Here is a 55,816-nt window from a genome sequence, read left to right as displayed (position 1 = left end):
CGGTTGCATCAACTTTGCGGCCGTCGACTGATATTCCTGCGGCAACAACAGAGCGCAGATGAGCATCGAGCCCGATCTTGCTTGCCGAACCCGATCCGTCTGGCAGTACCGAACCGTCCCGGCTTTGTCAGCGCTGCTTCCCGCCCTCACCGGCGTCTCCCGGATCGGACTGCGCTCCGCTCCTACCAGACCACGGCCGCACTGACAGAGCAAGAAACCTGGCATCGACCATGACGTAGATCGCCCTCCGACCGGGCCGGATGGCGTCAGTCGAGGAAATGTTCGAGTTCCGCGGTGACGAATTGGGGATTCTCCTCGACGAGCCAGTGCCCCGCGTGCGGGACGTCCACGGCTCGCACGATGTTGGTCAGGCGCGCAGAGACGGTGGCTCGGATCGCGTCGAGTTGGCCCTGGGCGGTCATGAGCAGGGTCGGGACGGATGTCGGTGGGTCGGCCACGGTGTCGCGGACGTCCTTGTCGAGAGCGCGATAGAGCTCGAAGCCGACCGACAGGGCCTCGGGGCGACTGTAAGTGCGTGCGAATTCGTCGATCTCGGCGTCGGTGAACGGGGACCGCTCCGAGGTGCCGCCGAATGCCGTGCCGCCGAAGGAGACCTGCGGGTAGAACATGGCCAGGTACTCGCGGACGTTGTCGCCGACGATCGCTTCGGGGACCCGCGGCTGGGAGTGGAAGGCGATGTGCCAGCTCAGCGTGCGGTAGGTGCGTGCATCGATCGCGGGGCCGGGGAGCGGTAGGTCGAGGTAGCCGAGGCGGGCGGTGTCGGCGGGGAACTGGTCGGCGTACTGAAATGCGACGGCGGCGCCGAAGTCGTGTCCGACAACGCGGGCATCCCGCACTCCGAGCCGGTCGGCGATCAGGGCGTGCACGTACCGGGCGAGGGTGGCCTTGTCGGAGCCGGTCGGTAAGCCGGTGCTGTCACCCAGTCCGGGGAGGTCGATGGCGTAGACGGTGTGGTGTTCGGCGAGGGCGGGCATGATCGGCCACCAGCCGTACCAGGTCTGGGGCCAGCCGTGGATCAGCACCACCGGGCTGCCGTGGCCGCCGATCACATAGTGCATGCGGACGCCGTCGACGTCGGCGAACATGTGCTGAAAAGTGTTGTCGAACTTGGGATCCCCGTGTGTGGCGACGGCGTAGGAGGGGATGGCGGGGGTTGTCGTGGAGCAGGCCGCGGTCCCGATCATGAGCAGGATCGCGAGTACGAGGGTGGCGACCGCGCGCGTGGGGCGGGGCAGGCCGTGCGGCCGGGTTGCGGTGATCATGTGGTCCTGTCCTGGATGAAGTCAGCGGCCGGTCGTGCCGTCGATCAGTTCGCGGAGGATGTCGGCGTGGCCCGCGTGGCGGCCGGTTTCCTCGATCATGTGGGTGAGTGCCCAGCGCAGGCTGGGAGCGGAACGGCCCGGCCGCGGAACCGGTGCGCCGAGATCGGTGCAGCCGTCGAGTATTTCGTTGGCCCGCTCGACCGCCTCGCGGTAGCGGGCGACGACCTCGGCCACGGTGTCGGTCGGTGCGGCCTGGAACGTTGCCTGCCAGTTGGTGACCCGGTCTCCGAGGAACATCGAGCGCTCGACGAAGGTGAGATGCCGGAGCAGGCCGAGCAGGTTCGTGCCCGACGGCACCGCGGCCGTTCGCACCTGCGGTTCGGGGGCGCCCTCGACCTTCGCGGCGATCGCGGCCCGCAGATAGTCGAGAAAGCCGCGCAGCACCTCGGCCTCGCTGCTTCCGGTGCGGGGCGGCGGAGTGTCGTTGCGGCGCTTGGTGGTTGGCACGATGGCCTCCTTCGCAGGGGTTAGGTGGTGCGGCGGATGAGCAGGACGTGGTCGGTAACCTCGGCGGTGCGCCCGTCCAGGCCCGTCGCGGTACGGCGGGGCGTGTCGGCGCGCTCGACCGTCCACGTCGCCGGATCCAGGTCGATTCCGGCCGCGACCTCATGCGGGGACGGGTACCGGACGTCGGGATCCTGATTCCACGACCAAGGCGCGGTCGAGCCGTGGTCGACGACCAGCAGCCGCCCGCCCGGCCGCAGCGCGTAGGCGGCCAGGCGCAGGACGGCGACTCTGTCGAGGTCGAACGGTGTGTGCAGGTAATGCGCGGAGACCAGGTCGAACCGCCCCTCCGGAAAGGACTCGCGCAGGTCGTGCCGCTCACCGGCGATCCGGTCGTCCAGGCCGTGCGAGCGGGCGAGGCCGGCGAGCCGCTCGATCGCCACGGCCGAGATGTCGACGGCGGTCACCCGCCAACCGCGCTGGGCGAGCCACAACGCGTCGTCGCCGCCGCCGCAGCCGAGGTCCAGTGCGTCGCCGGGTGACACATCCGGAACCGTCTCGGCGAGAAGAACATTCGGGCGCGGGTCCGCGGGCGCCGGCCGGTCGGCATACACCGCGTCCCAGAACGTGACCGCATCGGTGGTGGTCATCGAGACTCCTTACTGTCGGAATAGGCTGAGTCTCATCCGGCGCACCACGGTCTGGCACGCAATCTTGCGGTTCCGGCAAGATGGGCCCATGGACCCCGAAACAGACGACGTACTCGATGCGGTGGGTCCGCGCCTGCGTGCGTTACGGCGCGAGCGCGGCATCACCCTCGCCGACCTCGCGACGACGACCGGCGTCTCCGAGAGCACGCTGTCCCGGCTGGAGAGCGGGCACCGCCGGGCGACCCTCGAGTTGCTGCTGCCGCTCGCTCGCACCTACGACGTGCCGTTGGACGACCTCGTCGGTGCGCCCCGCACCGGCGACCCCCGAATCCATCTGAAACCCATCAAGCGGTTCGGGATGATCTTCGTGCCGCTGTCCCGGCGGCCGGGCGGGGTGCACGCGTTCAAGATGATCATTCCCGCGCGTCGGGCACCGCTGGAGCCGACGCCGCAGACGCACGACGGCTTCGAGTGGCTGTATGTGCTCAACGGCCGCCTCCGACTGGTGGTCGGCGAGCGCGACCTGACCTTGCCGCCCGGCGAGGCCGCGGAATTCGACACCTCCGTACCGCACTGGCTGGGCAGCGCCGACGGTGCCACGGTCGAGCTGCTCATCCTGTTCGGCGTGCAGGGTCTGCGATCGCATGTACACGCCGATACACATCGGTGAGCCTCACGCGGCGCCAAGGCGACCAGGTCGCTGACGACCGGGCCGAGGGACGGCGCCGACCTGGGACGAAACGTCCGCTGGCCTCAACCGGACCTCCCGAAGCCCCCGCAATGCACCACAATCGGAGACGGACGAATACGCGACTCCACCAGTCCGGGACCCCGGGCTGCAGCCGCAGCTGATCGCCTGAGTCGGCTGGGGGCTCAGCCGTCCTCGCTCGGTCGCACAGGTCTGTTGAACCAATGCCGGCCGAGCCTGGTGCGCAGCTGGTTGGGCTGGGGTGAGACCTTGGGGCTCGAGATGATGGTGCAGCTGAATAGTTTTGCCACGTCGGTGATGGTTTCAGGCTCGGCGAGGACGAGGATCTCGTTAGCGGTCGCCACCGCATCACGGGTGACTCGGCGTGGTGCCGCTGCTGGCCGAGCGCGGGATCGAGTTATCGCGTGAGCAGGTGTTCCGGCTGGTCACCCAGCCCCGCAACGCCTGTCCACGGAGAGAACATCAATTACTTCGGCGCGATCGAGGTCGACATCGATGCCGAGCTGGCCCAGCTCGGCCCGACCGGGTACCGGCCGCTGCGCATCCGTGACACTCTGTTCTGATCGCGGCTGCCACCACGTTCGTTCTACCTGCTTCGCCTCGCCGTCTCGCCATCCGGGTCAGCTGGTGGACAGTTTGGTGCCAAAGTCAACCTTGACGGTGTGGATGCGCCAGCTGTCGCTGGTCCGCAGGTAGGTGATGTCGGTGCTCATGTAGACCGCGCGCGGATCGCCGGCCATCACCGAAGTCACCCACATCAGCCAGTGTGCTGTCGCGGTGTCGCCGTCGAGGACGATGATCGGGTTCACGGGCAACGCGGCGAGGATCGCGTCGATACCGACGGTCACCTCGCCTTCATGGCTCTCCCATCTCGCGTCGGTGGCGAAAACTTGGGCGACGGCGTCGAGATCGACAGTCTTGCCGTTCCAGCCCTTGTTGATGGCGTCGGCGTAGCGCGCGGTCAGATCGCGGATCGCTTCGAGATCTTCCAGTCGCTGAATTCGCTGTTGCAGTGTGGCATTCATAACTTTCACCTCAATTTTCGGTGGAGCCGGCGCGGGTGGCCGCGGCGACGGAGGCCAGGACCTGGGTCAGTTCCCGGGCGGGATCGTGTGGCGCGACGCGGGTCCGCCACGCGATGTAGCCGTCGGGCCGGATCAGTGTGGTGCCGGTGGACTCGATGCCGTAGGCGTGCTCGAACGCCTCGTGGTCGTCGAACTCGACGTCGGTTCCGGCCTGCTGGAAATCGACTCCGATGCCCAGCTGCGCGGTCGCCTGGGCGGCTGCGGCGGCCCAACGCTCATCGGCTGAGAGCAGGACCCAGTCGCGTTCGATCAGATCGAGCGTTGAGCGCTTGTCGTCGCCGATGCGCACCCACTGGTGCGGGGCGCGGGTACCGGGCTGACCCGCCCACTGCTCGGGGAGTTGCGCGGTCGGCAAGGACGCGTCCGCACCCAGCACCGCAGCCGAGCGGTACAGCTGCCCCAACTCGATGGCCGAATCGTCGAGCACGGGGGTATCAGGGGTATCGACTTTCAAGAAGGCCTTGTAGTCGGCGCGAGCGAACAGTTGATCGTGACGCAGGTCTGCGGTCGGGCGGCGCTCGGCGTCGTAGGTGTTCAGCAGCCGCGGGTCCGACTCGCCCGAGAGCACCGCGGCCAGTTTCCAGGCCAGGTTGTGCACATCATCGATGCCGGTGTTGGCGCCGTACCCGCCGCGGTTGGGCGGCAGTTGGTGCGCTGCGTCACCGGCGAGGAAGATTCGTCCCTGCGAGAAGCGGTCGGCGATCAGACCGGCCAGCTTCCACCGGCCGGTGGTGATGAGTTCGATGGGGATATCGGTACGGCCGATCGCGCGCTGCACCAGTTCGATCTGCTGGGCGGGGGTGCGTTCGACGTCATCGGAGAGCATCAGCACCCACCGGCCATCGGAGTAGGTGGTCAAGAACGCCGTGAAGTCGGGCTGCTCGATCTCGAACTGGACCACGCCGTGCTGCAGGTAGTCCTCGAGGGGGGCGCGGAACAAGATGCTGCGCTGCACCGACAGTGGGCCGACGCCATGACGCTCGATCCCCAGGTTGGTGCGCACCGGGCTGTCCGCGCCGTCGGCGGCCACCACATAGCGGGCGCGCAGAGCGTACTGATGGCCGTCGTCACGGCGGCGCAGCGTCGCGGTGACGCCGTCGTTGTCCTGGGCCAGGTGCAGCAGTTCGGTGCCCAGGCGCAAGTCGGCACCGTACTCGCGGGCTCGCTCACGCAGTAGCGGTTCGAGTTTGTCCTGGGTAATCGCGACCGCGTGGACCGGTGAATGGTCGGCACCGTAGGAGCCCTTGCCGCCGGGGCTCCATGGATATTCCTCCAACCAGGTGCCGCTGAGGCTCTCCACCCGGGCGCGCCGCGGCGGTTTCATGCCTTGCAGTGAGGTGGGCACCGCGACGCCGGTCTGACGGAAGTGCTCGATGGTGCGGGTGGTGAAACCGATCGCCCGGGGGTGCGGCGAGCTGCCGTAGTGCTTGTCGACCACCACGACGGGCACGCCCTGCCAGGACAGGAAAACCGCCGCGGACAGTCCGACGAGGCTTCCGCCGACTATGAGGACCGGTATCTGTTCGAGTTCGTTGACGCTCATTTCGATCATGCCTTCCGAGGTCTCGCTGGTATATCCGCTCCAGAAAAACACAATCGACCAACAAAGGCAAGTCACTTATGTTTTTAACTCACTTGCTTTCTCTGGTAGCGTGGGTGCATGCCTCCTGCACCACTCGGACGCCGCGCGCGCAAGAACTCCCAGACTCGCCGCGCCCTCGCGGACGCCGCCGAGCAGCTGTTTCTGGAGAAGGGCTACGACCAGGTCAGCGTGAAGGAGATCGCCGACGCGGTCGACATCTCGGTGCCGACGATGTTTCGCCACGTTCCCGACGGCAAAGAGGCCATGATGTTCGACGACGGTGCCGAACGTCTCGAGAGCCTGCTGACCGCGGTCACCCAACGCCAGGCCGGACAGTCACTGATGGCGGCGCTGCGCGAGTTCCTGCTGGGGCGGGGGCTGTTCCTCATCGATCCGAGCCCGGAGATCCGCCGTCGCACCGACCTGATCATGAGCACCCCCGCATTGCGCGAATACTCGCGTCGATTGTGGATCCGGTGCGAGACGCCCTTGGCCGCTGCGATCGCCGCCGAGTTGGGCAGGCCACCCGAGGACATCACCGCCCGCGCTATCGCACGCTACGTCCTCGAGATTCCTCAATTCGTCGCCGGCGAGCCCGATCCCCGCGCCGCCCTGGATGCGATCTTCGCCTTGCTGGAACACGGCATGCACGGCATGAGCTGACAGTCGGGGACCCGTCCCACACTCGACCATGACGAGCAGCACAAGAATCCACGAAAACCCTTGTCTACCAGAGGTCTACGCCCGAACCGAGGCGATTTCGACCGCTCCTTACCTCCGATAAGCCGGCCTGCCCAGAGGCCACAGCCTCGCTCGGTCGGATGTGGATGGCGAAAACGTTGCGTCAGCTAGTCGCGGAGTCGATCGAGATGTCGTTGTGGTGTCGACCTGGTCCAACGCCAGCGGTTGACCAGTCGAGGGAACGGAAGCCGATATCACGTCTCGCCGCGTCGATAAACTTTCGACGCGAGTCCCAATACCGTTCTCGCCATGCGGCGAAGCGTTGCGCATCAAGGTCACGACCGAGAGGCTCTGCGTCGCGCCGCATCCTCGCCCAGAGGAAGGCTGCGTCCTCAGCCACCACGTCACCTGCCAGAAGCCGTAGGTTTTCGAGGGCGGCTTGCGCATTTCGGGAGGGTACTTCGTGGAGGCTCTGGGTTGCTTGCACTGGCGTCATCGTTCCAGCACGTTGCGTTCGGTGTATCGCCACGATCTGTACACATGTCGTGAACAGCGACGAGGAATTCAACGTAGGCCTGCCGCCGGACCGTCGCCAGCCGCTCTGATGATTCCCTTCGATAGCTGAGACGCTGCGTGGTGTACGAACCCAAAACCCCCCACCACTGCACCAAGAAGCGTGCCCATTACAGCGATCAACGACTGCATGAGACAACTCGAGCACTCGTTCGAGGCAGTTGGCCCTGGACACACTGCTATTGCAGCAGCTTCTTCCCTCGGCTCACCGACCGTAGGATCGGACCGCACCACCAACTCGAACGGGTCGCGGTGGGCGGGGTGAGTGGACCCCAGTCGGCCCAGGTCTGCGATTGTCTCCCAGTACCCTCCGGCCGGTCCGCCAAGTGTGATTGCCTCCGCCGTAGGGTGCCCTGTTCCAGTCCCAGATGCCGCACCAGATGATGTCGTTCACGGTGACGTCGGGAACACCGTTGTCGGCCATGTAGCGGACCAGTTGGTGCTTCAAACGGGTGCGTAGCCCGAGCCGGTTCTCCTCGCGATCGCCGTCGCCTTCGAGGTCGTGGGTAGGAACGTTCTTCGGCGCTTCCGCGTGTAGTTCCTCCACTTCGTATTGCGGCCCCGGGGGACGTAGTTGGCCCAGAACGTGGTCGTGGGGTGATCCATGTAGAGCATGACCATGCCGCGTCGGGAGGCAGCTGCGCTCCCCGAATCCCCCCCCGGGCGGCCAAGACGTGGACCACCATGACCTCGACCCGTCGGCGGCGGCCGTCGCACAGGCGATCGAGGATTGTGACCGGATCCTGGCGCGACACCGGGCAGCCTTGGAGGCCGGTGCCGACCCGCATCTGGTGGCGCAGTGGATGGCCGAGGTGCAAGCCCGCCGTGCCGAAGCCCTCGCCCGTTCGCGGCCCATCACACGGCAACGACGAATGACCAGCGAGGAGATCGCTGTCTCATCAAGGAACTGGGAGATATCCGGCACGTGCTGTCAGGGGCGGATCCAGTGGACAAAGCCGAGGTCTACCGGCACCTCAACCTGCAGATGACCTACCACCCCGCCAAACGACTCGTGCGGGTCGAGACATCTCTCGACCCGCACAGTTGGGGTTATGGTACGTGTCCGGAGGGGGACTTGAACCCCCACGCCCGATAAAGGGCACTAGCACCTCAAGCTAGCGCGTCTGCCATTCCGCCACCCGGACCGGTGTGCTCAGCAAGGTTATCGGATGTGGCGGCGTTGACCAAATCGCGGGTTTAGCTGGTGATTTTCATGTTGCGGGCCCGTCTTGCCCGGGCTGGTGATGAGTACCTACGATTCGATCCAGTACTTCCCGATGCGCATGTGGAAACGGGTGGCGATGGGTGCGAAAAGATCCGGACCGTACTTCTGCGGCATCGACGCGGCGATGGATGTGGTGGGCGGTAAGTGGAAGGCGCTGATCCTGTGGGAGTTGGCGAATCATGGCGTGCGACGCTTCGGCGAACTGCGCCGCGGCCTGCCGGGTGTGTCGGAGAAGATGCTGATCCAGCAGCTGCGGGAGCTGGAGGAGGACGGCATTGTGGATCGCGAGATCTACCGCGAGGTGCCGCCGAAGGTCGAATACCGGCTAACCGAATTGGGGAGCGCACTCAATGCGGCGCTGGAACCGCTGGGTGCGTGGGGGCGCGATCGGATCGACCGGATCGGCGCCGGGCGCGTCCACCCGCCCGCGTGAGGGCTCATCCCAGGATCGGCAGCGTGCGTTCTTCGGCCAGCTTCGACAATGCCTCCTGCATGATCCCGGTGACGTACTCGTAGCCACGATCCACATCCAGCTCCGACCCCAATACCTGGTTGAGGTCGATCGGCGGCAAAAATTCGACCGTTACTTTCGTCGGCAACGGAATATGCCCGGCGAGGTCGCTGATATTCAGGCCCCACGGCAGCGCCAGCGAAATCGGGAACACCTTCAATCGCAGCGTCCGATCCAGCCGCAGCAGCCGAGCGATCCGGTCGCCACGGGTGAGCATGAGGGCGTTCTGTTGCGCGCCGTAGTTCACGAACGGCACGATCGGCACGTCTTCTTCCCATGCCAGTCGCAGGAATCCGGTGCGTCCGGCGAAATCGAGCTGGTCCTCCTCCCAGGTCGGGCGGTGCACCTCCCAGTCGCCGCCGGGATACACCAGCACCGCCGCACCACTGCGCAATGCCGCCTTGGCACTGTCGCGATCGGCCGCCACCGTGCCGAAGCGGGACAGGAACATACCGAGTAGCGGTACGGCCATCACCAGATTGTGGGCGAGTTGATAGAAGGGACGGTCGGGTCCGAAATAGTGTGCGAGCGCGAGGATCGTCACGAGTGCCTCGGGGGAGACATTGCCACCGGAGTGGTTGCCCACCAACAGCATCGGGCCCGCTTCGGGTATCCGCTCCATCCCGCGTACCTCCGCCCGGAAGTACGCGCGAACCAGCTGCCAGGACGGTCCGACCGTGTGGGCGATGAAGGCGGGGTCCCGGTCGTTCATATTCGCTTTGGGAACCCGCGCTCGTACCTGCTGGGCGACCCAGTCGGTCGCGCTATCGATCGGCGGCAATGACAGATTCGGCAGCTTCATGGGTCCGGCTTTCCGGTCAAGGATTTGCCCGAGACATACCCGGCAATGCCGCGACCACACAGCATCGGCGATTGCGATCAGCGTGAATCGACCCGGACCCCGCGCGCGATCGTGCACCTCGGCGATGCGGCGGATGCCATGCGGGAACGGCTATGGCGCCATGGGGGCCGTGTCCAGGTGGTAGGAAAGGGTACGTGTCTGCAACTGGCGAAGTATCCGGTCCGAACACCACATCTCGTGCCGTATCCGAGGTGGTCGAATTGGTCAGTACGCTGATCCGGTTCGACACCTCCAACACCGGGGATCTGGCCACCACCAAGGGGGAGCGCGAATGCGCGCAGTGGGTGGCCGATCAGCTGCATCAGGCGGGGTACACGACCGAGTACGTGGAGTCGGGCGCACCGGGTCGCGGGAATGTGTTCGCGCGACTGAAGGGGGCCGATTCCAGCCGCGGTGCGCTGCTGATCCACGGTCATCTGGATGTAGTGCCCGCCGAAGCCGCGGACTGGAGTGTGCACCCGTTCTCGGGCGCGGTGCGCGACGGCTATGTGTGGGGGCGTGGCGCGATCGATATGAAGGATATGGTCGGCATGATGCTGGCCATCGCGCGCCAGTTCAAGATCGAGGGGACGGTGCCGCCGCGCGATATCGTCTTCGCCTTCCTCGCCGATGAGGAGAACGGCGGCAAGTGGGGTTCGCAGTGGCTGGTGCAGAATCGGCCCGATCTGTTCGAGGGCGTCACCGAGGCGGTAGGGGAGGTCGGCGGTTTCTCGCTGACCGTGCCACGCCCGGACGGCACCGACCGTCGGTTGTATCTGGTGGAGACCGCCGAGAAGGGACTCGGTTGGATGCGCTTGCGCGCCAAGGCCCGTGCCGGTCACGGTTCGTTCCTGCACGAGGACAATGCCGTGACGATCCTGGCCGCGGCGGTGGCGCGCCTGGGCAAACACACTTTCCCCCTGGTGCTTTCGGATTCTGTCGCCGAGTTCTTGGCGGCGGTCGCCGAGGAGACCGGCTTGGAGTTCGATCCGTCGAGTCCCGATATCGAGGGTCAGCTCGCGAAGTTGGGCACGATCTCGCGCATCATCGGCGCGACACTGCGCGATACCGCGAATCCGACCATGCTGCAGGCGGGCTACAAGGCGAATGTGATCCCGCAGACCGCCGAGGCGGTCGTGGACTGTCGCGTGGTGCCGGGACGGCAGGCGGCATTCGAGCGCGAGGTGGACGAGCTGATCGGCCCGGATGTCGAGCGTGAGTGGATCACCAAACTCGATTCCTACGAAACGACCTTCGACGGACATCTCGTCGATGCGATGAACGACGCCATTCTCGCCCACGACCCGCAGGGCCGCACCGTGCCCTATATGCTCTCCGGCGGCACCGACGCAAAGGCCTTCGCCCGCTTGGGTATTCGCTGCTTCGGTTTCGCACCGCTGCAACTTCCGCCGGAATTGGACTTCACGGCACTGTTCCACGGCGTCGATGAGCGGGTTCCGGTGCGGGCACTCGAATTCGGCACCCGGGTGCTGGAACACTTCCTGTTGAACAGCTGACGATCGAAAGGACTCACCGTGCCCGACTACTCCTACAACCCGTACGACGCACTGCCCGAGGTACCCAGCTTCACGGTGACCTCGGAGGATGTGGCCGATGGCGAGAGCTTCGGCAACGATCAGGTCAGCGGCGTGTTCGGCGCGGGCGGCAAGGATGTCTCGCCGCAGCTGTCCTGGTCCGGATTCCCCGCGGAGACAAAGAGTTTCGCGGTCACCGTCTACGACCCGGACGCACCGACCGCAGCCGGTTTCTGGCACTGGGCAGTGGCCAATATTCCGGTGAGCACCACATCGCTGCCACGCGGGGCGGGCAGTGAGGGCGGGGTGCTGCCCGAGGGTGCGATCACGTTGCGCAATGATGGCGCGTTCCCGGGATTCGTCGGTGCCGCGCCTCCGGCCGGACACGGTTACCACCGCTACTTCATCGTCGTGCACGCGGTGGATGTGGAGCGGTTGGAGATCGATGAGAACGGCACGCCCGCCTTCCTCGGGTTCAACCTGTTCTCCCACACTCTGGCCCGCGCCACCATCGTCGCCAAGTACGAGGTCGCCTAGCAGATAGTGGAAATGACTGTGGCCCTGAGCTTTTGCTCAGGGCCACCGGTCGTTAGGAGACGTTCACCACCGATTCGGGCAGCGGCGTGGCGTAGAGCGAGGCGATCTCCTCGGCGTATTTCGCCGCGATCGGGTTGCGCTTGAGCTTCATGGTCGGGGTCAGCTCGTCACCGCCCGGCTCCCACGGTGTGCCGACTACAGTGAACCGCTTGATCTGCTCGACCCGCGACAGCTTGCGGTTGCCCGCGACGACCGCGGCCAGCACGTCGTCGAGGATCTCCTTGCGGGTGGCCAGTGCGGCCACATCGTTGGCGGGCGCGTCGATTTCCTTGGCTCGAATGGCGGCGGTATCTGGATCGAGCACGATCAGCGCCGAGATGAACGGTTTGGCCTCACCGATCGCCACCACCTGACCGACCAGCGAGGAGGCCGCCTTGACCGCGTTCTCGATATTGGTCGGGGAGATGTTCTTACCCGACTCGTTGATGATCAGTTCCTTTTTGCGGTCCACGATGCGCACATAGCCGTCGGCATCGATGGTGGCGACGTCGCCGGTGGCCAGCCAACCGTCGGCGTCGAGTGCGTCCTTGGTCTTATCGGGCTGCTTGCGGTAGCCCGGGGTGACGATCGCGCCGCGCACCAGCAGTTCGCCGTCCTCGCCGAGCCGTAGCTCGAGGCCTTCGACAGCCCGGCCGACCGAACCCGGGCGCGGCTTGGCCAGTTCGGTGTAGGTGGCTACGCCGGTGGTTTCCGACATGCCCCACACCTCGCTGACGGTGAACCCGAGTCCGAGGAAGTATTCGAGAGTTTCGGCCGGGATCGCGGCGGCACCGGAGGCGGCAACCTTGAGGTTGTCCAGCCCGAGTGCGGCCCGCAGCTTCGACAGCACCAGCGCGTCGGCGAGCTTGTACTGCGCGGCGAGTACCGGGCTGCGCCCTTTACCGGCCAGATCGGCGCGCGCGGCGGCGATGCCGGTGTTGATGGCCCAGTTCGCCAGTGTCTTCTTCACCGGGCTCGCTTCGGTGGCCACCTTGCCGTCGATACCGGCCTTGATCTTCTGCCAGACCCTGGGCACACCGAAGAAGACGGTGGGACGCGCGTCGGGCAGTGCGGCGGCGATCTCACGCGGATCCGGCACACAGGTGATCAGGATGCCGGTGAGCAGGCTGATGGCATGGCCGGAGATGCGGTCGGCGACGTGCGCGGCGGGCAGATAGGAGATGGCGCGGTCGTCGAAGCCGACCCGCAATGGACCGTTGACCAGTGCGATGATTTGGGCCAGCACATTGCGGTGGGTGATCTCCACGCCCTTGGACGGGCCTGTGGTGCCCGAGGTGTAGATCAGTGTGGCGAGATCGTCGGGGGTCACCGCCTGCCAGGCGGCGTCGAAATCGAAGTCGGCGGCGGGATTTGCCTCGAGGTCGGCCAGGCTGACCGTATCGGCGGCCGGACCGTCCACCACCACGATGTGCTCGAGCTGCACGCCCGCACCCTTGATGACGTCGAGGAAGGCGCGCTCGGTGATCACTACCTTGTTCTCCGCATTGGTGAACAGATGCGTGATCTGCTCGGGGGAGCTGGTGTTGTAGATCGAGAACGGGGTGGCGCCGAGATGCAGGGCGGCCGTATCGATCAGATTGAACTCGGGCCGGTTGGTGAGCATGATGCCGACGGTGTCGCCGTGGCCGACGCCGAGCCCGGCCAGTCCTGCCGCCAGCGTGCGCACCCGCTCGCCGTATTCGCGCCAGCTGATCTGCGTGGTGCCCCCGACCGTCCGCAACGCGACCTGATCGGGTCGTAACTTCACGGTCTCCTGGAATGCCTCCGGCACCGTGTACACCGTCTTGCCGGACTCATGCGCGAAACCGATTTCTGTTGTCGTCATCTTCCCGTTCCCGATATCTCTGGCGTGAACCGCGCCCGGCGCGCGACCGCATGGTTTCCATACGGTTCGAGACCCGCTGCTCCTGATAGATTGCAAGCGACTCTATCTCATCGTGTCACGCGGTGGGATACCACCATGTGGCGCGGCTCACTCATGGTAGCCAGACCGGGGTAATCGTGTCCGTTACTTGGACGCGGGGAGTGCTGGTTGCGCGGCGCGGCGACGAGCGCGCCGAACCGGGCCACGGATGGTGAAAATGCGCCAGATGCGGCTCTTGCGTTTGAGTACCGGTTGTACGTCCGGAGCCCATGGCACCTCGCCCGTCGGGATGAGATGGCCACGGCGACGACGCTTCGATTCCAGATATGCCGCAGCCCGGGCACTGAGCGCAGTAGTCAGCAGCGGTTCCATGATCACCGTGAGGCCGGCGGCACGCAGTTCGGCGACCTTGTCCGGATTGTTGGTGAGCAGACGCACCCGGGTCAGTCCCAGATCCTGCAGGCTTTTGGCCGCGTGCAGATAACTACGACTGTCTGCAGGGAATCCGAGCCGCTCGTAGCTGGTGAATGTGTCGGCTCCCGACTGTTGACTTTCCCGGTAGCCCAGCGCCTTGGCGATCAGCCCGACACCGCGGCCCTCTTGTTCCAGGTAGACCAGGACACCCCTGCCCTCAGCCCAGATCAGGTCCAGGGACTTGTCGAGTTCCGGCCCGCAATCGCAATCATCCGAACCGAGACCCTCGCCGTATAGACACCGCGAATGCACCCGGACCAGACACCCATCGTCGGCTTCGCCGAAGACGAGCACATGCCCGTACTCGGCGCCGCCGGCCACTTCCATCACACGAACCTGCAGATCCTGCCCCTTGCGGGTGAGCCGATGGGCGGTCTCACCAAGCGTCGGCACAGCTGTGGTCAATGCTCCTCCGTAGACGATGGAATAGTTGGGGTTTGCCGCCGTTTGCGGCGCGAGAAGATCCGGGCTGCCAGCGAACGACAAACTGTAACTTGATCACCGATTTCAGCGCTGTAAATCTCTTCGAGCCGCACCCTCGCGCATGTTACGCGCCGGCGGACTCTTCCCCGGCGAGCTGGACGATGCGGTCGATATCCCGAACCGATGGCATCGCGTCCGGAATGTCACCGAACGACTGTGTCGCGACCATGGCCGCGGTCGCCCAGCGGAATACCGGTTCGTCGGCCGGTCGGCCCGTTGCGACGATCTTCGACACCAGCGCGGCGGAGAAAGCCGCTGCGGCGCCCGGCGCATCCTCCAGTGCTACCGGAAAATCCGCGATATCGGCAGTGATCTCGTCAGACCTGACGATGCAACGGAAGCCATCGATCACGCAGACCCCGCGCACACCCAGACTGCGCAGCCGTTGCGCCACCTCGGTTGCCGACGCGGGCGCGTCCCCTGGCAGCAATGCGCGCAGTTCCCACGTCGAGCCGACGAGATAGTCGATGGCGCCGAAATGCTGGTAAAGGTACTGCGGCGCATTGATCGGCGGCGAGGGGTTCACCACCAACGACGGCCGCCGGTCCATCTCCCCGATGGCCGCCAACACACCTTTGATCGCATCGGAGGGCTGCTCGAAGGTCAATACGACCGCATCCGAACCTGCGAGCACCTCGCGAAACCGCGGTTCGCTCACCGTGTGCGCTCCCTGCCAGATGCGGTCGTCCTCGCAGCCGATCTTGCTGGAAACACCCGTGCTGGTGATCATGACCGCGGAGACATTCGTCGTCGCGCCGTCGACCACCTTGACCAACTCGGTATCGACGTTCTCAGTCCGCAAATAGTTGAGAATGTGCTTACCGGCATCATCGCTTCCGACCGCTGAGACGAGTCGAGCCCGTAGCCCGAGGCGTGCGGCCGCCACCGCACGGTTGAGCCCCTTACCGCCCGCATGCACTTCGAAGCTGCCCGGAGTGGATTTGCCCGCCGATGGAATCTGGCCGATCCGGTAGATGTGGTCGATGAGCGCCGAGCCGATGACCGTGACCACGCCACGGCGCGGCAGCGTATCCGGCAGCGCGATCAGCACTTTCGGTTCAGGGGTGAACCGGTAGTTCGGGGTCGAATAGGCCGCCGCGGCCGCGAGCTTGCCCGCCAATTCGGTAAATGCGCGTCGCTCTGGTGTGGCCCGCAATGAACGCACAGTCGGTGCGGGCGGTACGAAATCGGCGCCGTACGTCTCGTGCAGGCTCCGCCACTGCTCGGTCAGATACACGCGACGCTCGCCGAGGTCGGCCGCGTACAAGCGCTCGAGATCTATTCCGGCCGGGGGCTTTTCACGCAACAGTCCCAACGACAGTTCGGCATCGGCGATCAACCGATTGGTCGGGCCCAGTTGTCGCGCGAGGTCACGAACTACGGGCAACACGGCTTCCTCCGCCGACAGCCCCTCCTGCTGCGCCCGATGGCGGATGACGGATAAATCCAGCAGGGCAGCCACGTCGATTTCGGTGGTACGCAACCGATCCGCACTCAGCCCTGAGCGTTTGCTGAGCCTGGTGAGGATGTTGCGGATGGCAATCGTGCGTGAGTCCTGCTGGACCATAGGCGGGCTTGTCCTCCATGACGCCGTGATCGTTCCTTGTACCACTCTCACGATATGCCAATCGTCCAGGGTTTAGCCGTTGAGCGAACCGGCAATTACCAACTTACAACGGCAATTGACCACACGGAACGGCAAATGCCACACTGAGTTACGGCGACCAAGAGTCGTCCGCCAGATGACTCGGGAGGGCCCTGGTGATGAGAGTGATTCTGCTGATACGGCACGCACGGCGACGCGGGGAGCCAAGGGCCGGCGGCACCGAAACCGAGCTCGCCGCGAACCTTGCCACGGTCTAGGCGAATCGAGTTCGCCGGGACGCTATTTCACCCGATCCCGCCGACTTCGTCGCCTGCTCCATCCGACAGTAACGGAGCCCCGACTGACCGTGAGGCAGGTCGACCGGGGCTCAGTGCGCCGAAATGCGGTCGGCGACAAGCTCTGGCATCCCTGGAGACAGTCGTGACGATCTATGAATGCAGCCGGTCGATGACCAGCAGTCGCACGCCCGAGGGCGTGGCGGGCGGGCCGTGAGGAACCGGCATGGCGATTGAGCTGGCTACCCGACCGGCTCAGCCGCGAACAGGCCTGGGCCGGAATGCGATTGCAGGAGATTCTGAGCCACCCGGCCCCGGCATCGGACCACGAGACGCACGCGCGGACATTGGCCGAACAACTCGGTATCACCGTGCAGCAGGCACTGCACACGCTGCACCAACGGATGCTCGACAGGAGCCATTCGTGACCGCGCTCGAATTGCTACACCGGAGGCACCCATGACCGTCGACGCCACCGACTGGACCATGATCAGCGATATCACCCCCGAGTCGGCATACCGCCAGAACAGGTCGGGGGCCGCGGTCTGGCGATTGAGCTGGCTGCCGGATCGACTGCTGACCCGCGAGCAGGCGCTCGCGGGCATGGAACTCGACGAGATCCTCAGCGATCCGGATATCGTGCACGATCGGCATGCCCATGCCGATGCGGCCATCCTGGCCGGACGTGTCGGCATCATCTCGGAGCAGGCGGTGATCCTGCTGTCGAAACGGATGCTGGCCCGATTACGCCACCGTCCCAACGGGATTCAGGACGCCCCGATGGACTGTGAAGCCGCCGGGCGCGCCCGGATGTCGCTGCACGCCGACCGGACGCCGTGGGTGTTCTGAAAGCGGGCGGCGCCGCGAAGCATCGGCCGTCGCGGGGAACCTTCGGAGGGCATGGTGGTCATGCGGTAGATCAGGTATGTGCTACGTGCTCCGCGCCGACCGCCTCGGCGATCGAGTGGTAGCCGGCTTCGCGCAGCCGCTGGGCGATCCCGCGGTGGATGTGGCGCATCCAGAATGGTCCGCCGTAGATGAAGCCGGTGTAGCCCTGCAGCAGGGTGGCGCCGGCCAAGATGCGCTCCCAGGCCTGGTCGGCGGTTTCGATACCGCCGACCGAGATCAGCACCAGACGATCGCCCACGCGGCGGTAGAGCCGCCGCAGCACTTCCAGCGAGCGCTCGGCGACCGGAGGACCGGACAACCCGCCCGCACCCATGGCCGCGACCTCGCCGGGATCGGTGCGCAGGCCGTCGCGACGGATGGTGGTGTTGGTGGCGACGATCCCGGCGAGGCCGAGTTCGACCGCGAGATCGGCGACGGCGTCCACATCGTCATCGGACAGGTCGGGGGCGATTTTCACCAGCACTGGGACCTCGACGCTGTCGAGGACGGCCTGCAGCACCGGGCGCAGGGATTCGACGGCCTGCAGATCTCGCAGACCCGGGGTATTGGGGGAGCTGACATTGACGACGACGAAGTCGGCGAGCGGCCCGAGCAAGGATGCGCTCACCGCGTAATCGGCGGCCGCGTCGGCGGGTTCGACAATTTTCGTTTTGCCGATATTCGCGCCGATCGGGACACCGCCGCGTCGATTGCGCAGATATTCAGCCGCTGCTGCGGCACCGTGGTTGTTGAACCCCATCCGGTTGATCAGGCCACGGTCGGCGGGCAACCGGAAAAGCCGCGGCGCGGGATTGCCCGGCTGAGCTTGCGCGGTGACGGTGCCGATTTCGGCGAATCCGAATCCTAGTGGCGCCCAAGCGTTCACACCGTCGGCGTTCTTGTCGAATCCGGCCGCCAGCCCGAGCGGCGCGGGAAAGTCGATACCGAAGGCGTGGTTGCGCAGGATCGGATCGTCGGTGGTCAGCACCTTCGTCATCGCCCAGCGCGACAGCGCGAACCGGGCCGCCAGCCGCATGGCCGTGAACGCCAGATGGTGGATGCGTTCCGGCGGCAGCAGGAACATCAGGCGCAGCAGCAGTGAATACATGGCCTCACATTCCCGGTTCGGGCTGGGGTAGTAGTGCGGTTTTTCGGCGCCGCAGCAGCACCCGCCTGCTGCCGTCGGTGTAAGCGCGCACCCGCGACAATTCCCAGCCGCCGAATTCGGCTTGGATGGCCAGCCGCATCGAGGCCGTCACCCGGGTTACCTCTGGTGGGAGCCGCAGCGGCACGTATTCGTAGTCGTCACTGGTGGTTTCCCAGCTCGCCGGTAGCGCTGCGCGTGATTGTGGCGCCATCACTGCCCTTTCTTCCGCTGGTCCGCCCGGATCCGTTGCAGACCGTCTCCGGTCGCGGAACCGACGAACAGGTCACCGGTACGCTCGTCGATGGTCACCGAGTTCGGCTGGCGAACCGTCGGATAACGACCCACCTCTTTCGGTATACCCGTCGACAGGTCGAATCCGACGACTTCGTTGCTCTGGGTACACGTCACCCACACGGTGTCGGACCGCTGATCGTAGGCAAGCGCGTAAGGCGACGATCCTACCGGGAATCGCTGCCGCAATACGAGCGGTCCGGCAGTGTAGACCAGCAGCTCGTCACCGGCGGTGTCGGCGACGGTGATGCGGCCGAACGGATCGGTGATCAGGTTGGTCGCGCCGTCACCCGCGCGCAGTGCCAGGCCGAGGCGGTCTTTGCCGAGGTCGAGCTGGGTCAGCGAGGTCTGGCGACGGTCCAGGACCGCGACATGGTTGCCAGTGACGGCGAGGGCATCGGCGGAGGCGAGCCCGGAAATGGTGTCGGTAACCTTGCCGTCGGGGGAAAGTTCGCGCACTTTGCCATCGGTGGTGCCGACGAACAGTGTGCCGTCGTCGCGGTAGCGCACCGATCTGGCATCACCGTCCACGGGCACCTCGGTGGTCACGCCCGAGGCGATGTCGACGCGCATGATCCGGTGGTCGCCGGGGATCAGCACTTCACCCGGCTTGCCCTGCGCCAAGCCGACACCGTGGGCGGGCAGCAGGAGGGTGCGCATCTGCTCGTTCGGCGCGCCAGTGGGATCGAGGCGGGCGAACGTCACGGGGTCGATGACGAACAACATTCTGCTGTTGTCGCGGCTCGCTTCGAGCGCGACAAGTTGTCCGGTGGCCGCCTCGGCGAATAGTCCGCCAACCGGGTTGCCGAGGCCCCACACGTCCCCGGCGGGGTGCGCGCTCTGCTCGGGCGCGACCGCCGCGGTCGCCGCCGGTCGAGTCTCGAGCTTGTCGCTATCGGAAGCGGAGGAACATCCGGCGATCAGCGCCAGCACCGCCACGCCCGCGAGCGCCGCGGGTAGCGAACCATATGGGCGCATCCACCGAACTCCTTACTACGACAAATCATCGGCTACCGCACCATCTGACCATGATGGCGCACTTGACCGGCGTACCGGGGTAGTCGCTGGCGGAGAATGTCGGCGATGGGGGTTACCGTTGACTTGAATCAATGTCCAATTCAGGGAGATCCGGTTGAAAGCCGACCATCCATCGGGATTTGCCATCGATGACATAACCGTTGGTCCGTTTGCTCACGGATTCGGCACTACGGCCGACGGCAGGCCCTATGCCTTCCGCACCGTGCGCTCCACCGTGGAGCTGGAGATCTACCGCGCCGACCTCGACAGTGATGTGCCCGGACCGGAGGACGTGGTCGCCGTCGCGCAGGCCCGCGCCACCGATATCGACCTCGACGACGAACGCAGCGTCGTGGCGCTGGTGCGCGACATGATCCCGGATGCGATATCGGTCGAAACGGCCCCGGATCGGGACATGACAACCGTGCGGGCCCTGCTCGGGCGCATCAGTTCAGTCATTGATGGTATGTAGATGGTGATGCCAAGCACACGATTCGTCCGTTCCGCGCTGACCGCGGCCACCCTGGTCGCGGTGGCCGCGGCATGCAGCACCGGGCCGGACGAGGCCTCGGTCGATGCCGCGCGGTCCTCGGCCAATGCCTCGCTGTCGTCCTCGATCGCTACCTCCTCCAGCGCCGCCCACCGACCACTGCCCTCCGCCGCCGAATTGGACGCGCAGATCAAACGCGCCCTGGATCCGGCGCTGCCCGACTCCCAACGCACCGACCTCATCGAGGACGGCGAGGCCTTCCGCGACGCCATCCCGGACATGTACAAGGCGCTGCAAGACAATCCGCGCGCCGTTTACGGCGTCACCGACCCGGTCTTCGACAACCGCGACGGCACACTGACCGCGACCATGCGCCTGGACAAGGACGGCACCGGCACCGCGGTCCGCACCACCGTCGTGCATTTCGTGCTACACGACGGTAAGTGGAAGATCTCGCGCACCGACCTGTGCGGCATTCTGCGCTCGGCCGACTACCGCACCGCGGCCTGCGGCTAGATGATCGAAGCCGGTTCGCTGCGGTGGGGTCGTCTCGTCTACCGCCACCGCTATCTGGTGCTGGGCATCGCCATTGTCGCGGTGCTGCTCTCGGGCTGGTACGGCCGGGATCTGGCGGGCCGACTGACTCAGGAGGGCTGGTTCGACGACAGCAGTGAATCGGTGGCCGCCGCCAAGATCGCCGATACCACCTTCGGGCGCGATACCGACAGCGACATCATCCTGCTCTACACCGCACCCGAAGGCATGACCGTCGACGACCCGACCGCGCGTACGGCAGCGACGAATTCGCTGACGCAGCTACTGGCCCATCACCCCGACCGGATCCTGAAAATCGACAGCTATTGGGACAGCCCCTTCGCCGGGCAGGCCACCGATGCCTCGCACACCCATGCCTTCGCCAGCGTCGGATTGCGCGGAGAAGGCACCGCGACGGTCGAGAACTACACCGCGATCAAGGGTGAACTGGGTGCCGGGCACGCAGGCGGTGGGCCCGGCGGCACCACGGTGCAGTTGGCCGGGCTGCAACCGATTGTCGAGGGCATCAATCAGGGTATGCAGGACGATATCCGCCGGGCCGAGATCATCGCGCTGCCGATCGTGGCGATCCTGCTGTACTTCGTTTTCGGCGGGGTGGTCGGGGCGTTGCTGCCGGTGCTGATCGGCGCGATGACGGTACTGGGCACCCAGGGCACCATCCGGATGCTCACCGATCACATCGCCGTGAACGTCTTCGCCAGTGCGGTGGTCACTTTGGTGAGTCTGGGGTTGGCGATCGACTACGGACTGTTCACCGTGACCCGGTTCCGGGAAGAGTTGGCCGCCGGGCGCAGTGTGGAGGACGCGACGGCGCGCACCGTGGCCACGGCCGGGCGCACCGTGCTGTTCTCGGCCGCGATCATCGCGATCAGCCTGGCGGCGCTGTTCATCTTCCCGAACGGGGTGTTGCGGTCGGTGCCCTATGGCGGCATCAGCTCGGTGCTGCTCGCCGCGCTGCTGTCGGTGACGGCGCTGCCCGCGGTGCTGAGCATCGTCGGGCGGCGAATCGACCTGTGGGGTTGGCATCGGTTCTCGCGCAGCAAGACCGAGGCGCAAATCGACGCCGGATTCTTCTCGCGGTTGGCGACGTGGGCGATGCGGCGACCGTGGGCTGTGGTGGTGCCGATCGTGCTCGGACTACTCGCGTTGATCGTGCCGATCCGCAATATCGAGTTCGGCGGGATCAGCGAACGCTACCTCTCTGACGACAATCCGGCACGGGTCGCCCAGGAGCGGTTCGACCAGTTGTTTCCGAGTTTTCGCACCGAGCCGATCAAACTGGTCGTGGTGGGCGCGAATCCGCAGCAGCTCAGCGATATTCGCTATGAGGCGAGCCGAATTCCCGGTCTGACCGGGCGTTTCGAACCCGGTGCGCCGACCAAGGACGGGATCAATGTGCTCAACGCCGGTCTCGCCGACAAGCGCACCGCGGATGCGGTGATCGATGCGCTGCGGGCGATTCCGGAACCGTCCGGGGTGCAGATCATGGTGACCGGGGTGCCCGCGCTCGAACGTGACAGCATCAACGGGTTGCTGGTGCGGCTGCCGTTGCTGGTCGGACTCCTGGCGCTCGCGGCGTTGGCGATGCTGTATCTGGCATTCGGTTCGATCGTGTTGGCGCTCAAGGCCGTTGTGATGAGCGCATTGAGTCTGGCCTCCACACTGGGGGTGCTCACCTGGGTGTTCGTCGAGGGCCACGGGGCCGGGATCTTCGACTTCACGCCCGGGCCGCTGATGTTCGCGGTGCTGGCGCTGATCGTGACGGTGGTGTTCGGGCTGTCCACCGACTACGAGGTGTTCCTGCTGTCGCGGATGGCCGAGGCACGCGCGGACGGCGCGGCGCCGCCGGAAGCCATCCGATCCGGCATCGCCCACACCGGCGGCGTAATCACTTCTGCCGCAGCGATTCTCATCGTGGTGACCGGCGCGTTCGGGTTCTCCGATCTGGTGTTGATGAAGTACATCGCCTACGGGATGATCGCCGCGCTGGTCCTGGACGCGTCCGTGGTCCGCATGCTGTTGACTCCCGCGGTGTTGAAACTCATCTGGCGTTGAGCGGGTCGCTGCGCGGGCGAGAGGATCGAGAATGACTGTGCTCAAAGGCGCGAACCTGGGCCTGATGTTTCTGCTGGAACTGGGCGTACTGGCCGCAGCGGCGAGCTGGGGCTTCACCCTCGATGCGAACCCGATCGTGCGCATCATCGCCGGAATCGGCGCCCCCGCGGTATTCATCGCGGTGTGGGCGCTGTTCGCCGCGGGCGGCGGTAAGAACGCGCGATACCCACTGACCGGACCGTGGCGCGGACTATTGGAAATCGCCTGGTTCGGCGGCGCTGCGGTGCTGATCGGACTTGCCTTCGCGGCGCCGGCCGGGATCGTGTTCTTCGCGCTGTGGGCGATCAACGGCGCGCTGCGTTTGCTGTGGCATCAGACCTGAGATCAACTGTTCGCACTCGGTCAGCCGCACTCCGTGTGGTCCAGTTGCGGCGCGGTGGTCCGTGATCGGGGCGGGGGCGGCGGGACGGTTGCCAATCCTCGGCAGCGCAGGTGGTCATGAACTTCGACGCAGGGAACGCGGCTGCCCTGTCGGTCGTGCGGGTACGGCGGCAGGGTCAGCGGCGGACGGGGAGGACCAGTTGCGCGCCGGTTATCGGGTGGTCGAGGACTTCGACCGGGTGCTGGTAGACGCGGGTGAGCAGTTCAGTGGTGAGGACTTTGCGGGGTGGACCGTCGGCGGCGATGCGGCCGGATTCCAGGACGGCGACCCGGTCGGCGTAGGCGGCGGCTATGCCGAGGTCGTGCAGGACGACGACCACGGCGGCGCCCGCGGCGGCTCGGGCGGTGGCCAATCGCAGGACCGCTTCTTGGTGACCGAGGTCCAGAGCGGCGGTAGGTTCGTCCAGCAGCAGGGTCGCGGTGTCCTGAGCGAGGACGCGGGCCAGGGCGACGCGGGCGCGTTCACCGCCGGAGAGCGTCGGAAATGGCCGGGCGGCAAGGTGTTCCACATCGGCGGCGGTCATCGCGGCGCCGATCCGCTCGTCATCGAGATCCCGCCGCTGCGTCCGCACCCACGGCGCACGCCCCATGGCGACCACCTCGCGAGCGGTGAACGGGAATCCGACCGTGTGACTCTGCGGCAATACCGCCCGGCGCCGCGCCATATCCAGATGCGACCAGTGGCCCAGCGCCCGTCCATCGAGTTCGATCGTGCCCTGGCTCGGCTCCAATTCACCCGCGAGCGCCGCCAACAGTGTCGATTTGCCCGCGCCGTTCGGCCCCACGAGCGCGACGATCTCGCCCGCGACCACGTCGAAGTCGACCGCTTCGAGCACTCGCCGCGTATGCGCCCCCGAGGCACCACGCCTGTCCACGCTCACACCGCTGGCCCGAAGCGTCACCGCACCCCGCTGCGGTGACACCGGCAACTCATGCGTGCGTGCGAACATCGAACCCAATCGCTCCAGAACCCCGCTCACACCCGCAACCCACCTGCGCGCGGGTACACCCGACCATTCGCCGATGATGCTGTCCGGCACCTCATGCCCAACCTCCCGCGCGAGCACGTGTGCGGCGTAGGAGCCAGAAGAAGAAGGGTCCGCCGATGAGGGAGGTGAGCATGCCCAGGGGCAGGTCGGCATTGTGGACCAGGGAGCGGGCGGCAACGTCGGCGGCGAGGAGTACGACCGCGCCGACGATGGCGCTCAGTGGGATCAGGATGCGGTGGGCAGGGCCGACGAGCATGCGAACCACATGCGGCACGATCAACCCGACGAACAGCACGATGCCGGTGAAGGCGACACCCGCGGTGGCGAGGACGGCGACCACCACGATGACGTTGCGCCGCAAGCGCTCCACGTCCACACCCAGGTGTCGCGCGGCGGATTCACCGAGAGCGAGCAGGTCCAGGCGGGCCGCGATGAGCACCGCGGCGAGAATGCCGAGAGCGGCCAGTGGCGCCACGACGTGCACCGCATCCCAGGTGGCTCCATTGAGACTGCCCAACTGCCAGAACACGATCTGATCGCGGGCGGCTGGAGTCGCGATGAACAGCAGGAACGCGATCAATCCACCCGCGAAGGCGTTGATCGCGACACCGGTGAGCACCAGCGTGACCACCTCGGTGCGCCCATTCGAGCGCGACAGCAGATACACCAGCAATGTGGTCAGCAGCCCCGCCGCGAATGCGGCCGCGGCCACCGACCACGCCGCCACGAACGCACCACCCACCACGATCACCGTGCCCGCACCCACCGCCGCTCCCGCCGACACCCCGATCACACCGGGTTCGGCGAGCGGATTCGCGAACACCCCCTGCAACAATGCACCCGCTGTCGCCAATGCGGATCCGACCAGGATCGCCAGCACCACGCGCGGGAACCGCACCTCCCACAGCGTCACCTCACCGGCCGGATGCGCGGGCATCGGCCCCCAGTCCAACCCGATCCGATGCAACACACTGCCCGCCACCTCGGCAGGCGTCGTCGGCACCTGACCGATCGCCGCCGACGCCAACGCCAACACCACCAGAGCAGCCACCGCCACCGCGAACACGATCGCGGTACGCGACCACCCCCGCGACTTGGGCGCAACGGTATGCGGACTGTGCGGCATCGCCGAGTCGGTCGCGGTGGTTCCCGCAGCCCTTTCGTTCACACCCACACCTGCCCGATCGCCGCTCATGCGGGTTCGGTGCCGTACACGGCCGCGCTGAGGGCGGCGATCACCCGCCCGGTATTGGGGCCGAAGCTCAACACCACCGAGTCGGCCATATCGACCACGCGCTTGTTGCGTCCGGCGGGTGTCTGCGCGATGCCGGGCACCTTTTCCAGCCCGGCGACGCCGGCGACCGACTTCAGCCCATCCGACATCACCAGCAGCACATCCGGCGCGGCCGCGATCATGGCCTCACTGGTGATCGCCACGAACGGCTCGGTCAACCCGGCCGCGGACCCCGCGTCGCGTGCGCCGAGAGCGGCGATGAGGGCGTCGGCGCCGGAGCCGGGTCCGGCGAGCATGGTGATGGCGGTGCTGCGCAGATAGAGGAAAGCGATGGTGAGGGCTTTGTCTTGTGGGGGCACCGCAGCGCTGGCGGCGGCGATCTCGTCGCGGGTGCGCTGGGCCAGGGCCTGGCCGCGATCGGGTACACCGAGTGCGGCGGCGACGGCCTCGATCTGCGGTACCACCCCGTCCATCGTGCGCTGCGGATCGAAGTAGACGACGGTCACCCCCGCCGCGCGCAGTTGCTCGCGCACCTGAGGGGCGGCGCTGGTGCTGTCGGTGAGAAAGACCGAAGGACGCAGCGCCAGAACGGATTCCACGTTCAGCGAACCACTGCCACCGGTCACGATCGGCAGATTCGCCACCGCGGGGAACCCGGCCGCGGTGCTGCGCCCGACCAGTTTCGCGCCCATACCCAACGCCCAGACCGTTTGCGCGAGGGTGCCGAAGCGGTCGGCGGCGATGATGCGACCGGCATCGGTGACGGTGACTTCGGCGCCGTCGAACGATCGGACGCTCGCAGGCAGTGTGGGCGTGGGTTCGGGCCCGATCGGCACCGGGTCGAGGTTTTCCAGTTTCGCGGTGACCGGCCCGCGCCCGCCCCTGCTCGTAACATCGCTGCTGGTACCGCAGGCCGAACCGACCAGCAGGGTCAGTGCCAGTAGGGCCAGGAGGGAACGCACCCCGCCGGATCGGACACGGTCGAGAAACCTCATGCAGGTAAGGCTAGCCTCCCTCATCGGTTCACCCCGCCGCGCGTGCGCTGACATCGTCGAGCGCGGCCGCGATGGCGCGCGGCAGTTCCAAGGTCTCGGCGGCCAGCACCCCGGTCAGCTGGCCGATATCGCGTGCGCCGACGATCATGCTCGCGATGCCGGGACGGTCCCGGATCCAGGCCAGGGCGACGGCCAATGGTGAGGTGGCAAGTCCGTCGGCGGCGGTCACCAGTGCTTCGACCACGCGGGTCGCGTGGTCGTCGAGTCGGTGCCGGATCTCGGCGGCGGTCGCCTCGTCCGCACCGCGCGAATCGGCGGGCACCCCGTCGCGGTATTTGCCGGTGAGAATGCCCCCGGCCAGCGGCGCGGTGGCGATCAACCCCACACCATGATGCTGGGCGGCGGGAATGAACTCGGTTTCGGTGTCACGGGTCAGCAGGGAGTACGGGGCCTGAGCGACGGTGACGGGCGCGACCGCCGCGAGGCTGGCGACCTGCCAGGCATTGAACCCGCGCGCACCCGCATAGCGGACCCGCCCGGAGCGCACCGCGAATTCGAGAGTGGCGGCGACCTCGTCCAGCGGAGTCGCCGGATCCCAGGCGGCGACTTGCCAGATATCGAGATAGTCGGTGCCCAGTTCGAGCAGCGTCCGATCCAGCTGACGCAGCAGTGCCCGACGGGAAGTGTCCACGGCCGGACGCACCGGCTCCGGCTCGGGCACGTTCGGTCCGACGGGTGCGGAGGCGATCCGCGGTGTGACACCCGCGCAGCCACTGAGTACCAGATCGTCGCGGGAGACCAGGTCACCGAGCAGTTCGGCCAGAATCCGTTGTGCCGCACCACCGGCATAGGCAGGGGAGGTGTCGACTAGGGTGCCACCCGCCTCGGCGAAGGCCACCAACTGCACCGCCGCATCGTCGGTATCGGTATGCGCACCCCAGGTGTGGGTCGCAAGTCCTATCCGGGACACCCGTAGGCCGCTGCGGCCGACCGTCCGCTGTTCCATCACCGTGCCCGCGCAATCGTCACGGCGCCAAGCCTAGAGTGTGGATACACAACTCGACGCCCACCAGCGCCGTGGGTCGCAGGGTCGAGCCGGGCGTGCCGCCGCCGTCTCGGCACTGTACTGTCGCTGCGTGATTGCGGCGGTGGTCACAGTGATCGGATCGATCGCCGGACCAATTGCCCAGTAGGAACACATATTTCGGGCGGAAGTGGAGGCTGGTTCGTGGTCGGCGAGTCGATGACCTGGGTTCAGGCCTTGATTCTTGGTCTGGTGCAGGGTCTCACGGAGTTTCTGCCGATCTCCTCTTCGGCGCATCTGCGCATCGTGTCCTCGGTGTTCTTCGGCGATGACGCGGGCGCCTCGTTCACCGCGGTGACCCAGTTGGGCACCGAGGCGGCGGTGCTGGTGTTCTTCGCCAAGGACATCTGGCGGATCATCGTCGCGTGGTTCGCGGGCGTGCGCGATCGGCTGACCAGCCGCGGCGAGCCGGAACTGCCGCTGCACGACCAGCCCACCATGCGACTTCCGGTCATCACCGCCGATCACAAGCGCGTGCTGGACGAGCAGGCGCAGCGTGAACTGGACTACCGCATCGGCTGGTACGTGATCATCGCGACGATCCCGATCGGTGTGCTCGGGTTCCTGTTCAAGGATCAGATCCGCACCGGCGCCCGCAATCTGTGGCTGGTGTCGTTCATGCTGATCGCCTTCGCGCTGGTCATCGCGGCCGGTGAGTACTACGGTCGCAAGATCCGCCCGATCGAACAGCTGACCACTCGCGACGGTTTGATCATGGGCTTCGCGCAATGTCTGGCCTTGATCCCGGGTGTGTCGCGTTCTGGCGCGACCGCGACGGCGGGTCTGTTCCTCGGGTTGGAGCGCGAAGCGGCAGTGCGGTTCTCGTTCCTGCTCGCCATTCCCGCGGTGACCGCCTCGGGCCTGTTCAGCCTGCCGGATGCGTTCGAACCAGCGGGTGAGGGCCTCAATGCCAGCGGTCCGCAACTGCTGGTCGCGACGATTCTGGCGTTCGTGGTCGGGTATGCCTCGGTGGCGTGGCTGTTGAAGTTCGTCGGCAAACATTCCCTGGACTGGTTCGTCGGCTACCGCATCGTGCTCGGGCTGACGGTCATGGGCCTGCTCGCGAGCGGAGTGGTTTCGGCGACATGATCGTTAGGCTGGTGCCATGACGGTGATCCTGCTGCGGCACGGTGTTTCGACTTCGAATACCGCCCGCACCCTCGCCGGGCGCAGTGCGGGCGTCGATCTGACCGAGCACGGCAATACCCAGGCCCGCGCGGTCGCCGAACGGCTCGCCGTGCTGCCGATCGAGCACATCGTGCACTCGCCGCTACTGCGCTGTCAGCGCACGGTCGCGCCGCTGGCGGAAAAGCTCGGTCTGGAACCGGAATACGACGATCGGTTGATCGAGGTCGACTATGGCGACTGGACTGGTAAGGCGATCGCGGATCTGCTGAACGAACCGCTGTGGAAGGTGGTGCAGCGGCACGCCTCGGGCGCGGTCTTCCCCAGCGGCGAAGGTCTGGCGCAGGTGCAGGTCCGCGCGGTGGCCGCGGTGCGCGAGCACGATCGACATTTCGCCGAGAGGGCCGGTCACGATGTGTTGTGGGTGGCGTGCACGCACGGTGACGTGATCAAATCCGTGCTGGCCGACGCACTCGGCCTGCACCTCGACGGTTTCCAGCGCATCGTGGTGGAACCCGCCTCGATCAGCATCGTGCGCTATACCCCGACCGCACCGTATGTGGTTCGGCTCAATGACACGGGGGATCTGTCCGGTTTGGCAATCAAACCGCAACAGCCCGCCGCCGATTCCCCGGCTCCCGCGGACCCCGAAGCCGGTCCGGTTCCCGGTGGCGAGCTTGGTGCTACCCCGAGTGCGGATAATGGGAATGCGGAGCTTTGAGATTCCTTGTAAACGAGTAGGTGGCGTGTTGCGGAGTCCAGCGCCGCGGGTAGTCGATCAGGGTCACGTATCAGGAGGTGCAGATGTCTCGCGCAATCCACGTATTTCGCACCCCCGACCGTTTTGTCGCCGGGACCGTCGGTGAGCCGGGCGATCGCGCGTTCTACCTGCAGGCCGTGCAGGAACCACGGGTTGTCAGCGTGGCGCTGGAGAAGCAGCAGGTAAAGGTGCTCGCCGACCGGATGGGTCTGCTGCTGGACGAGGTCGCGCGCCGCTTCGGCGCGGAGGTGCCGCCGCAGGCCGAGGACATCGCCGACAGTGACCCGCTGGTGACCCCGATCGATGCCGAGTTCCGGGTCGGCACGATGGGCTTGGGCTGGGACGCCGACGCCGGTGCGGTGGTGGTGGAGCTGCTTGCGATCACCGAAACCGAGGTCGACGAGTCGGTGGTGCTCGATGACACCGAGGAGGGTCCCGACGCGGTGCGGGTGTTCCTGACCCCGATCCAGGCGCGCGAGTTCGCGTTGCGCTCCACCCGGGTGATCGCGGCCGGTCGGCCGCCGTGCCCGCTGTGCGGGGAACCACTTTCGGCACGCGGACATATGTGTGTGCGAACCAACGGATACAAGCGCGGGGATATTTTCGGCGCGGCCGAGCTAGAGGAGTAGTCCGTGACCGAGCCTCGGTGGCATACCGCGCAATTGACGGTGATCGGTCGGGTGACGACCGCGAGCAATGTCACCCTCGTCTGCGATGCGGATGGCTCCGACGGCGTTCGGGTGGTGTACAAGCCGGTGCGGGGGGAGCGGCCGCTGTGGGACTTCCCGGACGGCACGCTGGCCGGGCGTGAGGTGGCCTCGTATCGGGTCTCGGATGCGCTCGGCTGGGGTGTCATTCCGGAGACGATTCTGCGTGATGGCCCCTACGGGCCGGGCATGGTGCAGCGGTGGGTGGAGTCGGTGGACAATCACACCGATCAGGGCGACCGGCTGGATCTGGTGGATCTGGTTCCGATGGGCGCGGTGCCGGACGGGTTCTGCGAGGTGCTGCGCGCCCAGGACGCGGCCGGTAACGAGGTGTCGCTGATCCATGCCGACGATCCGCGGCTGCAGCGGATGGCTGTGCTCGATGTGTTGCTCAACAACGCCGACCGCAAGGGTGGGCACGCATTGGAAGGTGTCGACGGGCAGGTCTACGGTGTCGACCACGGCATCTGCCTGCACAGTGAGCACAAGTTGCGCACGGTGTTGTGGGGGTGGGCGGGCAAACCCATCTGCGACGGGTTGATGACCGATATCGCCACGTTCGCCAAGGAGCTACCCGGCGCGCTCGCCGATGATCTCGCACCGCATCTCACCGATGCCGAGATCGAGGCACTCGGCGATCGTGCGCAGGAGTTGCTGGACAATCCGGTGATGCCGATGCCGAGGACTTCGCGACCGATCCCGTGGCCCGCCTTCTGAGTCCGCGGGGCCTGCGATAGCGGACGGTGCAGTGTTGCATCGAATGCCGAAATGCGCTGGCTGCCGAATTGGAGGGCAGATAACGGCGACCGGCTACCCGCCCCATCGCCACCATCGAATTCGGTCCGCGCCCGCAAACCCATGCCGCCAAGCAGGGCGGCGCCGGCCGCTGGTGCATTCCGCGCCATGTCTATGACGCAACCTCGAATTCACCCAGATCGCATTCTCCGGAACAGACGCCGACAGCGTCTTCGTCCTCGAAGCGGACACCGTCATCGCGCCGGTCGAGCCGGCGTACCGCGGTCAGCTCAATAGCGGGCGGACCTCGGTCCCGGCGAAGCGGACGAATTCGATCAGGTCGGGATCATCGTCGGTGGGTTCGAGCACGACGGTGTCCGCACCTGCCTCGGCGTAGTGGCGGACGGCTTGCGCGATGGCGTGTGCGTCGCCCGCGACGCCCGCCTCGGGTGGGTGCTCGCCGGAGTTGCGTTGCTGGGCCGCCCTCAGGCGTTCGACCGCGTCCGGGCCGGTGGTGGTGAGCAGGTTGACGATGATCCGATGTGGCTCGCTGCGTTCGGCTTTCGCGCGACCTTCCTCGATGCGCGCTCGGGCGGCACGGACACCGTCGGGGGTGGTTCGCGAGGTGAGGATGGTGGCGTCGGCGAGTTCGCCGGACAGTCGTAGTGTCTGTGGGCCGGTCGCGGCGGCGGTGAGCGGTGGGGGCGTGCTGGGCGGCCAGTCCAGAGCCACATTGTCCAGGCGCACGTATCGGCCTGTGGCACTGACCTTCTCACCGTTCAGCAGTGCGCGGAGCGCATCCAACTGTTCACGCAGCAGCGTCATCGGCGATTCGACCCGTGCACCGATCTGTCCCATCCACTCCTGCACACCGTGCCCGAAACCTGGCATCACCCGGCCCGGATGCAGCCGCAACAGCGCCGCCACCTCCATGGCCGTGAGCGCCACATTCCGCAGCGGCACCGGCATCACCCCGATCCCGACCCGCACCCGCTCGGTCCGCGCCAACACCGTTGCGGCGGTGGCGATCCCACCTCCCCAGAAGCAGTCCTCCCACAACCACAGTTCTTCGAGACCGCTGTGCTCGGCCGCGGCCGCCACCGCGAGCAAGCGTTCCGGGGAAACCTGGGGCATCGACACCGCACCGAGAACAGTCACCCGTCCAACCTAGCGCGAGCCCACCCGGCCCCGGCCGAATTCGAGCGCACGGTACTCGCAGCAACTCAGCGACAGTGACCTGCGCCACTCACGGCAATTCGATCCACCAGACGGCAAACATTGACATCCGAGTTTCACGACATCGGGGCAGGTCAGATCCGGGGTGGTTGCCATACAACCTACCGTTGCGAGCAGGGCGCGGCGCAACGGCCCGCACCACACCTCTACCCTCGAATCATGCAGTCCTGGTCCGATACCGCCCTACCGACAATTCCCGGCGCAGGGCCACCGTTGCGGTTGTACGACACCGCTGACCGGCAGGTTCGCCCGGTGACCCCGGGCCCTACGGCCACCATGTACGTCTGCGGGATCACCCCCTATGACGCCACCCATCTCGGGCATGCCGCCACCTACCTGACCTTCGACCTGGTCAACCGGTTGTGGCGGGATGCGGGCCACGAGGTGCATTACGTGCAGAACGTCACCGACGTCGACGACCCGCTGTTCGAGCGCGCCGCCCGCGACGGTGTGGACTGGCGCGATCTGGGCACCCGCGAGATCAATCTGTTCCGTGAGGACATGACCGCCTTGCGCATCGTGGCACCGCGCGACTACATCGGCGCCGTGGAATCGGTCGACGAGGTCATCGAATTCGTGCAGAAGCTGCTGGCGTCCGGGGCGGCCTACACGGTCGACGATGCCGAATATCCCGACATCTATTTCCGCGCCGACGCCACCGACCAATTCGGCTACGAGTCCGGCTACGACCGCGCAACCATGGAGCGTTTGTTCGCCGAGCGCGGCGGCGACCCGGACCGTCCCGGCAAGCGCGACCCCATCGACGCGCTGCTGTGGCGCGCCGCGCGTCCCGACGAGCCATCGTGGCCGGCGCCGTTCGGTGCGGGACGACCCGGCTGGCATATCGAGTGTGCGGCGATCGCGCTCAACCGCGTCGGCCCCGAATTCGATATCCAGGGCGGCGGCAGCGACCTGATCTACCCGCACCACGAATACTCCGCCGCGCACGCCGAGGCGCTGATCGCGGGCCGCCGCTTCGCCCGCCACTACGTGCACGCCGGTCTCATCGGCCTGGACGGCGAGAAGATGTCCAAATCCCGCGGCAACTTGGTGCTCGTCTCCAAACTGCGCGCCGCCGGCGTCGACCCCGGCGCCATCCGCCTCGGCCTGCTCGCCGGTCACTACCGCCGAGACCGCATGTGGACCGACACCGTCCTCGCCGAGGCCACCGCCCGCCTGGACCGGTGGCGCCGAGCCACCGCCCTGACCTCCGGCCCCGCGGCCGAAGACACCGTCGCTCGCCTGCGCCAACACCTCGCCGACGACCTCGACACCCCGAAAGCCCTTGCTGCCGTGGACAACTGGGCCAACCAGGCGCTGAACTACGGAGGCCAGGACCGCGAGGCCCCCACGTTGATCGCAACCGCCGTCGACGGTCTGCTGGGTGTACAGCTGTAATCCAGGCCGCGACAGGGCATGGCACGGCATCCCACGCGTGACAAACTCGCGGGCATCTGGTGTGGTACACGGGTGTGTGGGATTCATCCTCGAGGTTTGGTTGGGCGGTGGTCTGCGCTCGGTCATGTGATCGGCGCGGGTGCGGCGGGGCGGTTGCACGTTTCGGCGGCGCAGGCGGACCCGCGGACGGTGGCGGCGCGGGCGCGGTTCTTCGGGGCTGATGTCGTGGATCCGGATACCGGTGCGGTGCGTGCGGATCGAGTGGTGTTGTCCTGGGTGGGGTGCACAACCTATGCCTTCGCCATGGCCGGGTCGGTGTTTCTGCTGGATGCGTGGGTGCCACGGCTGACGAGCACCGGTTATGTGCCCGCGACGGCGCAGGATCTGGCGGACCTAGCACCGGAGGCGATCTTCATCGGGCATGGGCATTTCGATCATGCCGCCGATGCCGGGCGGATCGCCGAGGCGTCCGGGGCAGTCGTGTATGGAACCGCCGATCACGGCGTGAATATCCGTGCGCAGGTGAGGGATTCGACATTCCGGACGGTCGCGCTCGGGGATGGGACGTCGTTGCCGGGGGAACGGCACGAGTTCACCGTGGGATCGGTCGAGGTCACCGCGATCCGGCACGTGCACTCCGCGCCAACCGCTCCCGAGCGGCCCGGCGGATCCGCGCCGTTCTTCCCGCTGCCGGAACTGTGTGCGCTGGTGCGGCATCCACCGACGCTGGCCGGTGTTGTGCAGAGCGCGGCGCGTCTGGGTGATCCAGAGGGCGGTAGCCTGCTCTACCAATTCCGTGTTCCCGGATTCTCGCTGGTCTGGCATGATTCCTCCGGTCCGCTCACCGAGAAGGCCCCGCAGGTCTTCGACGTCTTCGCCGATCTGGCACCCACCGACGTTCAGATCGGCGCGGTCCAGGGCTTCAACCAGATCACCAACGGTCTGCGCGATCCGCGTCGCTACATCGAGGCCATCCGCCCCGGACTGTTCGTCCCTACCCATCACGACAACTGGCTGCCCGGTCTGACCGCCTCCGCCGCCACCTATGACATCCCACTGCGCGGCGAGCTGTCCCGCATCCCCACCGAGCACCGACCGAACTGCGTTCCCTACACGACCCGCTCGACTACGTAAACCCCCATCGATTGACATTCCCGCTCTAACCCCCACTCCCACAGCGTTTTACAGCCAGCACCGTGTCGAGTGCCGCAGTCTCACCTCCTTCCGCGACAGCACGACTCCCGAAGCGGCTTACGGCGAATTCCGGTTACCTCGGCCGTCGCTTGTTCCATTCGTAGCCCTGACTCCCACCACTTTTCAGGGCTATTCACTCGATCGGCGGAGGCCACCCGCCCGGTAAGCGAGCGTCCTCGGCAGCGCAATCGTCGGCCTTGCACATTCATCGATCTGCTCGAACGCCGCACTCCGACCGAGGCGATCGGATCCGACCCGCTCGCCGCAGCGTCCAGACCGATGCGCAGCTCAGGGGGCTGGTTTGGGGAGGCGGGCGGCCATGGTCGTGAGGTTGTCGGCGAAGGTGAGGACGAATTCGACGCAGAGGTCGATGAGTTCGTCGCGACTCACCTCGATGCCGCCGTCGAGCCAGGCCAGGATCAGTTCGGCGGCGCCGCCGGTGATCATCAGCGAGACCGCGCGCACCAGGGTTTCGCTGCCCGGTGGCGGATCGAGCAGGGCGCGTTCCTGATCGGCGACGACGTCGGCGATGGTGCGCATGGCGGCGGCGCGGCGACGCATCAGGGTTTCGCTGCCATGGGCTTCGGCGAAGGCGATGCGGGCCCGGCGGGGGTCGTCGATGACGGAGGTGAGGATGGCGGTTACCGCAGCGCGCGTTTTGGCGGGAATGCCCTGGGGGGCCGCGGCCAGCGCGTCGAGGGAGCTGCGGACGGCGGTGTCGATGATCTCGTCGTGCACGGCGGCGGCGAGGGCATCGAGGTCGGCAAAGCTCTCGTAGAAGAAACGTGGCCCGACCTTGGCCTGTTCGCAGACTCCGCGCACGGTGGTGGTCGCCCAGCCCTGGGTGCCGATGATGTCCAGGGCCGCATCCATCAGGCGACGGCGGCGTTCCTCGCGCCGCTGCTCGGCGGAGGCGCCGCGGTAGATCCCGGTCGCTGCCCGTGTCACAGGCTCAGTATGCCGCAGGCAAATCAGGAAACAACCGTTTACGGAAACCATTGATTCCGGTATGGTGTGGATCACATGATTTTCGCAAGGTTGCGAGAGGACGACCATGATGTCGACGATGGGCCGACGCGCAAAGTACGCCGCATCCGCGCTGGCCGAGCGCTATCCGACGCGGACCCGAGTCCTCGCCGAACCACCCGCCGGTAGCCAATTGCGGCCGATACTAGGCGATTACGGGTTACCGGTGATCGGGCACGCCCTCCCAGCCATGACGGACAACCTCGATTTCGCGCGGCGGCGCGTCGAGAAATACGGTCCCGTGCAGTGGTCGGGACTGCTCGGGCGACAGGTTGTGATGGTGGTGAGCCCGGAGGCGATCGAGGAGGTGCTCGCCGACCGAGACAAGGTGTATTCCGCCAAGGGCGGCTACGACTTCTTCATCGGCCCGTTCTTCCGCGGCGGCATCCTGCTGCGCGATTTCGATGAGCACCGCTATCACCGGCGCATCCTGCAGCAGGCCTTCACCCGGCCCCGGCTGGTCGGCTACCTCGACATCACCACACCGGCGATCACGCGCGGTATGGACGACTGGTTGCCCGCCAACGACTTCCAGCTCTTCCCGGCGACGAAGCATCTACTGCTGCGCATGGCGTCGGAAGTGTTCATGGGCGCACGTCTCGGTCCCGAGGCCGCACGCCTCGAACGCGCGTTCATCGATGCGGTGCGCGGCGGACAGGCATTGGTGCGCACCAATCTGCCCGGCGGCGTGTGGGCGAAGGGCTTACGCGGGCGCAAGGTGCTCGAAGATTACTGCCGTCGGGAAATGCCCGCCCGACGTGCCGGCACTGGCGACGACCTGTTCAGCGTGCTGTGCCACACCGCCAGCGATGACGGCCATACCTTCACCGATCAGGACATCGTCGACCATCTGATCTTCGTGCTGATGGCCGCGCACGACACCAGCACCATCGCACTGGCGATGATGGGTTATCAACTCGGTCTGCACCCCGAATGGCAGGACCGGCTGCGCGCCGAATCGCAAGCGCTGGGCAAGGATTGGCTCGATTACGACGATCTGGACCGGCTGCCCGCCCTGGATCTGGTGTTCAAGGAGATCCTGCGGATGTACTCCCCGGTCGGTCAGCAGATCCGGGAGACGGTGCGCGACACCGCGATTCAAGGCCACTTCCTGCCCGCGGGCACCCTCGTCATCATCGGCTCGCATCCGGCGATGCGCATCGACCGGTGGTGGCGCGATCCGGATGCCTTCGATCCGGAGCGTTTCACCACCGAACGTCAAGAGGACAAATCCCACCGCTATGTCTGGGCGCCCTTCGGCGGCGGTGCGCACAAATGCATCGGCCTGTACTTCGGCGGTATGACCGTCAAGGCGATCATGCATCGCATGCTGTTGCGCTACCGGTGGTCGGTGCCCGCCGGATATGTGCCGCCGATGGGCTGGGCGACTGGCCCCATCCCACTCGACGGCCTGCCGATCCGGCTGCAAGCCGCACGCATCGAAACCCGCCGGCCCGCATGAAAATCACCGCCGACCGAACCCGCTGCCAAGGCCACGCCATGTGTGAAGCCCTCCTTCCGCACATCTTCCAGGTCGACAACACCGGCAAAGTCCGCATCCTCACCACCCCCATCCCCACCCCCGACAACTCCGACGCCCAACTCGCCATCGACACCTGCCCCGTCGAGGCCCTGCACGCCGAGGCGTGAGAATGCGCTCTCGACCTTCGCCGCCACCGCTACATGGTGATCGCTTGTCCAGGTCAGGATCGGATCTGGGCGGAAACTCGAGTGGCTGGTTCGTGGGTGGTGGCGGATAGGGTTGGGGCGTAGAGGGTTTCGATTTCGGTGGCGTATTTGGTCGCGATCGGCTTGCGGCGCAGTTTCATGGTGAGGGTGATTTCGTCGCCACCGGGTTCCCAGAAGGTGGGCAGTACGGTGAAGCGTTTGATCTGCTCCACTCGGGACAGTTTCGCGTTGCCCGCCGCGATACCCTGCGCGATTTCGGCGATAACGCCCGGGTCGGCCGCCAAGGCGGTGGCGGAGGCGTCGGGCAGACCGTGTTGGGTCGCGTAGGGTGCCGCGGATTCGGCGTCGAGCACGATCAGGGCGGTGTTGTAGGGGCGGGCGTCGCCGATGGTGACGACCGAGCCGACCAGTGGGGTCGCGGCCTTGATCGTGTTCTCGATATTGGCCGGGGACATATTCTTCCCGGCCGCGTTGATGATGAGCTCCTTCTTGCGGTCGACCACGCGTAGATAGCCGTCGGCGTCGCGGGTGAGGATATCGCCGGTATGTAGCCATCCGTCGGCGTCGATGGCTTCGGCGGTCTTGCCTGGTTCCTTGCGGTAGCGCTGCATGACGAGCGGTCCGCGCACCAGGAATTCGCCGTCGTCGGCGATTTTGGCTTCCGAACCGGGCAGCATGCGTCCGACGGTGCCCAGGCGCGCCTCGGCGGGTGGGCTGGCGCTGGCCACACAGGTCAGTTCGGACATACCCCAGATCTCGGAGATGGGAATGCCGAGGCCGCAGAAGAAGCCGAGAGTCTGCGGCGGTATCGGCGCGGCACCCGACATCGCCCACTTCACCTGGTCCAGGCCGAGTTTCGCGCGCAGCTTCGACAGCACCGCCTCGTCGGCCTTCGCCCATTCGGCGGCCAACTCCGCATCGACGGTTGTGGCCTCCAGCAGCGCAGCGGCCTTGCGCGCGGCCACACCCAGTGCCCACTGCAGTGCGGCCCTTGTGGTGTCGTCGGGCTCATTGGCGACCGAGAATTCGACCGCGGCCTTGAATTTCTCCCACACCCGCGGCACCGCACCCCAAATCGTGGGGCGCGCATCCAGCAGCGCCGCGGGCAGTTGATTGCGGTCGGGCACGACGGTGATCTGGATGCCGTAGTACTCCTGCAGATATAGCGCGGTGAACCGGTCGGCCATGTGAGCGGTCGGCAGGTAGGAGATTTGCCGGTCGCCGAATTCCACGGGCAGTACAGCGTTGAAGGCATGCGCCTCTGCGGTGAGGTTGGCGTGGGTGATCTCGACGCCCTTCGGATTTCCGGTGGTGCCGGAGGTGTAGACCAATGTCGCGATATCGTCGGGACGCACCGAGCGCCACGTCGCCTCGAAGTCGAAATCGTTGCGGCCCTCGGCCTTCAGCTGCGCGAGGCTGATCGTTGCGGCGTGCTCGGCATCGATGCACACGATGGTCTCGATCTGGGCACCGCAGGTGCGCACCCGCTCGACGTACTGTTCCTCGCAGATCACCACCCGATTGCCCGCATTGGCGAACACATAGTTCAACTGCTCGGGCGCGAGGGTGTTGTACACCGAGAACGAGGTCGCCCCGGTGTGCTGCGCGCCTACCTCGATGGGATAGAACTCGACCCGATTGGCCATCATCAGCGCGACGGTATCCCCGCGCCCGATGCCGATCCCATGCAGTCCCGCCGCGATATGGCGCACCTGCTCGGCGTACTCCCGCCAGGTCAACGTGTGGCCGCCACCAATGGAGCGCACCGCGATCGCGTCGGGATCGATCGCCGCCACCCGCTGGAAGGCGGCACAGGAGGTATTCGGTTCGGTCATCGCACACCACAATCACTACGGCCACATTTACTTCCAGACCGTAAGTTGCCACTCGATCCCCGCGTGCCGTTTTCACCCGATTTCGCCCGAGCCCAGCCACTTCCACGGTTCGTCGCCATGGATGGACCCCGCCGCCGAGGGGTCACTCGATGTGTCCTGGGTGCTGCTCGACCAGACGCCACAGGGAGGTCACCTCCGCAGCTCTGGCCGCGTGCAGCGGATCTGTGGTGTCACGGGGTCGGCAGTGGCGGGGTCGGGTGTCGATCCGGTCGATAACCCGCAGGCCAGCCGAGTCGATGGCGGTGAGAAGTTCTGCGCGGGTGCGCAGTCCGAGGCGTTCGGCCAGATCGGACAGGACCAGCCAGGCCTCGCCGCCGGGTTCGAGGTGAGCGGGCAGCTCGGTCAAGAAAGCCCGCAGCATGGTGCTGTCCGGGTCGTAGACACCTTGTTCGACGGTCGAGGTCGGACGGACCGGAAGCCACGGCGGGTTGCACACGATCAGGTGCGCGCGGCCGTCGGGGTACAGGGCAGGGCCATGCACCTCGATGCGATTCGTGAGACCGAGGCGGTCGATATTGTCGCGAGCGCAGTCGAGTGCGCGCGCATTGATATCGGTGGCGACGATGTGGTCGACGCCGCGGCGGGCCAGCACCGCCGCGAGCACACCGGTTCCGGTTCCGAGATCGAAGGCGCTACGGTGCCGCACCGGCAACGGCGCGTTCGCGACCAGATCGACGTATTCGCCGCGCACCGGAGAGAACACCCCGTAGTGCGGGTGGATCCGCGCGCCGAGAGCAGGTACCAGGACACCGTTTTCACGCCACTCGTGCGCCCCAATCGCACCGAGTAGTTCGGTCAACGCGATCACCATCGGCTCGCGCGCCGACCCATATGCCTCGGTGCACGCCTGCCGCACATCGGGTGCGCGCCGCAATGCCAGCGAATGGTCCGGCTCCAACTGCACCAGGATCCTGCCCAACACCCGCGCCCGCTGCCCGCGCGCCTGTCGATACAGGTGAAAGGATTCGGGCGGTCCCGCCCCCTCCGATGGGGGTTTGCGGTCGATGCGCCGGCTCAATGCCCGCAACAGCTGACGCGCATTATGGAAATCGCCGCGCCACAGCAGCGCCGTCCCCTGGCAGGCCAGACGGTAGGCGGTATCTGCGCGCATACGGTCATCGGCGATGGTGACGTGCGCTGGCGCTGTCGCCGCGCTTTCGGAATGCCACCGCGCGCTGTGGTCGGTGTGTGATTCGGTCCAGTGGATGCTCGACATGGGGTGCTCCTCGTGATCGGACGTGCGATGGCACGGCGAGCACTTCGACGAGGAGCGGGAGAACGGCCAGAGTCAGCCGGGGCTGTGCGGACGGACTAGCGATCCCGCGTCGAAGTGCGAGCACCGAAGTCGCCGAGGACCATACCGAGCGTCATGAGCAGCCCTTTCCCTGAGTCGACACATCAAGAGTCGCATATGAGCCGCCGCCGCCGCCCGCCGGGCCCGAACCAGCGGTATCCCGCCACGGCGAGCCTCGATCGGGGTGGTGTGAACCCGAGACCATGGCATCTTCACAGCGGCACCATCAACTGCTGCCACGTGGCCCGGTGCGAGGTAGTCACTGGGTAGGCGACGGCAACTCCGAGACGGCCGATGTGCTCAGGAGATGCCCATCCACGTGTCGATCCGATCGATCGCCCCGGGAGCGAACGCACAGGTGACGTGGTCGCACGGCAGCAGGGTCAGCGACACCTCCACCCCCGCGCTCTTCCACTGCTGCTGTAGTGCTTGCGCGCCGGCGGCTGGGATCCATTCGTCGAACAGGCCGTGCCACAGGTAGATCGGCATCGTCGGGGTCAGGGCGCCGGCTTTGGTTTCGCGGTAGATCCGCTGCACGACGTCGGTCGGGTAGGGGTCGAGTGTGGTCAGCGTGCGCAGCGGCACCGGCGCGGCACCGAGCAGGGCGGCATTGGAGCAGAGGTTTTTGTTCTCCTGCGCGGTCCGTACCCCGAGGTCGTTGAGCAGGTCGAAAGCCTCGGGCGTGGCTCGGGCGACCCCGAGCGCCGCCATCAGATACAGCGCCCCGGCGGGTGGTTTCCCGTCCATCGTCTTGCGCAGCAGGCTCAGGTCGGCGGGTGTGCCACCGGCCGCGGCGCCGAGGATCCGCAACTCGGGGGCATAGGTGGGCTGCAGCTGTGCCGCCCATACGGTGGCGATCGCGCCGCCGCTGTAGCCGATCATCGTGGTCGCACTGCCCGCCAGTCCGGCCGCCGGGAACTGAAGCGCGGCACGGATTCCGTCGAGCACTTCGCGTGCCTGGGTGGGTCCGTGCGCGTAGGCCATCTTCGGGCCTTGGTAGTCGCTCATCACGACCGCGTAGCCGTGGCCGAGTAGTTGGCGGGTGATATCGGGTGCTTCGATGGAGACCGAGTGGGTCAGTTGGTAGGACGGATTACATTGCAGCCCAACGCTGTCGATCGCGTAGTTGTTGCTGACGACTCGGCCGTTCCAGGTCTTGGGTTTCATGATCGTGGTGAGCGCGGCGATCGAAGTGCCGTCGGCGGCAGTGGATTTGAACCATACCTGCCAGGCGGCGAAGTCGTTGGTGGTGGACAGGGGCGGCAGAATCCGCACCGATCGCGATGACAGGATCGCGCCGTTGGGCGCGGCGTCGGTATCGAAGTGTTGATCGAGGTAGGCGTCGCCGGTCGGGTCGGGATCGTATCGGGTGTAGTCACCACTGTCGGCCGCGACGAGTGCGGTGGCCGTGACCATGGTGAGCGCCAGGGTGGTCGCGACGCAGAGGGCGCGCCGCGGCAGCCGAAACATGAACATGTCGCCTTTCGCTCGAACAACGCGGTGACCGGGGACACCGCGTCGGCAGAGGCTAAACCAATCGAGGCCGCGTCACCGTGGGTTTCACGATCAACTGGCGAAATTTCACGTCCCGCTACGATGCCCGCCACGCGATAGCCACCGATGGTTGTACATGTCTGGGACAGCGGCCTACATTGCTGGCATGAACACCATCGAGCTCGACGGACCCGACGGCGCTGTCGAGGCGATTCTGGCCCGCCCGAGCGGGGACGGTCCCTGGCCCGGTGTCGTGGTGCTGCACGACGGTGCCGGGTTCGGCCGGGATATCCGCGGCAATGTCGAAATGCTGGCCGACTACGGCTATCTCACGATCGCCCCGAATCTGTTCGCCAATGGCCGGGTGCGCTGCATCCGCGCGGTGATGCGGTCGTTGGTCTTCACCGGCGCCAGTCCGACGATTCGGGAGATCCTCGCCGCCCGCGACCGCTTGGTCGCCGATCCGGACTGCACCGGCAAGACCGCCGTCATCGGCTTCTGTATGGGCGGTGGCTTCGCATTGCTCACCGCGCCAATGGGTTTCGACGCGTCCGCACCGTTCTATCCGGGCCTCTACGGCGACTACCGTGCCCAGCTCGATGGCGCATGCCCGGTGGTGGCCAGCTACGCCCAGCGCGACCCCTCACTCGTCGGCGCGGACCGCAAGCTCGATCGCGCACTGAGCGAGCTCGGCGTCGAGCACGACATCAAGACCTATCCGGGCACCACGCACGGCTTCGCGAACGTCTTCAGCATCGACCCGGTCCTGCGTGTCGCGGGTCTGGGCTACGACGCGCAAGCCACCCGTGATGCCTGGCATCGCATTCTCGCGTTCTTCGACAAGCACCTGACCGATACCGTGGCGGGCGGATCCGAGTAGTCGGCTGGCCGCGACCCGATGACAGTTCGGCGGGCCCACCACGATTCACGCACCGCCTACCGCCGAGGTGAGCTCCGGCGAACACCCCCGGTCATGTCGGTCTGCTCGTGTCGAGTCGTCGGCGCATCCAGGCCTCAGGAGCCGGATTCGGTCAGTTCGGCCACGACCTGGCCGAACATGGTGTTCTTGATCGCACCCAATGTCTCGGGATCCTTTCCGCCGAGCGGGGCGAGCATCGCCAGGGCAGCGGTGGCGACCGCGCCTTCGCCCGCGGTGGCGTCGACGATATCCAGGTCCGAGGCATCGATTCCGCCGAAGCGGCGACCGGTGGTCATCGCGGCAACCGCGGCCTTGGGGCTCAGCTTGGACTGGATCAGCGCCGCCATACCGGGGGTGAACGGGATGCGGATATCGACCTCGGGCAGGCAGAAGAAGCCGCGGTCAGCGCGCATCACCCGATAGTCGTGGGCCAAGGCCAGCATGGCTCCGGCGCCGAAGGCGTGGCCGGGCAGTGCGGCGGCGGTGGGGATGGGCAGAGTGAGCACGCGGGCGAACAGGGCCTGGACCCGGCCGGTGTACCACTGGGTGCGCTCACCGTTGGCGAGCAGCCAGTCCACGTCGAGGCCGTTGGAGTAGAACTTGCCGCTCGCGGTGGTCACCAGAGCGTGTGCGCCCTCGGCGAGGACGGTGTCGAGGTGGTCGTTGACCGCGTCGAGAAACTCTGGGCTGAAACGATTTTCGTCGTCGCCGAGGTCCAGCACGGCGATCTTTTCGTGGTAGCTCAGTGTGCTCATGATATTCCTTACTCCGGGTGTGATTCGGGTGGGCCGACCGCGAGTACCGCGCGCACGGCGGCGCGAAGGTGTTCGCGGGCAATGGGTGTGGAGATTCGGTCGCGGCGCAGCAGGATGCCGGTCGGCAGATCGACGACGCAGGTGGTGATCACATCGACCGCGGCGGCATCGCCGCGGCCCCACAGGGCGCGCGAGAGGCGGATGAGTAGTCGCACCAGCGCGTCATCGGTTCCGGCGAGTTCGGTGACGACCGGTTCGGGCAGTTCGTCGCCGAGCAGTTCGTCACGCGAGACGGTCAGCAGCAGTTTCGAGGAGTTCGGGTATCGCCGGGCGAACTCCACCGGCGTCTCGGCCGCGGCCACTACCGCCTCGAGCGCGCGTGGGGCGCCGTCGGCGGCGATCAGATGGGCCTCCACCAACTCGGTCTGCATCCGTAGAAACCGCCCCGCCGCCCGTAACCAGCTGCGCCCGAGCAGTTCGGCACGCGAACCGAAGGTGTGATAGATCGCGCCGTTGGACACTCCGGTCGCCGTCGCGACGGCCCGGATCGTGACCGCCGCCGGGCCCGAGCGCACCGCCAGCGACTCCGCGGCATCGAGCACGGTGTCGGGGTCGTGGGTCCGAGGGCGAGGCATGCCACGACTATAACAGAGCAATTGCTCTGTAACGGACCGGCACCTGTCCGGCAAACCCTTTCCCGCTACGTCACTGCATGTTTCGCCCGGTCACGGGTATTTTCACGGGCGACGACGTCGATGCGTGGACCGCGTTACGTTTCGGCGCGAGGGCAATACGATGAGGTACTGTCTGGTCCTCCGCCTTGCCCGCACGAAAAGAAACGGCGCCTGCGAATGTCACGAGTGGTCACCAAGGAGCAGTACTTCGACACCGCTCTGGAGGTCTTGGCCGAACTCGGCTTCAAAGGCCTCAATATCGGCGTGCTCTGTCGCCGACTCGGTGTCACCAGCGGGTCGTTCTACCACCATTTCGGCAGCTGGCAGGGCTTCGTGGACGCACTGCTCGAGCATTGGGAGAACCGCCAGGTCATCATCCTGCGCACGCTGAACTTCAACCAGGGCAATCCCGACGACGATATCCGCGCCATGTCCGACCTCGCCGCGGGCCTACACCATGCCGCCGAGGCCGCGATCCGCGCCTGGGCCGCCAACGACGAATCGGTGAATCTGGCGCTCAAGCGCGTCGACGAATCGCGCCGCCGCACCGTGCACAAGTCGATCAAAGGCGTTGTGGGCGATGAGGAGACCACCGCAGTGGTCACCGCGCTCGGCATGTCGATGCTGATCGGCTACCAGCAGATCGCCGCGGGCGGGGAGGACATTTCACTGGATCAGTTGTTGGCCCAGTACGCGCGGTTGATCTACTCCCACGCCCGCCGCTCAGCCGAGTAGTTCGTCCACATAGCACCACCGCCACGCCTCACCCGGCTCGACGCTGCGCATCACCGGATGTCCGGTGCTGCCATAGTGTTTGGTGGCGTGATTGCCCACCGATGAGTCACAGCAGGCGACGTGCCCGCAGGTCAGGCACATACGCAGATGCACCCAGGTGTATCCCTCGGCGATGCATTCGGAGCACTCGTCGGGTTCGGTAGGGATGCGCACCACCGGTGGCGCGGACTGTAGATGCGTGCAGCCCTCGGCCGTCGGGCCGGCGAGCGGTTCGACGCGCTCCTCTTCGGTTTCGTCGAAGCGATCGATCATCGATTCCTCGAGATCGAGCCGCGACAGCACATACTGCAGGATCTCATAGTCGGCAGCGCCCGAATCTCGCACCCGCAGAACGGTTTCCCGTTCCGCACGCAGCATTTCCAGCCGCAGCCGCCGATACTCCGCGGTGGGTGTCGCCAGTTCCGATTCCGAGCGGCCGAGGCGTTCCCAGGCGGCGTTGGTCTTCCAGGTGACCCGGTCACGCAGTGTCTCGACCACACCGGGCGGCGTATCCGGGGTGATGTGCTTTTCCAGTTCGGCCAGTCCGGCGGCGGTCGCCTGCTGTAGCAGGTTCGCCTTCTGTAGCGCGTTTTCCGCGCGACTCGGACCGCGCACGTGCAGCCGCCGCACCACCCAGGGCAGCGAAGTCCCTTGTAGCAGTAGCGTTCCCGCGACCACGACGAGCGCGAGCAGTTTGAGTACTGGCAGTTGCGGGGTGTCGGCGGGCAGCAGCAGCACCGCCGCCAGGGTGACCACACCACGCATGCCCGCCCACGACACCACCAGCGGATGACTCACCGGCACATCGGCATTGGACAATCCGAGCTTGCGGGAGAGCAGTGCGACCGGGAAAACCCACAGCGGCCGCGACAGCATCGCGGCCACCGTGACCGCTACCGCCGCCACGATCAGCGTGGTGTGGTCGAGGCCGCTCTCCCAGGCGCCCTCGATGATCGCGCGCATCTGCAGCCCGATCATCAGGAATACGACGCTTTCCAGGATGAATTGGATGGTGCGCCAGTTGGTGCGTTCGGCGATCCGGGAGGCGGCGCTCTGCCACACCGGCGCACCGTGGCCCAGGACCATGCCGCAGGTCACGACCGCGATCACACCGGAGGCTCCGATTCCCTCGGCGGGCAGATAGGCGACGAACGGCGCCAGGAACGACAGCGTGGTGTCCAGCACCGGATCGGTGATGCGCCGGCGCAGCATCGCCAGCAGATAGGCGACAACGATGCCCACCGCGGCACCACCACCCGCGGCGAGCAGGAAGTCGCCACCGGCCTTCCACATCGACGCCGTGCCCGCGGCCGCAGCGATCGCGGTGCGCACCGTGACCAGCGCGGTGGCGTCGTTGAACATCGACTCGTCTTCAAGGATGGTGACGATCCGGCGCGGCATGCCGATGCGCCGCGCGATCCCGGTAGCGGCCACCGCATCGGTCGGCGCGACCACCGCGCCCAGTGCCACCGCCACCGCGAACGGCACCGGCAGCAGCCACCACACCACCGCCGCGACCGCGAACGTGCTGAACAGCACCAAACCCACCGACAGCAGCGCGATAGTGCGCGCATTGGCCCGGAAGTCGACCAGGGAGGTGCGAATCGCCGAGGTGTAGAGCAGTGGCGGCAGGAAACCCAACAGGATGACCTCAGGATCGGGGTGGACCTGCGGAACATGCGGCAAATATGACGCGACCACCCCGGCCAGCGTCAATACCAGGGGTTCGGATATCCCGAACCGTCGCGCGAGCGCCGCGAGCGACGCCGCCGACGCGACTAGAACAACCAGGCCGATCGCGACATGCACTGTGGCATTCTCGCAGAGCAAACACCCGGCTCGAAAAAGACCATACGGTACGTGACACGGACAGTGTGTTCGGTTCCCCGGAATGCCTGTGGCGGTAGCCTTCGCGCGCGATAGTTGTCGGCACAAAGGAGGTAGACATGGAAGAGTTTGCGTCCTGGCGGGCGAGCGGTCGGCGGCACACCCACCGCGGCCATCAGATTTTCTGGCAGGACAGCACCGGGGCCGGTGCGGGGAATCTGCTCTGTATCCACGGTTTCCCGACCGCGTCCTGGGACTGGCATGCGGTATGGCCGGGTCTGCGCGAGCGGTTCGCGCGCCTGATCGCCCCGGATATGATCGGCTTCGGCTGGTCGGCCAAACCCCGCAACTACGATTACCGGATCGCCGATCAGGCCGATCTGCACGAGAACCTGCTGCGTGAGCAGGGGATTTCCCGCACGCACATCCTGGCCCACGACTACGGCGACACCGTCGCCCAGGAGTTGCTGGCACGTGACGCCCAGCGCCGCGCCGACGGCGACGACTCCCTGGTGATCGAATCGGTATGCCTGCTCAACGGCGGACTGTTCCCCGAAACCCACCATGCGCGCCTGGCGCAGAAGCTGCTGGCCAGTCCGCTGGGTCCACTGGTCGGTGTGCTGGGCACCGAGCGGGTCTTTCGCCGCAGCCTGGCCGGTGTCTTCGGCCCCGACACCCGTCCCAGCGTCCACGAGCTCGATCAGTACTGGATCCTGTGGTGCAGTAAGCACGGCAAGAGCAATGGCCACAAGCTCATCCGCTATATGGGCGAGCGCAAGGCCAACCGGGAGCGCTGGGTGGGCGCGCTGGTGCACACCCCGATTCCCGTCCGGCTGATCGACGGTCTGCTCGATCCGGTATCGGGTGCGCACATGGTGCGCCGCTATCGCGAGCTGATCCCGGATCCGGATGTGGTCGAGTTGCCGAAGGTCGGGCATTACCCCCAGCTCGAAGCGCCCGGGGAGACCTTGGCCGCGGTACTGGATTTCCACACCAGCCGCGTGCGATAAACGCACACCCCAGCGTTATGGGGTGTCCCATACGATGGCTACATGGCAGCGACACGCCGATCGAATGACGAGGCTCCGGCGCGCCCGCGGCCGCGTGACGCGCGGCGGCGGATGGTCGAGGGAACGATCGAATCCCTGCGTATCCATGGCGCGAGCGCCACCAGCGTGGACCGGGTGCTGGCCGATACCGGCGCACCCCGCGGGTCGGTCTATCACCACTTCCCCGGCGGTCGCACCCAGCTGATCACCGACGCGCTGACCGCCGCCGGCGCTTCGATGTCGGAATTCATCGAAACGATCACCCGCGAGAACGATCCGGCGACCGCGCTGGATATGTTCGTCGCGCTGTGGCGACGCACGCTCGTCGACAGCGAGTACCGGGCGGGCTGCCCGATCTTCGCCGTCGCCGTCGAAACCAATGACGACGCACCGCAATTCGCCGCGTCCGCCGCGGCGATCTTCGCCCGGTGGAATACCGCGCTCACCGATCTGCTGATCCGTCACGGCCTGGACGCGGTGCGTTCACGTCGCACGGCCACTCTGACCGTCGCCGCGGTCGAGGGGGCGATCGCGCTGTGTCGCGTCGAGCGGGCGACCACACCGCTCGAGGACACAGTCCGCGAATTGCAGGATCACCTCGCGGCCGTTATCAGCGCCGCCGAGCAGTAGCGCTCCTGCCATCGACCCCGCGCATGCGGGTTTCATTCGTGCGAAGAATGCACGCTCACACTCGCTTTTCTCGCTGTGCGAGGAAACATCTCGACACGACATGCCCTTGACACCTCGATTATGGTGGGGACCATAATCGGGGTCGGACGCAGGTCCACCGCGCCCACCACGAACCGGAGGAGACGCCGATGTCGCGCGCAGCCGAGATCGCCCTTGGCCTGCGATATCCGGTATGCCGCCGATGCCGAGCACGTCGAACACGGCCGGATCGAATCGAGGGCCGATCGACCGGCTCGGCGACACCGTTGCTGGCCGAGCCGAAGGCGTGGACCGACGGCACTCGCGTCGACCAGACCAGTCGCACCCGCCCATCCCTATGTCGACAGGCGGTTCGCTTCCGCTCTCGATCAATGACACTTCAGAGGAGCATCGATGAGTACCGCCGCACCCCAAGACAGCCGAGCCGATAACAGCGCGCGGCGCGATGATCCTGCGGCGCGAGGGCAATGGCACAAAACCGCGTGCATCCTGTGTGAGAACAACTGCGGCCTGCTGATCCAACTCGACGGCCGCGGCTTCGCCAAGATCCGCGGCGACAAAGACCACGTCGCCTCGGCCGGATACACCTGCAACAAGGCGCTGCGTCTGGACCACTACCAGAACGGCGGCACCCGCCTGAGCACCCCGCTGCGCCGGGAAGCCGATGGTAGTTTCACCGAAATCGACTGGGATACCGCGATTTCCGAGGTCGCCGCGCGGCTCACCGAGGTCAAGAACACATACGGCGGCGACAAGATCTTCTTCTACGGCGGCGGGGGACAGGGCAACCACCTCGGCGGCGCCTACAGCGGCGCGCTGCGGCGAGCGCTGGGCAGTCGCTACCGCTCCACCGCGCTGGCCCAGGAGAAGACCGGCGAAGGCTGGGTCGACGCGCATCTGACCGGCGGACACACCACCGGCGATTTCGAACACGCCGAGGTTTCGGTATTCCTCGGCAAGAATCCCTGGCAGTCGCACGGTGTGCCACGCGCCCGCACCGTCCTACAGCAGATCGCCAAGGATCCCGCGCGCACCATGATCGTGCTCGACCCGGTGCGCACCGAAACCGCCGACCTCGCCGACATACACCTGCAGGTCCGTCCCGGGACCGACGCGTGGTGTCTGGCCGCGATGCTCGCGATGCTGGTGCGCGATGATCTGCTCGATCACCCATTCCTCACCGAGCACGCCGAGCAGGTCGACGCCGTCACCGCAGTGCTGCGCGATATCGATATCGCCTCCTATGCCGAGATCTGCGGTGTACCAATGGAATTGCTGCGCGCCGCCGCGCATCGGATCGGCACCGCGAGCAGTGTCGCCACCTACGAGGACCTCGGTGTACAGCAGAGCCCCAACAGCACCCTGATCTCCTACCTGAACAAGCTGCTCTGGCTGCTCACCGGAAACTTCGCCAAACCCGGTGCCATGCAACCACATTCGTGGATAGTGCCGTTGGCGGGTTACAGCCGTGACATCAAACGCAGCCCGGTGACCGCCGCGCCGATTCTCGGCGGCATGGTGCCGTGCAATTCGATCGCCGAGGAGATTCTCACCGATCACCCCGACCGATTCCGGGCGATGATCATCGAATCCGCGAATCCGGCCCACTCACTCGCCGATTCGACCGCCTTCCACCGCGCACTGGACGCCTTGGATCTGGTGGTGGTCATCGATGTCGCGCTCACCGAAACCGCACGTCACGCCGACTATGTGCTGCCCGCGGCGAGCCAGTTCGAAAAGTGGGAGGCCACCTTCTTCAATCTGGAGTTCCCGCACAACACCTTTCATCTGCGTGCGCCGGTACTCGAGCCGCTACCGGGCACACTGCCCGAACCCGAGATCTACGCGCGCCTGATCCGCGAACTCGGTGTCGTCGGGCGTGCCGAGCTGGCGGTACTGCGCAGCGCCGCCAAACTGGGCCGCCGCCCCTACGCATTGGCCTTCGCGGCACTGCTGACCATGGACAAAAAGATCGGTGGCCTCGCCCCGCACCTGCTCTATGAAACCCTCGGCCCGACCCTGCCCGATGGCGCCCGTTCGGCCGCCGTGCTGTGGGCGCTCGCACAGCGCGTCGCGAAGGTGCATCCGGCCGCTATGCGTCGTGCGGGTCACCCGAATGCCGATGCGCTGTTCGATGCCATCCTCGCGGGCCGTTCGGGCGTCACCTTCACCGTCGACGACTATCCGGACGCCTGGGACTATGTGCCACACTCGAAAATCCCGTTGGCGATTCCGGAATTGCTGCATGCGCTGCGGGCACTCCCGACCACGCCCGCCACGCACACCAGCCCCGAATTCCCCTTCGTCCTGTCGGCCGGGGAACGGCGTTCTTTCACCGCCAACACCATTTTCCGCGACAACAGCTGGCGGCGCCGTGATCCAGAGGGCGCGTTGCGGCTCAGCCCCGACGATGCCACCGCGCTCGGTCTCACCACCGGGGACCGCGCCCGCATCACCACCGGACGTGGCAGCGCCATCGCCGCGGTCGAGATCAACGAACGCATGCGGCCCGGGCACGCCTCCCTGCCCAACGGATTGGGCCTCGATCTGCCCGATGGCACCCGTACCGGTGTGGCCGCGAATGAGCTCACCGATGCGAGCTGGCGCGATGCGATCGCCGGAACGCCATGGCACAAGCATGTTCCGGCTCGTATCGAACCGCTGCGCGAGGGCTAGTTTTTTCGCCCAGAACGGACAAATACGGCCCGCCCCGGCGGCGCTGATATCGACCGGCGTGACGCCGGGGGTGTGAGCTACCGAACTTCGTGATGCTCCAGTGCTTTTCGCGCACAGGGCGACACCGTACAGTCGGCCCATGGTTTTCCGGCTCGAGCTGCAACCTGCCCAACCCCTGCACCTGACACCGCGCTGCGTGGTGCACACCGGAACGGTGCGACTATTCGTCACCGGCACGCTCCGCCACACCGCCGCGGCCCCCGCCGAACAGTTCGGCTTCTTCCTCCCCAACACCCGCCCCCTGCCCGAAGACGCACCCGAACCATGTCTGTGGGCGGAGATGCATCTGATGACCGCCACCGCCACCGCGGCATCGGGAGACTTCCCCTTCGGCATCACCCACACCCATGCCGCCTACGTCCCCGACCCGCGCGCCGGGCTGCACCGCTGGCTCCACCTCACCGCCGCCGCCCACCCCGCCAGAGAACTCCGCCTCGGCTACCGCGTCACCGTGCAAACGCCCTGACGGCGTGCATCCGGTGTGAGCTCATCCCAGCCGGTTCGCGCGACGGTTAACCCGCGCCTCGGAACAGCCGTAGGCACACGTGATCGGCAGACTTCCCGAGCAATCGCCGCGAACGACAATGCCCGCGCAGGCACTACGCCGCCTGACGAAGGCACGCGGCAACCATCGACAGCGCCGAGGGACAGACGGGCAACTGCCAGGGCACTCTTACGGTGTCGCCGCAGGCTCGCGATCGACATCTGATGCCGTCGGCGCGTGCGACGCCGGACTCACCGTCACCCACGTGTTGTTGACGGCCGCGTTTCCGGAGAACGTATCGGTGACCGACGGATCGTGCAGCAGGTTGACATTCGCGCCCGGCAGGGAGGCGGCGACCTGCCAGCCGACGCCGGGTTCACGGTGTCCCCAGCCGTGCGGAATGGCGATGGTGCCGCGCCGGATTTCGTCGCTGACCTCCAGGGTGACCACGATCGAGCCGGTGCGGGAGGTGACCGCGACCCGGCTGCCGTCGGTGAGGGCGCGTTCGGCGGCGTCGGCGGGATGCATGAGGGCGGTGCAGCGGTCGCGGCCCTTGACCATGGACGGCACATTGTGCAGCCAGGAGTTGTTGCTGCGCAGGTGGCGGCGGCCGATGAGTTTGAGATCGTAGCCGTCGGCGGGAGCGGTCAGCGCATCGCCGCGACGCGCATCGTCGACCAATTTCCTTGCGGCCGTGACGAAATCGTCGGGCGCGAGGTGTACTTTGCGATCCTTCGTCCCGATCAACGCGCGCAATCGCGGCTGCAGCGGACCGAGATCGATACCCCCGGCCGCCGCACGCACCTTCGCCACCGACAACCCCTTGCGTCCGCGCCGCAGCACCCCGTACGGACCAACCGCCACCCCAACGGTCGTCAACCGCACCGGACTGAACTGCTCCATCAGCGCGTTGACCGCGCGCGTGGTGAATCGGCGCGCGGGCAGCGGCACTACCTCGATGGTCAACCGCGCCAGGAATTGCCAGTCCTCGAGCCCGTCGGCCGCAGGTTCGGAGATTACACCGGAACCCTGCCCGCATTGGGCGTGACGTCCTGGAGTCAGCCGTGGCAGCCGTTGTTCATGGAGTGGGAAGCACGCTATCTGCCTATCCCGTACACCGTCGGCGCCCAGCGCTGCTGGACCTTCGACTCGGCCCCCGGGGTAAGCCATCACAGTCGAACTACCTCCAGCTCACGTTCGCCGACCCGGACCCCACGAAACTCCTGTTGCTGATGGATCCCCGCGCCGGCGTGCACGCCGTCAGCGGTATCACCCCGACCGTGCAGGTCAGCGTCGCACCCAGCCACGTCGAGGCACCACTCGACCGTATCGAGGCACTCTTCCGCTTCGGTCCGATCATGACCGTGCCGAACGCGGACCAGAAATCCGTGGCCTTCCCGCAACCCAGCGAAAAGCACGGCCGCTGGTCCTGGCTACGCCCGGCACCGGGCAGCGCGTGGACCCCGTACGCACTCGACCCCGTCGTGCCCGAGGCTCAATTCCCGGATGCCGCGGTCACCATCGAGGACGGGCAACTGCGGCTCATCGCCGGCCTCGCCGACGACCACACCGACCCCTCCGATCAGGAGCCCGCACAGTGACCGACGAACAACCAGTACTCGGCTACGCCATCGCCACCAGCCCCAACCCCCTGCAAGCCAGCAGCACTACCACTCCCAGCCGCGACCACATCACCATCGCGGTCTCCGTCCCCACCGATGAAACACTCTATTGCGACAGTATCCAGTTCGCCGTTCCCAAAGCCGACCCAGGGAAACCCCGAGCTTCGACAGCCCACCGGGCTGGTCGCTCAGCAACGACAAGAAATGGAAGTGGCTTGACACCTGGCTGGACGACACCCACACCCCCAGCTACTACCGCGCCGCGATCGTTCCCGCGGTCGACAATCAACCCATCGAATACGGAGTCTCGGTGGGCATCACCGGAACCCTCGGCACCGAAACCGGCACCCTCACCTGTCTTCTCCGGGAACATTCCGGTGCCGACGAAGCCACCCTCACCTACAAAGAAGGTTCATTCAGCATGCCCGTTGACCCACAGGCCTTCTACGTCAATAATTTCCTGGCATTCGATCCCGGCAGCCCCAACGTCCCCCGGGCCAGATTCTCCGACGGCGACACCTTCGTACTCTCCGGGGAGAGCAACGGGACGAATTTCACCCTCTACGACGGCGACGGCAACGGCAACGGCAACGTACTCTACGACGGCCCCGACACCAGCTGCACCCTCATACCCCCGGTTTATCCCGGGGATCAGCCCCCGGCCGGCTGTATACATCTGGCTCTCCGGTACCCCGGAGACGAACGGCTCCAACACCTGGGGCGCCGGCTATTCTCGGGTCGCGACCTGGGTGCGGTTCAACGACCTGGCCGACGGGCCCCACGTTCTACGCGCTGAGCACCCACTTCGACCACAAGAGCCAGGACGCCCAAAGCCGCAGCGCAAACTTGATTGTCGCGTCGGCCACCGACAGGTCTGGCCCGAATCCCGAGGCCGGGCCTGTTCGGAAAACGTCATTCGATTCGCGCCCCCACTTCGTCAGCGCACGCACGCTGGCCTCGACCATTGCCCGACCTCCGAACCCGTTGGGCCACACCGTGTCCCGGACAGAGCGTGACCATGACGTGGTTGGATTCGATCACGAATCAGTCATCGACGTGCGGTTGTTCATCCGATTGCGTGCCTCGCCGCTCAAGCCCGTCGTAGGCGTTGGCCTCGGCGTCGTTCGGCACGTCGAGAGTCCACCCGCCCTCGCAGGGCACCAGGTAGCCATGCGTGCGCAACTGCGCCAAGCCCCCGAGGGTTTCCTCCTCGGTGTCCTCAGGATGCCGATCCCAGTCGAGCACGGACGCCGTCAGCTCCTCCCAGGTGACCCGGAACGGCGGACGCTCGATTAGCAGCCGACCGTAGGTGGCCATGGCGTGCGGGCCCAAGCGGGAATCGAAGATCATCGCTTTCGGCATGAACGTGGACTCTCCATCGCTGAAACCCGCTCGATTACCCGGACCAGGAACAACAATTGAAGGGAGGCGCGGACGGTCCACATGGACTTCGATCAGGTCGTCACAGGGGTAATGCAGTGATCAATCGCAACAAGGTCATCCGTGACACCGCCACGGCCAGGCGGTGGGCCATTCGCTCGCCAGGCCGACCGCCCCGACAGCGCGATCCGCTCCGGCATGCCGTGCAACAGCGGGGTCCGCCGGGCGTGGGCGGTGGTCAAGCCCGAGACCTGTTCGGCGAACGTCGTTCTCGCGCAATCGGGGTGCCACAGTAGAACCGGCGCGCCCGCAAACAGATCACGGTCTCGACGCCGCCGACCGCGGCATCGGACAGACACCGCTGGTAGCGGCTGTGCACCCGAACCGAACGAAAGGCACACTCCGGGCAGGACGCACCCCGGGCGGCGGATGTCCCGATGTCCGTTGACAGCCCGCCGGAGTAGGACGCGGGCTCGGTCCGCCTACGCGGTGCAGAGGGGGCGGATGTCGGCTGCGCCGCCCGGGGTCGGTGAGGTCAGCAGTAGGCACGGGTTGTAACCGCGAGTGGCCACAACTGTCTGGATCTCATGCCATCGTGCTGCATCGACGGCCGGCGATCGTGACAGCACGAATCCGGACAAACGCAGCGGATCCCCGACGAGTGCCCAGGAGTAGTCCTCGGCTACGTAGGTGACGATGTAGTTAGTGGG

General features: G+C 66.4%; 56 protein-coding genes and 1 tRNA gene (1 of these 57 running past the window's edge). 28 read left to right on the top strand and 29 right to left on the bottom strand.

Annotated features, from left to right (window positions below):
* Positions 1 to 266: 266 nt before the first annotated feature.
* The 3 genes from ACQP2U_RS18515 to ACQP2U_RS18505 are packed head-to-tail and all read right to left on the bottom strand — an operon-like array spanning position 267 to position 2,437.
* On the bottom strand, positions 267 to 1,283 hold the full coding sequence (locus ACQP2U_RS18515) for an alpha/beta fold hydrolase (RefSeq protein WP_433715792.1): 1,017 nt from the start codon (positions 1,281 to 1,283) through the stop codon (positions 267 to 269).
* A 21-nt stretch (positions 1,284 to 1,304) separates the two neighbouring features.
* Positions 1,305 to 1,790 carry a DinB family protein gene (locus ACQP2U_RS18510; protein WP_433715791.1) on the bottom strand — a complete coding sequence of 162 codons (486 nt, stop codon included), beginning with the start codon at positions 1,788 to 1,790 and terminating at the stop codon, positions 1,305 to 1,307.
* A 20-nt stretch (positions 1,791 to 1,810) separates the two neighbouring features.
* A complete protein-coding gene (locus tag ACQP2U_RS18505) occupies positions 1,811 to 2,437 on the bottom strand; it encodes a class I SAM-dependent methyltransferase (protein WP_433715790.1) in 627 nt (208 codons plus the stop codon).
* Between the two features lie 88 nt (positions 2,438 to 2,525).
* Between ACQP2U_RS18505 and ACQP2U_RS18500 the strand changes: the two genes are divergently transcribed.
* The gene (locus ACQP2U_RS18500; RefSeq protein ID WP_433715789.1) at positions 2,526 to 3,107 is read left to right on the top strand and encodes a helix-turn-helix domain-containing protein; all 582 of its coding nucleotides are present in this window, start codon (positions 2,526 to 2,528) and stop codon (positions 3,105 to 3,107) included.
* A gap of 443 nt (positions 3,108 to 3,550) precedes the next feature.
* The gene (locus tag ACQP2U_RS18495; protein WP_433716833.1) at positions 3,551 to 3,709 is read left to right on the top strand and encodes a hypothetical protein; all 159 of its coding nucleotides are present in this window, start codon (positions 3,551 to 3,553) and stop codon (positions 3,707 to 3,709) included.
* 57 nt (positions 3,710 to 3,766) lie between these two features.
* Here the strand turns inward: ACQP2U_RS18495 and ACQP2U_RS18490 are convergent, their stop codons facing one another.
* Entirely contained in the window at positions 3,767 to 4,171 is a 405-nt protein-coding gene (locus tag ACQP2U_RS18490) for a nuclear transport factor 2 family protein (RefSeq protein WP_433715788.1), read from the bottom strand.
* 10 nt (positions 4,172 to 4,181) lie between these two features.
* Positions 4,182 to 5,774: an FAD-dependent monooxygenase gene (locus tag ACQP2U_RS18485; RefSeq protein WP_433715787.1), complete on the bottom strand. Its 1,593-nt coding sequence runs from the start codon at positions 5,772 to 5,774 to the stop codon at positions 4,182 to 4,184.
* Positions 5,775 to 5,891: 117 nt separating this feature from the next.
* Between ACQP2U_RS18485 and ACQP2U_RS18480 the strand changes: the two genes are divergently transcribed.
* Entirely contained in the window at positions 5,892 to 6,476 is a 585-nt protein-coding gene (locus tag ACQP2U_RS18480) for a TetR/AcrR family transcriptional regulator (protein WP_433715786.1), read from the top strand.
* A gap of 1,651 nt (positions 6,477 to 8,127) precedes the next feature.
* Here ACQP2U_RS18480 and ACQP2U_RS18475 read toward each other — a convergent pair.
* Positions 8,128 to 8,212 (bottom strand) — tRNA-Leu (locus ACQP2U_RS18475).
* Positions 8,213 to 8,368: 156 nt separating this feature from the next.
* Between ACQP2U_RS18475 and ACQP2U_RS18470 the strand changes: the two genes are divergently transcribed.
* Entirely contained in the window at positions 8,369 to 8,725 is a 357-nt protein-coding gene (locus ACQP2U_RS18470) for a winged helix-turn-helix transcriptional regulator (RefSeq protein ID WP_364348269.1), read from the top strand.
* A gap of 4 nt (positions 8,726 to 8,729) precedes the next feature.
* Here ACQP2U_RS18470 and ACQP2U_RS18465 read toward each other — a convergent pair whose 3' ends face one another.
* Positions 8,730 to 9,605, bottom strand: a complete 876-nt coding sequence (locus ACQP2U_RS18465) for a lysophospholipid acyltransferase family protein (protein ID WP_433715785.1) — start codon at positions 9,603 to 9,605, stop codon at positions 8,730 to 8,732.
* Between the two features lie 194 nt (positions 9,606 to 9,799).
* Between ACQP2U_RS18465 and ACQP2U_RS18460 the strand changes: the two genes are divergently transcribed.
* Entirely contained in the window at positions 9,800 to 11,161 is a 1,362-nt protein-coding gene (locus ACQP2U_RS18460) for a M20/M25/M40 family metallo-hydrolase (protein WP_433715784.1), read from the top strand.
* Between the two features lie 18 nt (positions 11,162 to 11,179).
* Positions 11,180 to 11,716 carry a YbhB/YbcL family Raf kinase inhibitor-like protein gene (locus ACQP2U_RS18455; RefSeq protein ID WP_433715783.1) on the top strand — a complete coding sequence of 179 codons (537 nt, stop codon included), beginning with the start codon at positions 11,180 to 11,182 and terminating at the stop codon, positions 11,714 to 11,716.
* A 52-nt stretch (positions 11,717 to 11,768) separates the two neighbouring features.
* On the opposite strand, the gene ACQP2U_RS18450 is transcribed toward ACQP2U_RS18455, so the two are convergent.
* The 3 genes from ACQP2U_RS18450 to ACQP2U_RS18440 all read right to left on the bottom strand — a co-directional run bounded on the left by ACQP2U_RS18450 (position 11,769) and on the right by ACQP2U_RS18440 (position 16,164).
* Entirely contained in the window at positions 11,769 to 13,601 is a 1,833-nt protein-coding gene (locus tag ACQP2U_RS18450) for an AMP-dependent synthetase/ligase (protein ID WP_433715782.1), read from the bottom strand.
* 183 nt (positions 13,602 to 13,784) lie between these two features.
* Positions 13,785 to 14,519: a GTP cyclohydrolase II gene (locus ACQP2U_RS18445; RefSeq protein ID WP_433715781.1), complete on the bottom strand. Its 735-nt coding sequence runs from the start codon at positions 14,517 to 14,519 to the stop codon at positions 13,785 to 13,787.
* A 142-nt stretch (positions 14,520 to 14,661) separates the two neighbouring features.
* On the bottom strand, positions 14,662 to 16,164 hold the full coding sequence (locus tag ACQP2U_RS18440) for a PfkB family carbohydrate kinase (RefSeq protein WP_433715780.1): 1,503 nt from the start codon (positions 16,162 to 16,164) through the stop codon (positions 14,662 to 14,664).
* 547 nt (positions 16,165 to 16,711) lie between these two features.
* Between ACQP2U_RS18440 and ACQP2U_RS18435 the strand changes: the two genes are divergently transcribed.
* The gene (locus ACQP2U_RS18435; RefSeq protein ID WP_433715779.1) at positions 16,712 to 16,906 is read left to right on the top strand and encodes a hypothetical protein; all 195 of its coding nucleotides are present in this window, start codon (positions 16,712 to 16,714) and stop codon (positions 16,904 to 16,906) included.
* A gap of 31 nt (positions 16,907 to 16,937) precedes the next feature.
* On the top strand, positions 16,938 to 17,327 hold the full coding sequence (locus ACQP2U_RS18430; RefSeq protein WP_433715778.1) for a hypothetical protein: 390 nt from the start codon (positions 16,938 to 16,940) through the stop codon (positions 17,325 to 17,327).
* A 70-nt stretch (positions 17,328 to 17,397) separates the two neighbouring features.
* On the opposite strand, the gene ACQP2U_RS18425 is transcribed toward ACQP2U_RS18430, so the two are convergent.
* Genes ACQP2U_RS18425 through ACQP2U_RS18415 form a run of 3 tightly spaced genes read right to left on the bottom strand, consistent with a single transcriptional unit; the run spans position 17,398 to position 19,782 of the window.
* Complete coding sequence (locus ACQP2U_RS18425; RefSeq protein WP_433715777.1) at positions 17,398 to 18,474, bottom strand: quinone-dependent dihydroorotate dehydrogenase; 1,077 nt, start codon at positions 18,472 to 18,474, stop codon at positions 17,398 to 17,400.
* 4 nt (positions 18,475 to 18,478) lie between these two features.
* The gene (locus tag ACQP2U_RS18420) at positions 18,479 to 18,724 is read right to left on the bottom strand and encodes a DUF5703 family protein (protein WP_040691094.1); all 246 of its coding nucleotides are present in this window, start codon (positions 18,722 to 18,724) and stop codon (positions 18,479 to 18,481) included.
* Positions 18,724 to 19,782: a YncE family protein gene (locus ACQP2U_RS18415; protein ID WP_433715776.1), complete on the bottom strand. Its 1,059-nt coding sequence runs from the start codon at positions 19,780 to 19,782 to the stop codon at positions 18,724 to 18,726. The genes ACQP2U_RS18420 and ACQP2U_RS18415 overlap by 1 nt, the downstream gene beginning before the upstream one ends.
* Positions 19,783 to 19,936: 154 nt before the next feature.
* Between ACQP2U_RS18415 and ACQP2U_RS18410 the strand changes: the two genes are divergently transcribed.
* From ACQP2U_RS18410 to ACQP2U_RS18395, 4 genes are read left to right on the top strand one after another with little or no spacing between them, the layout of a single operon-like run.
* The gene (locus ACQP2U_RS18410; RefSeq protein WP_433715775.1) at positions 19,937 to 20,293 is read left to right on the top strand and encodes a hypothetical protein; all 357 of its coding nucleotides are present in this window, start codon (positions 19,937 to 19,939) and stop codon (positions 20,291 to 20,293) included.
* Positions 20,294 to 20,299: 6 nt separating this feature from the next.
* Positions 20,300 to 20,827, top strand: coding sequence for a hypothetical protein (locus ACQP2U_RS18405; RefSeq protein WP_433715774.1), 528 nt, complete (start codon positions 20,300 to 20,302; stop codon positions 20,825 to 20,827).
* Positions 20,828 to 22,921, top strand: a complete 2,094-nt coding sequence (locus ACQP2U_RS18400) for an MMPL family transporter (RefSeq protein ID WP_433715773.1) — start codon at positions 20,828 to 20,830, stop codon at positions 22,919 to 22,921.
* Between the two features lie 31 nt (positions 22,922 to 22,952).
* Positions 22,953 to 23,303, top strand: a complete 351-nt coding sequence (locus tag ACQP2U_RS18395; protein ID WP_433715772.1) for a YrdB family protein — start codon at positions 22,953 to 22,955, stop codon at positions 23,301 to 23,303.
* A gap of 175 nt (positions 23,304 to 23,478) precedes the next feature.
* On the opposite strand, the gene ACQP2U_RS18390 is transcribed toward ACQP2U_RS18395, so the two are convergent.
* The 4 genes from ACQP2U_RS18390 to ACQP2U_RS18375 form a co-directional block, all read right to left on the bottom strand.
* Positions 23,479 to 24,312 carry a heme ABC transporter ATP-binding protein gene (locus ACQP2U_RS18390; protein ID WP_433716519.1) on the bottom strand — a complete coding sequence of 278 codons (834 nt, stop codon included), beginning with the start codon at positions 24,310 to 24,312 and terminating at the stop codon, positions 23,479 to 23,481.
* Between the two features lie 91 nt (positions 24,313 to 24,403).
* Positions 24,404 to 25,477, bottom strand: a complete 1,074-nt coding sequence (locus ACQP2U_RS18385; protein ID WP_433716518.1) for a FecCD family ABC transporter permease — start codon at positions 25,475 to 25,477, stop codon at positions 24,404 to 24,406.
* Between the two features lie 65 nt (positions 25,478 to 25,542).
* Entirely contained in the window at positions 25,543 to 26,580 is a 1,038-nt protein-coding gene (locus ACQP2U_RS18380) for a heme/hemin ABC transporter substrate-binding protein (RefSeq protein ID WP_433715771.1), read from the bottom strand.
* A 28-nt stretch (positions 26,581 to 26,608) separates the two neighbouring features.
* Complete coding sequence (locus ACQP2U_RS18375; protein WP_433715770.1) at positions 26,609 to 27,586, bottom strand: aldo/keto reductase; 978 nt, start codon at positions 27,584 to 27,586, stop codon at positions 26,609 to 26,611.
* Between the two features lie 237 nt (positions 27,587 to 27,823).
* Here ACQP2U_RS18375 and ACQP2U_RS18370 point away from each other — a divergent pair, with 237 nt between their 5' ends.
* From ACQP2U_RS18370 to ACQP2U_RS18355, 4 genes are all read left to right on the top strand, one after another.
* Complete coding sequence (locus ACQP2U_RS18370; RefSeq protein WP_364348478.1) at positions 27,824 to 28,753, top strand: undecaprenyl-diphosphate phosphatase; 930 nt, start codon at positions 27,824 to 27,826, stop codon at positions 28,751 to 28,753.
* Positions 28,754 to 28,769: 16 nt separating this feature from the next.
* On the top strand, positions 28,770 to 29,510 hold the full coding sequence (locus ACQP2U_RS18365; protein WP_433715769.1) for a histidine phosphatase family protein: 741 nt from the start codon (positions 28,770 to 28,772) through the stop codon (positions 29,508 to 29,510).
* Positions 29,511 to 29,593: 83 nt separating this feature from the next.
* Entirely contained in the window at positions 29,594 to 30,178 is a 585-nt protein-coding gene (locus tag ACQP2U_RS18360; RefSeq protein ID WP_397038439.1) for a DUF3090 domain-containing protein, read from the top strand.
* Positions 30,179 to 30,181: 3 nt separating this feature from the next.
* Positions 30,182 to 30,973, top strand: a complete 792-nt coding sequence (locus tag ACQP2U_RS18355) for an SCO1664 family protein (RefSeq protein WP_433715768.1) — start codon at positions 30,182 to 30,184, stop codon at positions 30,971 to 30,973.
* A 303-nt stretch (positions 30,974 to 31,276) separates the two neighbouring features.
* On the opposite strand, the gene ACQP2U_RS18350 is transcribed toward ACQP2U_RS18355, so the two are convergent.
* Positions 31,277 to 32,149: an LLM class flavin-dependent oxidoreductase gene (locus tag ACQP2U_RS18350; RefSeq protein ID WP_433715767.1), complete on the bottom strand. Its 873-nt coding sequence runs from the start codon at positions 32,147 to 32,149 to the stop codon at positions 31,277 to 31,279.
* A 237-nt stretch (positions 32,150 to 32,386) separates the two neighbouring features.
* Here ACQP2U_RS18350 and mshC point away from each other — a divergent pair, with 237 nt between their 5' ends.
* Positions 32,387 to 33,625, top strand: a complete 1,239-nt coding sequence (gene mshC, locus ACQP2U_RS18345) for a cysteine--1-D-myo-inosityl 2-amino-2-deoxy-alpha-D-glucopyranoside ligase (protein ID WP_433715766.1) — start codon at positions 32,387 to 32,389, stop codon at positions 33,623 to 33,625.
* A 126-nt stretch (positions 33,626 to 33,751) separates the two neighbouring features.
* Positions 33,752 to 34,759: an MBL fold metallo-hydrolase gene (locus ACQP2U_RS18340; RefSeq protein WP_433715765.1), complete on the top strand. Its 1,008-nt coding sequence runs from the start codon at positions 33,752 to 33,754 to the stop codon at positions 34,757 to 34,759.
* Positions 34,760 to 35,107: 348 nt separating this feature from the next.
* Here the strand turns inward: ACQP2U_RS18340 and ACQP2U_RS18335 are convergent, their stop codons facing one another.
* On the bottom strand, positions 35,108 to 35,767 hold the full coding sequence (locus ACQP2U_RS18335; RefSeq protein WP_433715764.1) for a TetR/AcrR family transcriptional regulator: 660 nt from the start codon (positions 35,765 to 35,767) through the stop codon (positions 35,108 to 35,110).
* Positions 35,768 to 35,885: 118 nt separating this feature from the next.
* On the opposite strand from ACQP2U_RS18335, the gene ACQP2U_RS18330 reads away from it, so the two are divergent.
* Both ACQP2U_RS18330 and ACQP2U_RS18325 read left to right on the top strand, forming a co-directional pair.
* On the top strand, positions 35,886 to 37,307 hold the full coding sequence (locus ACQP2U_RS18330) for a cytochrome P450 (RefSeq protein ID WP_433715763.1): 1,422 nt from the start codon (positions 35,886 to 35,888) through the stop codon (positions 37,305 to 37,307).
* Complete coding sequence (locus ACQP2U_RS18325; RefSeq protein WP_433715762.1) at positions 37,304 to 37,495, top strand: ferredoxin; 192 nt, start codon at positions 37,304 to 37,306, stop codon at positions 37,493 to 37,495. Before ACQP2U_RS18330 ends, ACQP2U_RS18325 begins: the two co-directional genes overlap by 4 nt.
* 53 nt (positions 37,496 to 37,548) lie before the next feature.
* Here ACQP2U_RS18325 and fadD11 read toward each other — a convergent pair whose 3' ends face one another.
* From fadD11 to ACQP2U_RS18310, 3 genes are all read right to left on the bottom strand, one after another.
* Positions 37,549 to 39,369 carry a fatty acid--CoA ligase FadD11 gene (gene fadD11, locus ACQP2U_RS18320; RefSeq protein WP_433715761.1) on the bottom strand — a complete coding sequence of 607 codons (1,821 nt, stop codon included), beginning with the start codon at positions 39,367 to 39,369 and terminating at the stop codon, positions 37,549 to 37,551.
* A gap of 142 nt (positions 39,370 to 39,511) precedes the next feature.
* Positions 39,512 to 40,645 carry a methyltransferase gene (locus ACQP2U_RS18315; protein ID WP_433715760.1) on the bottom strand — a complete coding sequence of 378 codons (1,134 nt, stop codon included), beginning with the start codon at positions 40,643 to 40,645 and terminating at the stop codon, positions 39,512 to 39,514.
* Positions 40,646 to 41,023: 378 nt separating this feature from the next.
* A complete protein-coding gene (locus tag ACQP2U_RS18310; RefSeq protein WP_433715758.1) occupies positions 41,024 to 42,193 on the bottom strand; it encodes a lipase family protein in 1,170 nt (389 codons plus the stop codon).
* A gap of 190 nt (positions 42,194 to 42,383) precedes the next feature.
* Here ACQP2U_RS18310 and ACQP2U_RS18305 point away from each other — a divergent pair, with 190 nt between their 5' ends.
* Positions 42,384 to 43,097, top strand: a complete 714-nt coding sequence (locus ACQP2U_RS18305) for a dienelactone hydrolase family protein (protein ID WP_433715757.1) — start codon at positions 42,384 to 42,386, stop codon at positions 43,095 to 43,097.
* Positions 43,098 to 43,231: 134 nt separating this feature from the next.
* Here ACQP2U_RS18305 and ACQP2U_RS18300 read toward each other — a convergent pair whose 3' ends face one another.
* Together ACQP2U_RS18300 and ACQP2U_RS18295 are read right to left on the bottom strand one after the other, a co-directional pair.
* Positions 43,232 to 43,891 (bottom strand): enoyl-CoA hydratase-related protein, encoded by a 660-nt coding sequence (locus ACQP2U_RS18300; protein WP_433715756.1) that lies wholly within the window; start codon positions 43,889 to 43,891, stop codon positions 43,232 to 43,234.
* A gap of 8 nt (positions 43,892 to 43,899) precedes the next feature.
* The gene (locus ACQP2U_RS18295; protein WP_433715755.1) at positions 43,900 to 44,526 is read right to left on the bottom strand and encodes a TetR family transcriptional regulator; all 627 of its coding nucleotides are present in this window, start codon (positions 44,524 to 44,526) and stop codon (positions 43,900 to 43,902) included.
* A gap of 216 nt (positions 44,527 to 44,742) precedes the next feature.
* On the opposite strand from ACQP2U_RS18295, the gene ACQP2U_RS18290 reads away from it, so the two are divergent.
* Entirely contained in the window at positions 44,743 to 45,300 is a 558-nt protein-coding gene (locus ACQP2U_RS18290) for a TetR/AcrR family transcriptional regulator (protein WP_433715754.1), read from the top strand.
* On the opposite strand, the gene ACQP2U_RS18285 is transcribed toward ACQP2U_RS18290, so the two are convergent.
* The gene (locus ACQP2U_RS18285) at positions 45,289 to 47,148 is read right to left on the bottom strand and encodes a Na+/H+ antiporter (protein ID WP_433715753.1); all 1,860 of its coding nucleotides are present in this window, start codon (positions 47,146 to 47,148) and stop codon (positions 45,289 to 45,291) included. The genes ACQP2U_RS18290 and ACQP2U_RS18285 overlap by 12 nt on opposite strands.
* 137 nt (positions 47,149 to 47,285) lie before the next feature.
* Here ACQP2U_RS18285 and ACQP2U_RS18280 point away from each other — a divergent pair, with 137 nt between their 5' ends.
* The 4 genes from ACQP2U_RS18280 (at position 47,286) to ACQP2U_RS18265 (ending at position 52,086) form a co-directional block, all read left to right on the top strand.
* The gene (locus ACQP2U_RS18280) at positions 47,286 to 48,176 is read left to right on the top strand and encodes an alpha/beta fold hydrolase (RefSeq protein ID WP_433715752.1); all 891 of its coding nucleotides are present in this window, start codon (positions 47,286 to 47,288) and stop codon (positions 48,174 to 48,176) included.
* A gap of 42 nt (positions 48,177 to 48,218) precedes the next feature.
* Positions 48,219 to 48,845, top strand: a complete 627-nt coding sequence (locus ACQP2U_RS18275) for a TetR/AcrR family transcriptional regulator (RefSeq protein ID WP_433715751.1) — start codon at positions 48,219 to 48,221, stop codon at positions 48,843 to 48,845.
* Positions 48,846 to 49,277: 432 nt separating this feature from the next.
* A complete protein-coding gene (locus tag ACQP2U_RS18270) occupies positions 49,278 to 51,560 on the top strand; it encodes a molybdopterin-dependent oxidoreductase (protein ID WP_433715750.1) in 2,283 nt (760 codons plus the stop codon).
* A 139-nt stretch (positions 51,561 to 51,699) separates the two neighbouring features.
* A complete protein-coding gene (locus ACQP2U_RS18265; protein WP_433715749.1) occupies positions 51,700 to 52,086 on the top strand; it encodes a hypothetical protein in 387 nt (128 codons plus the stop codon).
* Between the two features lie 207 nt (positions 52,087 to 52,293).
* Here ACQP2U_RS18265 and ACQP2U_RS18260 read toward each other — a convergent pair whose 3' ends face one another.
* Positions 52,294 to 53,274 carry a molybdopterin dinucleotide binding domain-containing protein gene (locus tag ACQP2U_RS18260; protein WP_433715748.1) on the bottom strand — a complete coding sequence of 327 codons (981 nt, stop codon included), beginning with the start codon at positions 53,272 to 53,274 and terminating at the stop codon, positions 52,294 to 52,296.
* Positions 53,275 to 53,336: 62 nt separating this feature from the next.
* On the opposite strand from ACQP2U_RS18260, the gene ACQP2U_RS18255 reads away from it, so the two are divergent.
* Both ACQP2U_RS18255 and ACQP2U_RS18250 read left to right on the top strand, forming a co-directional pair.
* Positions 53,337 to 53,705, top strand: a complete 369-nt coding sequence (locus ACQP2U_RS18255) for a hypothetical protein (protein WP_433715747.1) — start codon at positions 53,337 to 53,339, stop codon at positions 53,703 to 53,705.
* 130 nt (positions 53,706 to 53,835) lie between these two features.
* Positions 53,836 to 54,522 carry a hypothetical protein gene (locus ACQP2U_RS18250; protein ID WP_433715746.1) on the top strand — a complete coding sequence of 229 codons (687 nt, stop codon included), beginning with the start codon at positions 53,836 to 53,838 and terminating at the stop codon, positions 54,520 to 54,522.
* A 248-nt stretch (positions 54,523 to 54,770) separates the two neighbouring features.
* Here ACQP2U_RS18250 and ACQP2U_RS18245 read toward each other — a convergent pair whose 3' ends face one another.
* The 3 genes from ACQP2U_RS18245 to ACQP2U_RS18235 form a co-directional block, all read right to left on the bottom strand.
* Entirely contained in the window at positions 54,771 to 55,088 is a 318-nt protein-coding gene (locus ACQP2U_RS18245) for a hypothetical protein (RefSeq protein WP_433715745.1), read from the bottom strand.
* A gap of 256 nt (positions 55,089 to 55,344) precedes the next feature.
* A complete protein-coding gene (locus ACQP2U_RS18240; protein ID WP_433716517.1) occupies positions 55,345 to 55,545 on the bottom strand; it encodes a transposase family protein in 201 nt (66 codons plus the stop codon).
* A gap of 43 nt (positions 55,546 to 55,588) precedes the next feature.
* On the bottom strand, positions 55,589 to 55,816 hold the end of the coding sequence (locus ACQP2U_RS18235) for a lipocalin family protein (protein ID WP_433715744.1). 423 nt of this gene lie beyond the right edge of the window; only the last 228 of its 651 coding nucleotides appear in the window; its start codon lies beyond the right edge, outside the window — the gene reads right to left on this strand; its stop codon occupies positions 55,589 to 55,591.

Origin of the sequence: Nocardia sp. CA-084685 (assembly GCF_050955785.1) — a bacterium.
Taxonomy (GTDB): domain Bacteria; phylum Actinomycetota; class Actinomycetes; order Mycobacteriales; family Mycobacteriaceae; genus Nocardia.
This window is presented reverse-complemented; position numbering and strand designations above follow the sequence as displayed.

Coding starts and splice junctions, on each gene's coding strand:
- ACQP2U_RS18265 (WP_433715749.1), top strand. CDS start 51,700: ATGGTTTTCCGGCTCGAGCTGCAACCTGCCCAACCCCTGCACCTGACA.
- ACQP2U_RS18330 (WP_433715763.1), top strand. CDS start 35,886: ATGGGCCGACGCGCAAAGTACGCCGCATCCGCGCTGGCCGAGCGCTAT.
- ACQP2U_RS18385 (WP_433716518.1), bottom strand. CDS start 25,477: ATGCCGCACAGTCCGCATACCGTTGCGCCCAAGTCGCGGGGGTGGTCG.
- ACQP2U_RS18370 (WP_364348478.1), top strand. CDS start 27,824: ATGACCTGGGTTCAGGCCTTGATTCTTGGTCTGGTGCAGGGTCTCACG.
- ACQP2U_RS18315 (WP_433715760.1), bottom strand. CDS start 40,645: ATGTCGAGCATCCACTGGACCGAATCACACACCGACCACAGCGCGCGG.
- ACQP2U_RS18380 (WP_433715771.1), bottom strand. CDS start 26,580: ATGAGGTTTCTCGACCGTGTCCGATCCGGCGGGGTGCGTTCCCTCCTG.
- ACQP2U_RS18500 (WP_433715789.1), top strand. CDS start 2,526: ATGGACCCCGAAACAGACGACGTACTCGATGCGGTGGGTCCGCGCCTG.
- ACQP2U_RS18515 (WP_433715792.1), bottom strand. CDS start 1,283: ATGATCACCGCAACCCGGCCGCACGGCCTGCCCCGCCCCACGCGCGCG.
- ACQP2U_RS18290 (WP_433715754.1), top strand. CDS start 44,743: ATGTCACGAGTGGTCACCAAGGAGCAGTACTTCGACACCGCTCTGGAG.
- ACQP2U_RS18245 (WP_433715745.1), bottom strand. CDS start 55,088: ATGCCGAAAGCGATGATCTTCGATTCCCGCTTGGGCCCGCACGCCATG.
- ACQP2U_RS18430 (WP_433715778.1), top strand. CDS start 16,938: ATGACCGTCGACGCCACCGACTGGACCATGATCAGCGATATCACCCCC.
- ACQP2U_RS18375 (WP_433715770.1), bottom strand. CDS start 27,586: ATGGAACAGCGGACGGTCGGCCGCAGCGGCCTACGGGTGTCCCGGATA.
- ACQP2U_RS18420 (WP_040691094.1), bottom strand. CDS start 18,724: ATGGCGCCACAATCACGCGCAGCGCTACCGGCGAGCTGGGAAACCACC.
- ACQP2U_RS18255 (WP_433715747.1), top strand. CDS start 53,337: ATGGATCCCCGCGCCGGCGTGCACGCCGTCAGCGGTATCACCCCGACC.
- ACQP2U_RS18470 (WP_364348269.1), top strand. CDS start 8,369: ATGGGTGCGAAAAGATCCGGACCGTACTTCTGCGGCATCGACGCGGCG.
- ACQP2U_RS18425 (WP_433715777.1), bottom strand. CDS start 18,474: ATGTATTCACTGCTGCTGCGCCTGATGTTCCTGCTGCCGCCGGAACGC.
- ACQP2U_RS18300 (WP_433715756.1), bottom strand. CDS start 43,891: ATGAGCACACTGAGCTACCACGAAAAGATCGCCGTGCTGGACCTCGGC.
- mshC (WP_433715766.1), top strand. CDS start 32,387: ATGCAGTCCTGGTCCGATACCGCCCTACCGACAATTCCCGGCGCAGGG.
- ACQP2U_RS18415 (WP_433715776.1), bottom strand. CDS start 19,782: ATGCGCCCATATGGTTCGCTACCCGCGGCGCTCGCGGGCGTGGCGGTG.
- ACQP2U_RS18395 (WP_433715772.1), top strand. CDS start 22,953: ATGACTGTGCTCAAAGGCGCGAACCTGGGCCTGATGTTTCTGCTGGAA.
- ACQP2U_RS18450 (WP_433715782.1), bottom strand. CDS start 13,601: ATGACGACAACAGAAATCGGTTTCGCGCATGAGTCCGGCAAGACGGTG.
- ACQP2U_RS18490 (WP_433715788.1), bottom strand. CDS start 4,171: ATGAATGCCACACTGCAACAGCGAATTCAGCGACTGGAAGATCTCGAA.
- ACQP2U_RS18485 (WP_433715787.1), bottom strand. CDS start 5,774: ATGAGCGTCAACGAACTCGAACAGATACCGGTCCTCATAGTCGGCGGA.
- fadD11 (WP_433715761.1), bottom strand. CDS start 39,369: ATGACCGAACCGAATACCTCCTGTGCCGCCTTCCAGCGGGTGGCGGCG.
- ACQP2U_RS18260 (WP_433715748.1), bottom strand. CDS start 53,274: ATGGCTTACCCCGGGGGCCGAGTCGAAGGTCCAGCAGCGCTGGGCGCC.
- ACQP2U_RS18325 (WP_433715762.1), top strand. CDS start 37,304: ATGAAAATCACCGCCGACCGAACCCGCTGCCAAGGCCACGCCATGTGT.
- ACQP2U_RS18280 (WP_433715752.1), top strand. CDS start 47,286: ATGGAAGAGTTTGCGTCCTGGCGGGCGAGCGGTCGGCGGCACACCCAC.
- ACQP2U_RS18390 (WP_433716519.1), bottom strand. CDS start 24,312: ATGTTCGCACGCACGCATGAGTTGCCGGTGTCACCGCAGCGGGGTGCG.
- ACQP2U_RS18275 (WP_433715751.1), top strand. CDS start 48,219: ATGGCAGCGACACGCCGATCGAATGACGAGGCTCCGGCGCGCCCGCGG.
- ACQP2U_RS18400 (WP_433715773.1), top strand. CDS start 20,828: ATGATCGAAGCCGGTTCGCTGCGGTGGGGTCGTCTCGTCTACCGCCAC.
- ACQP2U_RS18310 (WP_433715758.1), bottom strand. CDS start 42,193: ATGTTTCGGCTGCCGCGGCGCGCCCTCTGCGTCGCGACCACCCTGGCG.
- ACQP2U_RS18305 (WP_433715757.1), top strand. CDS start 42,384: ATGAACACCATCGAGCTCGACGGACCCGACGGCGCTGTCGAGGCGATT.
- ACQP2U_RS18480 (WP_433715786.1), top strand. CDS start 5,892: ATGCCTCCTGCACCACTCGGACGCCGCGCGCGCAAGAACTCCCAGACT.
- ACQP2U_RS18440 (WP_433715780.1), bottom strand. CDS start 16,164: ATGGTCCAGCAGGACTCACGCACGATTGCCATCCGCAACATCCTCACC.
- ACQP2U_RS18295 (WP_433715755.1), bottom strand. CDS start 44,526: ATGCCTCGCCCTCGGACCCACGACCCCGACACCGTGCTCGATGCCGCG.
- ACQP2U_RS18405 (WP_433715774.1), top strand. CDS start 20,300: ATGCCAAGCACACGATTCGTCCGTTCCGCGCTGACCGCGGCCACCCTG.
- ACQP2U_RS18360 (WP_397038439.1), top strand. CDS start 29,594: ATGTCTCGCGCAATCCACGTATTTCGCACCCCCGACCGTTTTGTCGCC.
- ACQP2U_RS18270 (WP_433715750.1), top strand. CDS start 49,278: ATGAGTACCGCCGCACCCCAAGACAGCCGAGCCGATAACAGCGCGCGG.
- ACQP2U_RS18505 (WP_433715790.1), bottom strand. CDS start 2,437: ATGACCACCACCGATGCGGTCACGTTCTGGGACGCGGTGTATGCCGAC.
- ACQP2U_RS18365 (WP_433715769.1), top strand. CDS start 28,770: ATGACGGTGATCCTGCTGCGGCACGGTGTTTCGACTTCGAATACCGCC.
- ACQP2U_RS18465 (WP_433715785.1), bottom strand. CDS start 9,605: ATGAAGCTGCCGAATCTGTCATTGCCGCCGATCGATAGCGCGACCGAC.